Here is a 56,721-nt window from a genome sequence, read left to right as displayed (position 1 = left end):
GAGACCGCGATGACCGCCAGGACACCGACCCGCGCGCCGGGGGCCGCACCCCCGACCGCGAGGGCCACGAGCAGGCCGGTCAGCAGCGCTGCCCCGGCGGCGTCCCGCAGCGCGGCGACCCGCAGCGGTGCGGCCGCGATCGCCAGCCCCGCAGCCATGGCGAGGGCTCCGATCACGCCCCCCGCGCTCGGAGCCACGCCCGGCAGCCCCAGGCTCGCGAGTCCGACGCTCACCCCCACGAGGACCCCGGTCGCACCCCAGGTCCAGACGAACACCCCGCCCCGCCCGCGCGACGACGCCACGACCGCCGCGATCAGCACCCCCGTGCCCCCGACCACGACCGTCATGTCGCCGGCCAGCTGAGCCGGCCAGCCGCTCCACGCCAGCACGGCGCACCAGCCGGCGACCCCCGCGGCGGCACCGGCAGCGACACGCACCGCCTGGACGGCACTCGCAGGCACCGCCGGGACGGCACTCGCAGGCACCGCCAGCGCGGTGTGCGCGGCGGACAGCGCCAGCAGCGCCAACGCCAACCACCCGCCGCCCGCCTGCCACGCGCCGAGGAGGATCGTGCACGTCCCCGCGAGCCCGACCGCATCGCCGAGGCCGGGGACCGCGCGCACGCGCACCGCGACAGCGACGGCCAGCAGGCCGACCACGACGAACGTCGCGGTGAACGCGTCCCCGTCGGCGGCCGCCGCGAGCGCCGTGAGCGCGACCGGGGCGGCGGCGATCAGGAGCGGGACGTCCCACCGGACCCACCACTGGCGGTCCGGCGTGAGCCGATGCAGCGCCTCGCCCGCGAGCAGCAGCACGGCCGCGACGAGGACGCAGATCCAGGGCCGGGTGTCGAGCGAGGCCGCAATGAGCCGCACGACGGCGCCCCAGGCGAGGATCGCCGCGACCCCGCCGAGGCTGCCCGCCCGGGCCAGCAGCGCCGTGGCGAGCACGACGAGCGCGACCACGAGCGTCAGGCTGCCTCCCGCCGCCGGTGGCAGCACCACGGTGAACAGAAGTCCGGTACCGACCTCGATCGCCCCGAGCACGAGCGGAGGGACCGCAGCGCGGTGGACGGGCGCCCACCGGGGCACCCACGCGCGTCCTCGCAGGTCGGTCGCGGCGGCGGCGATCACCAGCGCGCCGCCGACGGCGACCAGGGTCAGCGTGGCGGCCGTCGCGGGCTCGAGCGCCGCGAACCAGGGCACGCACCGCCCGGCGAGCAGTCCCACCCACGGGGCGACCGCTCCCCACGCGACCCAGCGCATCACGGGTGCCCGGCGGGCCGGCGGCACGAGCACCACGCACACCACGACGGCGGCGAGCGCCACGACCGCGGGCCACGCCGCGCGGGCCGTGACCACCGCGAGGATCCCGGCGGTGAACCCCGCCCAGGTCATCGTCGCGACCCGCCGGTCCGGCCGGCTCGCCCGCGCCACCCCGGCGTAGCCGACCGCTGCGGCCGCGAGCACGGCCGACGCCCACGGGTCGGCCAGCGCCACGAGGCCGGCGACGTCGAGCGCGAGCCACACCGCCACCACCCCGCCGACCGAGGCCAGCACCCACGGCAGGTAGCGCGCCGATCCACCGACCCTCGCCAGCGCCCTCCCGACCAAGGAGCGGTCGCGATCGTCGCGCGCGCCGGTGACGACGAGTCCCGCCGTCGCGGCAGCGGTGGCGACGACCAGCCCGAGACCCGAGCCTGCGAGGGCCAGCGCGACGAGGGTCAGGGCGTGCCCGGCCAGGCCGATTGCGGCCCGCACGGGTGACGCGCCGGTCGCCGTCGGCCACGCGAGGTGAGCCGCGACGACCAGCGCGAGGCCGGCCACGGCAAGGACGCCGCCGCGCACGCCGTCGGGCAGGCCGGCGACCTCGCACGTGAGGATCCAGGCCCAGCCTGCGAGCGCGGTGACCACCCACGGCCGGGCGGTCGGGGCGAGCGGGCCGAGCACGCCCAGCGTCGCCAGGATGGCGAACACTGCGACGACGACCCAGCGCGCCGCCTGGGACGCGCCGTCGGCCACGAACGCGACCTGGGCACCGAGGGCGACGACGACGAGCGCGCCGACCCACCAGCGGCGCCAGAACAGGTCGCCGGCGGTGCGGCGCAGCACGGGCCGCGTCGCGGGCACGGTCGCGAGCGCCGTCAGGGCGGTCGCCGCGAGGAGGCCCGCAGTGGAGCTCAGGGCGGCCGTGAGTGACAGCACCGCGGCCAGGGGCAGGACGGCGACTGCTGCGTCCAGCGCCAGCGCCGCGGGTCGCACCCAGCGGGTGCGGCGGGCAACGGCCCAGGCGCTCGCCACCGTGAAGGTGCCGACCGCCCACCACGGGTCGACGGTCACGGCGACCAGGCACACCACGAGCCCGGCCGCCGGCGCCAGGAGAGCAACAGCCGGCCGACCGCGCCGGCCGAGGACCTCGACGAGCGTCAGGAACACGGCCGCCGACAGCGCAGCCGCACCGCCGTGCGGCGAGCCGGAGAGCAGCGCGAGGGTGATCCCGGCCCACCAGCCGGGCAGGACGACGTCGAGCACCCGCGCGGGCACGCGGACCCGCTGCAGCTCCGCCGCCGCCAGGATCCCGATCCCCGCGAGCGCCACCGGGATCGGCGGCCAGCCCTGCGCGACGCCGGTGAGCAGCGCGAGCGCACCGAGCACGACCGTCCCCGGCAGGGCCGCGGTGAGCGCGGGGCCGGAGAGGCGCAGCCGCGGGCGACGGCGCGCGACGACCACGGTGGCTACCAGGGCCGCCGTCATCGCGGCCACCTGGGCACCGGTCGGCACGGCCACGCCCTCACCGGTCGGGACGGCCCGACCGGTGCCGAGGGTGGCCATCGCGGCGGTGAACCACAGCGCGGGGCCGACGAGGAACCGCAGACCGCTCGCCGGGTGGGTGCGCGACCACTCCGCGTACCCCGCGGCGGTCGTCCCACCGAGCAGCGTGAGCGCGACGACGAGGGTGGGGCCGGACAGGTCGCGCGGGAACGCGAACCCGTCCACGACGCTCGCCGTGACCATGAGCGGGACGAGCAGTCCGCCGACGATCTCGAGCGCCCGGCCGACGACCTCGGCGCCGTGCCGTCGCAGGAGCTGGGCCGCCGCGAACGGGAGCACCGCGCACCCGAGCTCGGCGACCGGACGCAGCCCGGGGGTGACCTCCCCGAAGGCGAAGGCGACCAGCCCGAACATGCCGACGAAGAGCATGAGGACGCCGAGGTAGGCCAGCCCGTGCACCGCGAGGTCCGACCCGATCGCGCCGCGGGCCCGCGCCCACCACAGCGCGCGCGGCGACAACGCCGGGGCCGGGCGGGGCCACACGGGCGGGGTGGCGAACTGCGGCGTGGCGAACTGTGGCGTGGCGAACTGCGGGGTGGCCCTATGCACGCCCGCGTCGGGCAGCGGCACGAACGGCGCCGGCACGACGGGTACCCGCACGGAGCGCGGCGTCGCGATGGGCGCGATGGGCACGGGCGCGACGGGCGCGATCAGCGCCCGCGGCACCACCGGGACGCTCGGCGCCTGTGCCTGTGCCTGGGCCTGGGCCTGCGCTGTCAGGTCCGCCACCACGACGAGCAGCGCCTTGATCTGCGCGGCGGAGAGCGAGGCGCGTTCATGAGCCTCGCGCAGGAAGACGTCGTCGACGAACCTCAGGGCCTCCAGGTCGCCACGTACGGCGGGGCGTCGGGCCCAGGTGGGGTCGGACCACACGTTCGGACCGACGGCGACCCAGGACGTCCACGCCTGACCCGACCAGTACCGCTGCGGCGCGTGGGCCGCCGGGTCGGGATACCAGCCGGGCACCGCTGCCGGTCGCATGTCCGACCCGGGCCCGTTGCCCGGCAGCCCGGCCACCCCACCGCTGCGTCCGGTTCCCGGCACGACGATCCCCCTGATGTTCTCGACGACCCCGAGCACACGACCGGGGACGAGGACGAAGGTACCGGGACTCCCCCGCTGCCCTCGTGGGCCCTGTGGACCGCGCGCGCGTTAGGGTCGTCGCGAGCTCGCCCATCGGCTCGAGCCGGCCCATCCACTCCTGCGAGACGAAGGACGGGGCACGTTGACCCAGCCGCCTGACCGAACGCCGCCCACCGCCGACCGCAGCAGCCTGCACGCGGACTGCGCGAGCTGCTTCGCGCTGTGCTGCGTCGCGCCGGCGTTCGCCGCCTCGGCCGACTTCGCCCTCACCAAGCCCGCCGGCCAGGCCTGCCCGAACCTGCTCGCGGACTTCCGGTGCGGCATCCACACGAGCCTGCGGGACAAGGGCTTTCGGGGGTGCACCGTCTACGACTGCTTCGGCGCCGGCCAGAAGGTCGCCCAGGTGATCTTCGGCGGGCAGGACTGGCGGTCCGCCCCGACCACCGCGCGGCAGATGTTCGCGGTCTTCCCGATCGTGCGCGATCTCCACGAGCTGCTCTGGTACCTGACCGAGGCGATCGCGCTGTCGCCGACGGGGCCGCTGCGCACCGAGCTCACGGCCGCGCTCGACGAGACCGAGCGCCGCACGCGGGGCACCGCCGTCGAGCTCCTGGCGCTCGACATCGGGTCGATCCGGCAGGACGTCAACCCCCTGCTGGTGCGCGCGAGCGACCGCGCGCGCGCCGGCGCTCGCCACCCGAAGGACCTGCGCGGCGCCGACCTCATCGGGGCCAAGCTCACGGGCGCGGACCTGCGCGGGGCCAACCTGCGCGGCGCCTACCTCATCGAGGCGAACCTCCGGGGCGCAGACCTGCGCCTGGCGGACCTCACCGGCGCGGACCTGCGGGGCGCAGACCTGCGCGGCGCCAACCTGGTCGACAGCATCTTCCTGATCCAGTCCCAGCTGGACGCCGCCAAGGGCGACATCACCACGAAGCTGCCGGCCGCGCGCACGCGGCCGGCGCACTGGTAGCCGCCGGTCAGAGGGCCCCGGTCAACCACTGCAGCCCCAGGCTGGTGAGGGAGACCACGATCCACAGCGCCCCACCGAGGACGAGCGGACGGTGCCCCGCCCGCCGCAGCCCGGCCACATCGGTCGACAGCCCGACGGCGGCGAGCGCCACCGTGATGAGAAAGACCGAGAGCTGGCTCAGCGCCGGGTGCGCCGCACCGGGGATGAGCCCGAGGGTGTTGGCCGCGGCCACGATCAGGAATCCGATCAGGAACCGGGGAACGAGCCGGCTGATCCGCACGGTGGGACGGTCGCCCTGCGTGCGTCGCGCGGTCAGCACGGCGAGCCCCAGGCTGATCGGGATGATGAACAGCGTCCGCGTGAGCTTGACGACGATCGCGTAGCTCGTGGCGACCGACCCGTACGTGGTCGCCGTGGCGACGACCGACGACATGTCGTTGACCGCCGTCCCCGCGAACAGGCCGAAGGCATGCTGGCTCAGGCCCAGCAGGTGCCCCACGACGGGGAAGACCAGCACCGCCATCACGTTGAAGGCGAAGATCGTCGAGACGGCATAGGCGACCTCGACGCTCGCGGCGCCGATCACCGGGGCGACCGCCGCGATCGCCGAGGCGCCGCAGATCCCCGTCCCGACCCCGATCAGCGTGCGCAGGTTGCCGCTCACGCCGAGGCGACGACCGATCCAGTACGCGGCTGAGAGCGCCGCGGCCAGGGTCCCGACCATCACAGGCAACGAGTCGGCGCCCACGCGCACGATCTGCCCCAAGGACAGCTGAGAGCCGAGCACCACGACCGAGACCTGCAGCACGGTGGTACTGGCCATCGTGATCCCCGGGCGCAACCGCGCGCGCGGCGTGACCCACCGGGACAGCCCCACCCCGAGCACGATCGCCGTCACCGGGCCGCCGACGATCGGCACGAGCCGGCCGACGATCGTCGCGACGACCGCGACGGCGACCGCGAGCCCGAGCCCCGGCAGCCATCGGACGCCGCGCGACTCGAGGCCCGACGACGGCTGAAGCTCACGTTGATCACTCACCGGATGAGTCTCACCCCTGTAGTTACCAGCCGGTAGCCACGGCCGATCGAGAGGGTCATAGCGATCGGCTATACCCATGCGACAATGTGATGATGTCCACCCACCACCCGACCCTCGATCTCGAGGCGCTCCGCGTGCTCACCCTCGTCGCCGATCTCGGCAGCATCTCCGCCGCGGCCCGGGCCGTCCAGATCAGCCAGCCGTCGGCAAGCAAGCGCATCCAGGTCCTCGAGCGTCAGCTGGGTCTCGAGCTCCTCGAACGGCGCACCCGTGGCGCCCAGCTCACCGACCACGGCCGGATGGTCACCGGCTGGTGCCGGGTCGTGGTCGAGGCGACCGACGCCCTGGTGACCGGGAGCCAGGCGCTGGCCGCCCGGGCCGCCGAACAGCTGAGCATCGGCGCGAGCCAGACGATCGCCGAGTACCTCGCCCCGACCTGGCTCGGGCAGTTCCGCCGCCGCGGCGGCAAACCCGACGTGCACCTGCGCGTCGCGAACTCGCAAGGCGTCATCGCCGCCCTGCGGGCGCGTGAGATCGCCCTCGGCTTCGTCGAGACCCCGGCGATCCCCGTCGATCTGGTCAGCCGCACGGTGGCCCGGGACCGCCTGGTGCTCGTCGCCTCCCCCGATCATCCCCTGGCCCGCCGACGCCGACCGGTGGGCCGCGACGAGCTCGCGACCATGCCGTTGGCCTCCCGCGAGGACGGCTCGGGCACCCGCGACACGCTGCACGTCGCGATGGGCCACACGCTGGTCCCCCCGGCCGTCGAGCTCGACTCCAACGCGGCCGTCAAGGTGCTGGTCGGCTCCGGCGCCTACCCGGCGGTCATCAGCGAGCTCGCGGTCGCGAACGAGCTCCGGGACGGCCGCCTCGTCGAGATCCCGCTGGCCGACGTCGACCTGTCCCGCTCGCTGAACGCCGTGTGGCGGCGCGGCACCCGGCTCGACGCCGCCGCCGCCCAGTTCCTGCTCACCGCCCGACCGGGGCCGGCGCGGCCACGGCCTGGCGCCAGTCGACCATCGCCGACGTGAGCAGCCGGGACGCCTCCGCGAAGTCCCCGCCCGCAGCCATCGAGGCCCGCGCCTCGGCCTGCCCCCCGCCGGAAACGAGCCGCAGGACGGCAGCCGCCTCGCGGTGAAAGCCGGCGTGCAGCCGCACGCTGGTGCGGTGGTGCGCCGTCGAGCCCTCGGCCGGGACCGACCCGTGCAGCCAGCGGCCGAAGTCGCACCGGTCGTCCAGGGCGACGGTCGCCACGTCGTGGTTCGACGAGCCCGCCGCGATCGCAGTCGTGAGCTTCTTCTTCCACGTCCCGTGGGCACCGATCGCACGCGTGAGCTGTTCCTCGATCGACCGGCTGGCGTCGTCGTCGCCTCGGCCGCGCGCGAAGGTGAACTGGGCCACCAGTTCCGTCAGGTCGGTCGACATCTGCGACAGGTCGGCGCTCGCCTGGAGCGTGTGGGTCACCCCGTCCGTGGTCATCGCGGCGGACTCGGCGACGCCGACGATGTTCGAGGCGATCTCGGTCGACCCGAGCGCCGCCTCGTGCACGTTGCGGCTCATCTCGTTGGTGGTCGCCGTCTGCTCCTCGACCGCCGAGGCGATGGTGGCCTGGGTGTCGTTGATCTGCTCGATGATCTCCACGATCTGGATGATCGCCGCTACCGCCGCCGTGGTCTCGGACTGGATCGTCTCGATCCGGTTGCTGATGTCCTCGGTCGCCCGGGACGTCTCGCGGGCGAGATCCTTGACCTCGCTCGCCACCACCGCGAAGCCCTTGCCGGCCTCACCGGCGCGGGCGGCTTCGATCGTGGCGTTGAGTGCCAGCAGATTGGTCTGCTCGGCGATGGAGTTGATCACCTTGATGACCCCGCCGATCTCCGCGGAGGACTGCCCGAGCTGGGACACGGTGTCGTTCGCCTCCTTGGCGACGCGCACGGCCATCGCGGCCACGCTCGCGGCGTCGTTCGTGTTCTTCGCGATCTCCCGGATCGAGGCCGACATCTGCTCGGTACCGGCTGCCACGGTCTGCACGTTGGTCGAGACCTGCTCGGCGGCGGCGGCCACGACGTTCGCGCGCACCGCCGACTCCTCCGCGCTGGTCGCGATCTGGGTCGACGCCAGGTTGAGCTCCTCGGTCGCTGCCGAGAGACTGGCCGCGCTGCCCGCGATGGTCGTCAGCACACCGCCGAGCGAGTCGAACATGCGGTTGAGCGCGCCCCCCAGCGCGCCGAACTCGTCCTTCGACCGCAGGGTGGTCCGGCCGGTGAGATCGCCGGCGGCCGCGGTCGTGACCAGCACCTGCATCTGGTGCAGCGGCACGGTGACCTGTCGCGTCATCCACACCGCGATCGCCACAGCCACGGCCACAGCTCCGACCAGCAGGCCCAGGAGCGTGCGCTGCACCTGCCCCGCGGCGGCCTCCTGGTCGCTGATCGTGACGGCCAGCGCCTGCGAGGCCTGCTCGACAGCCGCGCCGATCGCCGCCTCGTACCCCTTGCGCGCATCACGGTTCGCACCGAGCGCGACGTCGACCGCGGCGGTCGGATCGCTGGCCTGCAAGGCGAACTCGTCGTGCACCAGAGCGGTCCAGGTTGCGAAACCGGCGGCGATCTCCTCGACCGCGAGCCGTTGCGCATCGTCTGCGGCGGACGCGGCAGCGCCGTCGAGCGCCGCCTGCACCGTGGTCAGCCGCGCGTCGAACTCGGTGGTGAAGGCGGGGTCGTCGGTGAGCAGGAAGCCACGCTCGTCGTCGGCGGCAGCCTTGGCCGCGACGCTGGCGTCGGCCAGATGCGTGAGGTACGGCACGGCGTGGCCGGTGATGACCTGGGTCTGGCCTTCGATCGCTCGGACACCCGCCAACCCGATCGTCACAGCAACCGCGAGCAACAGGATGATGAGGGCGTAGCTGCCGAAAAACCGTGCGCGTACTCCGAGCATGCGAACTCCTCGACCGGGGAACTTCTGGGACTCGAGCACCCAGTCGGTAGTCAGGAAGTCAAAGTAAGTTGTTGCATAGGGTCAAATATTCCTCACGTTTCAGTAAGGATGCCCTCATCCCGTCACGTCTCGGGCGGGCCGACGTACCTCTCGAGCCAGCCGACGAGCGGCGCCGACGAGCGCAGGACGGCCACCACCCGCTCCTTCGCCGCGGCGGTGGCGAGCCAGGGCTCGACCGGCCACTGCTTCCAGGTGACCAGCCCCTTGTACCGGAGCAGCTCGATCCGGGGGTGGTCCCGGGGGTAGCCGCGCGGCGCCGTCGTCAGCTGCCCCGCAGCGGTGATCGTCAGCCCGGCGGCCCGGACCGCGTCCACGATCGCGACCAGGTTCTCGCCAGGGAGGTCGAGCGCGACCGCGCGGCGGTACCGGGCCAGCTGGTCGGGCGAGAAGGAGTACGTGCCCCTCGCGGCCGCAAGCCCGTCGGCCGAGAGCTGCACATAGCCGTGGCCGCCGACGGCCGCGCCGATGTTCGTCTTGTACGGGCTCTTGTCTGCACTGAACCGGATGTCGCGGTTCGGCCGGAAGAGCTTGGCCTCGCCGAACTCGTCGGCCAGCTCCGCCAGCAGGTCCACCATCGGCCCTCGCACCTGCTCATCGTACACCGCTCGGTGCGCGTTCCAGTACGCGCGGGAGTTGTCGACCTCGAGGCCGTCATAGAAGTCGAGGACCGCGTCGGTCCAGCCGTGGAAGGTCATCCGGCCTTGCTCGCCAACGTGGCGACCAGGGCGTTCATCCGCACCTGGGTCTCGGTGCTGAACCAGCGATCCACGAATTCGGGACTCTCGTCGCGCACGGCCCTCGCCAGCACGTCCGCCAGGTCGGCCCGGGCGATCCGGCGCGTCTCAGCCATCGCGTCCGGCGGCAGGTCGAGGTGCCACCGGCACCACGCCACGGCGCGGGCGACGACGTCGTCGACGTCGGCCAGCTCGTCCACAAGGCCCACCCGCAGGGCCTCGTCCGGCTCGATCATCGCGCCCGCCACCATGAGGCGCTCCGCGCGGTGCGGGCCGACCAGCCGCCGCAGGGCGAACTGCACCACCTCCGGGACCGCCAGCGCGACCTGGACCTCGTTCAGGCCGATCCGGTACTCGCCGCGCGCCATCACGCGGTAGTCGCAGTACAGCGCGAGCACGGCCCCACCGGCGGGGCTGTGCCCGGTGACCGCGGCGACGATCGGGATCGGCGACCGTCCGATCACGGACAGCAGGTCGACGAAGTCGCGCCAGAACCCGGTCATGGCGTCGCGTTCGAGACCGACCAGCACCGGGACGTCGAGCCCGGCCGAGAACACCCCCGGCGCGCCGGACAGCACGATCGCCCGGGAACCGCCGTCGGGCGCGACCCGCACCGCATCGCGCAGGACCGCGACCAGCTCGGGGGTCAGCGCGTTGACGGGCGGCCGGCTCAGCCTGATCTCGAGCACCTCGCCGTGGCGCGTCTTGGTCAGCACAGGGAGTCCTCACGTCGCCGAGCAGGGAGAACGGGCATCGAACCCTCAACGTAGTGCTTGACGGCGCGCCGCCGGAGCGAGTCGGATGAGTGCGGCAGACCACCCCCGCTCGAGCGTGCCGAGGAGCCCCCATGACGAGCTATCCCACCGTCGACGAGTACATCGGGTCGTTCCCGCAGGACGTCTCGACCCGGCTCGAGGAGGTCCGCCGGACGATCCGGGCCGTCGCGCCGACCACTGCCGAGACGATCAGCTACCAGATGCCGACCGTCATGCTCGACGGCCGGTACCTGGTGTATTTCGCGGCGTGGAAGCACCACATCGGGCTCTACCCGATCCCACCCCTGAGCGCCGCCCTCGAGGCAGAGGTGGAGCCCTACCGCGGGACCAGGAGCACCGTGCGGTTCCCCCTGCGCGAGCCCACCCCGTACGACCTGATCGGCCGGGTGGTGGCGGAGGTCGCCTCGCAACGAGCGGCCCCGAGCTGACGGCTCGCGCGATCACCACCCCCTCAGGACGAACGTCCCGCCCCTTTGGCCGTACCTTGGTGTAGTAACCGACTGGTCTTGAGGAGATGCGATGGCGACCGACGAGCGACCACGCACGCCCGACGCCTCGACCGACGCCTCGACCGACCTGCTCCGCGCGGTCCTCGCGCTCGCCGCCGACCTCGACCTGCCGAGCCTGCTCGAACGGTTCGTGCAGGCCGCCACCGAGCTCACCGGCGCGCGCTACGGGGCGATCAACATCCTCGACGAGCACGGCGCCTCGACGACGTTCGTCCAGAGCGGGCTGCCCGACGACGTCGTGGCCGCACTACCTCATCCCCCGCACGCCGTGGGGGTCCTCGGCCAGATCCCGGCCTACGGGGTGCTCCGCCTCGCCGACCTCACCCAGCACCCGTCCTTCCGGGGGCTGCCCCCCGAGCACCCGGCCATGGGGTCGTTCCTCGGCACCGCCGTGCGCGTCCGCAGGGAGGTATTCGGCTACCTGTACCTCTCGGACAAGCGGGGCGGTTTCGAGGACGCGGACGAGACACTCGTCGCCGCGCTGGCCGCCGCGGCCGCGGTCGCCATCCAGAACGCCGAGCTGTACGCCGCGGCCGGGCACCGGGAGGGGTGGCTCCGGGCCGGGCAGCAGATCACGACCATGCTCCTCGAAGGGGTCGAGGAGGAGGAGGTGCTCGAGCAGATCGCCGCCTCCGCACGCGAGATCGCCGGTGCCGACACGGCCGCGCTCGTGCTGCCCGGCGTAGGTGGCGAGCTGATCATGGAGATCGTCAACGGCCGGGCCCAGGACAAGCTGCTCGGCCTCACCATGGCCCGCGACGGGCTCTCCTGGGGGGCCTACACACACGGTTCCGGCACCGTCGTCACCTCGCTGTCGACCGCCGAGCGTCCCCAGCTCGAGCCGCTGAGCCGGTTCGGGCCGGCCGTGTACACCCCGCTGCGGACCGGTCAGCAGAGCGTCGGCGTCCTGGTGCTGCTGCGCAGCGTCGGCTCGCCGCCGTTCACCCCGGGCGACCTGGTGATGTCGCAGTCGTTCGCGGCGCAGGCCGCGCTGGCGCTGATCCTCGCGCAGGCGCGGCACACCCAGGACGTCGGCGCGCTGCTCGACGAGCGCCAGCGCATCGCGCGCGACCTGCACGACCTGGCGATCCAGCAGCTGTTCGCCACGGGCATGCAGCTCGAGTCCGCGCGCGGCCAGGCAGCGCTGCGCGACACCCCGGCCGAGATCGACGCGATCCTCGAGGATGCCCTCGACGGGCTCGACTCGTCCGTCAAGCAGATCCGCGCGATCGTGCGCACCCTGCACGACCAGGGCCGGGCCACCACGCTCGTGGAGCGGCTGCACCGTGAGTCGCTCATCGCGCGCCCCGGTCTCCGGTTCTCCCCCACCCTGCAGATCACCTTCGAAGGGCGGGTCGTCGTCGGCCCGCGCGGCGACCTCGGCGGCCGGATGGACGACGTCCTGGGTCCCGACCGGGCCGACGACGTCGTCGCCGTCGTGCGGGAGGGGCTCGCCAACGCCGCCCGGCACGCGCACGCCTCGTCCGTCGCCGTCCGGGTGACGGTGGGCGGCTCGGGATCGACCGGCTCGGTCGTCATCGAGGTCGAGGATGACGGCATCGGCCTGGATCCGGCGCGCGACAGAAGCTCGGGGACCAGGAACTTGGCCGACCGGGCGCACCACGGCGGCGGAGTGTTCACTCTGGGACCGCCGGCGTCCGGCGTCGGCACGCTCCTGACGTGGCGGGCGCCGCTCACCTGAGGTCCGCCCGATGTGCCACCTGAGTCGAAGGTCACACATCGAGCCCTTTACCCCGGCATAGCGTGGCCGTGTCCTAGCAAAGTCGCTATTCAGGCAGGCCAGAGGCACATCGTGAGCTTCGTTCAATCTGACGGTCGCACCGCAAAGAGTGCATCCGCACGTCCCTTCGAGCCTCGCCGCGCAGCCGCGCGCGCTGGTGACGGCACGTCACCGCCCGGCACCCGAGCCGCGGTGCGAGCGGTAGCGCTCGCCGGATTCGCCACCCTGGCGCTGTCCGGATGCGCGTCGTCGGCCACGACGGGCGAGAAATCGACCGGCGGGGGCGAGGCCAGCCTCGTCCTGCCGGACCTGAGCACCGTCACGATCATGGGCGGCGGCTCCGGCCGGACCCTGCTCATCATCGGGCTGCTCGTGTGCGCGATCGGCATCGGCTTCGGTGCCGTCAGCTTCGTCCAGCTCCGGGCGCTGCCCGTGCACTCCTCGATGCGGGAGATCAGCGAGCTGATCTACTCCACGTGCAAGACGTACCTGGTGCAGCAGGGCAAGTTCCTGCTGATGCTGTGGCTCTTCATCGGCACGGTCATCGTCGTCTACTACGGCTTCCTCGTCGGGTTCACCTGGGGGCGCGTGGCGATCGTCATGGCCTTCTCCCTGATCGGGATGGGCGGCTCGTACGCCGTCGCGTGGTACGGGATCCGGGTCAACACGTTCGCCAACTCGCGCGTCGCGTTCGCGTCGTTGCGCGGGCACCCCCTGGAGATGCACCGCATCCCGATGAAGTCGGGCATGTCGATCGGCATGGTGCTCATCAGCATCGAGCTGGCGATGATGCTCGTCATCCTGCTGTTCCTGCCCCGCGACCTCGCGGGTGCGTGCTTCATCGGGTTCGCGATCGGTGAGTCCCTCGGGGCCGCCGTGCTGCGCATCGCCGGCGGCATCTTCACGAAGATCGCCGACATCGGCGCCGACCTGATGAAGATCACGTTCAAGATCAAGGAAGACGACGCCCGCAACCCCGGCGTGATCGCCGACTGCACCGGCGACAACGCCGGCGACTCCGTCGGCCCGAGCGCGGACGGCTTCGAGACCTACGGCGTCACCGGCGTCGCCCTCATCACGTTCGTGCTGCTGGGGGTCAACGACCCGGCGATCCAGGCCAGCCTGCTCGTGTGGATCTTCGCGGTCCGCGTGGTCATGGTCATCGCCTCGGTCATCTCCTACTTCGTCAACGACGCGTGGGCTCGTGCCCACTACGCGCACGCCGAACGGATGAACTTCGAGGTCCCGCTCAGCTCCCTCGTGTGGATCACCTCCGGGGTGTGCATCGCGGCGACCTACGCCATGACCTACGTCGTGCTCGGCGACACGCTCACCGACGGGCTGTGGTGGAAGCTGGCGACGATCATCTCGCTCGGCACCGCGGCCGGGGCGATCATCCCCGAGCTCGTCAAGGTGTTCACCTCGACGCACAGCAAGCACGTGCGCGAGGTCGTCAAGAGCTCGCGCCAGGGTGGCGCCTCGCTGACCATCCTGTCCGGGCTGGTCGCCGGTAACTTCTCGGCGTACTGGCTGGGCATCACGACCGTCGGCCTCATGGCCGGCGCGTACCTCATCAGCGGTCTGGGCCTCAGCGCCCTGATGATCGCCCCTGCGGTGTTCGCCTTCGGCCTGGTGGCGTTCGGGTTCCTCGGGATGGGCCCGGTCACGATCGCGGTCGACTCCTACGGCCCGGTCACCGACAACGCCCAGAGCGTCTACGAGCTGTCGCTCATCGAGGACGTCGACGGGATCGAGGCCGAGCTCAAGCGCGACCACGGCTTCGACGTCCAGTGGACCAAGGCCAAGCAGATGCTCGAGGAGAACGACGGCGCGGGCAACACCTTCAAGGCGACGGCCAAGCCGGTGCTCATCGGCACCGCCGTCGTGGGCGCCACCACCATGATCTTCTCGATCATCATGAGCCTGACCAACGGGCTCACGACCGACATGGACAAGCTCTCGCTGCTGCACGCGCCGCTCCTGCTCGGACTCATCTCCGGTGGCGCGGTCATCTACTGGTTCACGGGTGCGTCGATCCAGGCGGTCACCACGGGCGCCTACCGCGCGGTCGAGTTCATCAAGAACACGATCAAGCTCGACGGCGTGACCAAGGCCAGCGAGGCCGACTCGCGCAAGGTCGTGGCCATCTGCACGCAGTACGCCCAGCAGGGCATGCTCAACATGTTCCTCGGCGTGTTCTTCGCGACCCTCGCGTTCGCCTTCGTCGAGCCGTACTTCTTCATCGGCTACCTGATCTCCATCGCGATCTTCGGCCTGTACCAGGCGATCTTCATGGCCAATGCGGGCGGCGCCTGGGACAACGCGAAGAAGATCGTCGAGGTCGACCTGCACGCCAAGGGCACGGCGCTGCACGAGGCCACGATCGTGGGTGACACCGTCGGTGACCCGTACAAGGACACCTCCTCGGTCGCGCTCAACCCGGTGATCAAGTTCACGACGCTGTTCGGGCTGCTCGCCGTCGAGCTGGCAGTGAGCCTGACGAACGAGGGCGACGGGGTGCTCGTACGCATCCTGGCGGCCGTGTTCTTCGTGACCTCGGCCTACTTCGTGTACCGGTCCTTCTACGGCATGCGGATCAAGACCTCGCTCGAGGACGACAGCATGGACATCGATCAGGACGAACAGCCCGGCGGTGGCGCTGCCACGGCCGACAGCCTGCGCCGGGCCTCGGCGCTGGCGCAATCCGGAGTGGGGGACAACTGATGAAGCTCGCGATCCGGTACGGGGCCGCGTACGTCGACCCGGACGGCCATGTCGCCGGTCACGATGCCGGGGCCACCCTGGTGCGCCGCCTGCTGCGGGTGTTCCCGGACGCGGTGCTCATCGGGCCCGCCACCCGGCACTGCGCGGGGTTCGACATGATCCCGCTCGAGTTCATCGACGGCGCGGACACGGTGGTCATCACCATGGACGTGATCGACTCGGTGAGCATCTGGCAGACGCTCAAGGCCAACTGCGACGAACCACACCTGATGAACTTCGTCTGGTGGAGCACGTCGCAGTACACCCACCCGGTGCAGCGGGCGGCGCTCGCGCTGTCCTGCGCGCTGTTCCCGACCTTCGCCAACTCCGAGCGCACCGCGTCGGAGGTCCGCGAGATCGTCTCGAGCGGCACCATCCCGTCGATCGCCGAGAAGGCCCAGATCGCCTGGGTCAACCTCGGTATCCGCCTCGAGCACCTGCGCCCGCGGCACGAGCAGCCGGTTCCCGTGGTGCTCTACCCGGCGATCTACCTGTCGGACCGCAAGCAGCCTCAGCTGTTCCTCGACGTCGTCGAGCGGCTGGCCAAGCGGACCCCGATCAAGGTGGAGGCGCGGCTGCACGAGTCGCACCTCATCTCCGAGCAGGCCATGGAGCTGGGCCGGCACCGGTGGGCCTGGGTCGGCCCGCTGACCGCGAGCCGGGAGGACTACTGGGAAGCGCTCGCGCGGACCACGGCCTTCCTCGCCACAGCTCGGGAGGAGTCCTACGGCCTGGAGTACATCGAGGCCCTGGTCGCCGGCGCGGTCGGCGTGTTCCCGGACCACTCGTGGGCCCGGGCCATCCTGCCCGCCGGCTACCCGTTCATCTACCGCACGCCGGCCGAGGCCGAGGAGATGCTCTACCGGGCGGTGACCGACACCGCCGAGTGCCGCCGCGAGATCGACAAGGTGGCCGAGGGCGACTTCGCCCAGTGGCTGCGCGCCCGGCACAACGACGACGAGTTCGATCACGCGATCGCCAACCGGGTCAAGGAGTGGTTCGGGGCCTGACCCGGGCCCGTACGACGCTTCGCACGTAGCCGTCCCCGGTGCCCCTCGGTCACCGGGGACGGCTGCGTCTGCGGGCCTGAGCCCGAGGGCGAGCATGATGGCCTCGTGACGACCACCGAGAACCCCGAGACCGTCCGCCGACTGCGGTGCGCGCTGTTTGTGGACTTCGACAACGTGTACATCGGCCTGCGACGCCTGGACCCCACGGCCGCGGAGGCGTTCGCGAGCTCCCCCGCCCACTGGTTGACCGGGCTGGAGAACGGCAGCGACGCCGACGGCGAGTTCTCCCGGCGCTTCCTCATCCGGGCCTGCTACCTCAACCCGTCCGCCTTCTCGCAGTTCCGGCCAAACTTCACGCGCGCCGGGTTCAGCGTCGTCGACTGCCCCTCGCTCACCCAGCAGGGCAAGAGCAGCGCCGACATCAACCTCGTGCTCGACGCCGTGGACGCGCTCAGCGCCTCCACGCACTACGACGAGTTCGTGATCCTCTCCGCCGACGCCGACTTCACCCCGCTGGCGATCCGGTGCCGGGCGGCCGACCGGCGGGTCACCATCATCACCGCCAGCCCCGCCGCGAGCGCCTACCGCGCCGTGGCCGACACCGTCATCACCGCCGACGAGCTCGCCGAGCTGGTCAAAGACCCCGACCGCGACCTCGACGAGCCCGCCGTCGCACCCCGCTCCGCCGAGCACGGTCGCGGGACCTCGACCGGGTCCGCCGCAGCCCCGAAGGCGAGCGCCGTCAGCACCTCCATCTCGTCGGCCGGCCTGCAGGCGCGCCGCGCGGTGCTGCGACGCGTGCGCTCGGCCGACCGACCGCTCACCGGGGACGTCGTGGCGCAGTCCGCCCAGCGGGCCGACCCCTCCCTGACCACCTCGGACTGGGACGGAGCGGGGGGCTTCTTCCCGTGGCTCGAGCGGACGCTCCCCGATCTCGGGTCGGCGCCCCGCCCCGCCCCGGGCTACGTGTGGGACCCGAAACGGTTCAGCGAGGCGGACCTCCCCAGCGCCGCCGGTGTCGACCTGCCACCGCTGCAGCGTCAGGTCGTGGACGTCACCGACATCCCGAACCTCCCCGCCGACCGGTACCGCATCCTGCTCACCACCCTGGCCGACGACGTCCGCGCCGTCCCGTTCGTCCGGCCCGAGACCGCGCGACGTGTGCGCGACGCGTGCCAGGCGGCCGGCGCACCCATCGGCCGGGCCTCGGTCAACACGGTGATCGCCGGGGTGCTCTACTCCGGGCTCGACCTGACCGCGAAGCCCACCGCGAAGCAGGTCGCCGAGACCTGGGCCGAGAACGTCGTCGGGCTGTGCCGGGGTGCCCGGATGGAGCTGGGCCCGCAGGATGTGGCCGCGATCCGCGCCTGGGTCGGCGGCGGGCTGCTCAAGGGGTGACGCCTGCTCAGGTGCGTTCCAGCAGGGTCAGCACCTCGTGGTGGTCCGTCTGCGGGAACATGTCGAGCAGCTGGGCGCGGCTCGGCCTGAACGAGGGCAGGGCCGCCAGGTCGCGGGCCAGCGACCCGGAGTGGCAGCTGGAGTAGATCACCTGGGGCACGCCTGACGACTCGAGCCACCCGCAGAGCTCGGCGCCCAGACCGCGGCGCGGCGGGTTCACGATCACCAGGTCGGGTGCCCGGCGCGCGCCGAGGGCGAACGCGGTGGCGTCACCCACCTGGAACCGGGTGCGGTCCAGGCCCGCCTGGCGGGCGCTCAGCTCCGCGCTCGCGATCGCCTCCCGGCTGGTCTCGATCCCCGTCACGTCGCGCCCCGGATCGGCGCAGTGCAGCGCGAACCCGCCGACGCCGCAGTACAGGTCCCAGACCGACCGCGGCGCGCGCTCGGACACCCACTCGCGTGCCTGGCGATACAGCGCGGCGGCCACCTCGGTGTTGGTCTGGAAGAAGCTCTGCGGCCGTAGGTACATGTCGATGCCGTTGACGCGCATGCGCAGGGTCTCCTGCTCGGTCAGCAGGATCTCGCGCTCCCCCTCGACGATCGCCTTGTGCTCCGGCTGCAGGTTGACCGACACCACCGTGAGCTGCGGCAGGTGAGAGAGCAGGTCGGGCAGGTGCTTGCGGATCCGCGTGACCGACTCCTGCGAGCGGAGCACGAACCGGAGCATGAGCTCGCCGTCGGGCGACTGCGTGACGATCAAGAACTTGAGCTCGCCGGTCCGCCTGGGGACGTCGTACGGCGTCAGACCGGCCTGGGAGATGAACTCGGCCAGCACCGGGAAGCAGGCGCGGATGCCCGCGGGGTACAGCCCGCAGTCGCGCAGGTCGACGCCGACCGATTCCCGGTCGAGGATGCCGAGCGACGGCTCGCGCGTGGTGCCGCCCACGACCATCTTCGCCTTGTTCCGGAAGCCGGACTCGCGGCTCGCGAGCGGTGGCAGCCAGTGCACGGCCGACTCCCCGCCGAGCACGCCCTCGGCGCGGCGCTGCTTGGCGGCGAGCTGCTCGGCGTACGGCCGCTCGATCCACGTGCAGGAACGGCACCGCTCCGCGGCGAAGTAGGAGCAGTGCATGGCAGCGAGCCTACGACCTCACGCGACGGCGGCCCGCGGGGTCAGGGGTGTCCAGTTGGCCGCCGTGAGCCGGGCCCGGACCTCGGCGGGCCACGGCGCGGACGACACGCTGCCGAGCGGGACGTGCACCGCGGTGACCGTGCCGTGCGCCGCAGGGATGGCCGGGCGACCCTCGAACGCCTTCCCGGTGACCGCGAACTCGAACGTCAGCGACGCCGTCCCGACCTTCGCCACCGTGAGCTCGACCTCGACCCCCTGGCCGAAGCTCAGCTGGGCGGTGAAGTTGACCGTCTGCTGCACACGCGGCGACGCGGGGAAGAAGCCCATCAGATCGAGGTCCCGCATCAGCTGGACCTCGCACGCCTCGACCCAGCGCATGATCGCGGAATTGTGCGCGATCTGCGCGGCGTCCGTGTCGATCCATTCGACCTGTCGTTCGATCCGGCAATTTGCAGAGGGAATTGACATCGCGCGAGCGTACAACGCCTCCGGACCGAAAGATCCGCGTTGCTGCACAATGACAGCCATGCGAAAGATCATCGCGTGGATGTCCATCTCGGTCGACGGCTACATCGAGGGCCCCGGTCGCGAGCTCGACTGGCACCTGGTGGACGACGAGCTGCACACCCACTTCAACGAGGAGCTCGCCACGATGGGCGCGTTCCTCGACGGCCGGGTGACCTACGAGCTGATGGCCGACTTCTGGCCGACCGCCGACGCCGACCCGTCGAGCACCGGCCCGATGGCCGAGTTCGCGCGCATCTGGCGAGACATGCCGAAGTTCGTCTACTCCCGGACCCTGCAGCAGGCCGGCTGGAACACCACCGTCGTCCCGGCGGTCGTCGCCGACGAGGTCCGGGCGCTGGCCACGCAGCCCGGCGGGGACCTGATGGTGGGCGGCGCCGGCCTGATCGAGTCCTTCCGGAACCTGGACCTGATCGACGAGTACCGGCTCTACCTGCACCCCGTCCTGCTCGGCAGGGGCAAGCCGCTGTTCGCGCTGGCGGACGAGCGGACCCCGCTCCGGCTCGTCGAGAGCCGGACCTTCACCAACGGCGTCGTCCTGCTCAGGTACGAGCGGGTCACCGCCCGGTAGCCGACGCCTGCTTGCCCTATCACTCGTGGCGCGGTATATATCGTCTATGGGTTTTCGGGTGACTGAACAGGCGTATCTCGTGCTGCTCTCCTTGGCCGAGAAACCACGACACGGGTACGGCATCGTCGGGGCGGTGCTCGAGCTGTCCGACGGCGCAACCCGGCTCGGGGCAGGCACGCTCTACGGCCTGCTCGACCGCATGGGCACCGCCGGGCTGGTTGAGGCGAGCGGCGAGGAGGTGGTCGACGGCCGGCTGCGCCGCTACTACCGGCTGACCGAGGCCGGCTCCGCCGCCCTCGTGGGCGAGACCGCCCGGCTGCGCGCCCTGACCCGGCGGGCGCAGTCCGTCCTGGGCCCCCACCCCGCACTCGGCGGTGCGTGATGAGCACGGCGCCGAGGGCGGCTTCGGGGTACGGCCCCGCGATGAACGCGGACTTCGCCCGAAGGCTGAGGTTCTGGGTGCGGGCGTACCCGCTTCGGTGGAGGGCGCTGCGCGGGGCCGAGCTCATGGGCCTGGTGGCCGACCTCGCCGGCCCGGACGCGCACCGGCTCGGCACCCGCACCACGATCGACCTGCTGCGCGGCGGGTGGGCGACCCGCCTGCGTGAGCACCCGCCGCTGCGCGCCTGGCTCATGTACCGCTTCTTCGGTCGCCGGATCCCCGCGAGCTACCGGGCCTGGGCCGCCGACGACATCGACGGGTTTGGTTTTCCGGTGCGCGACGCCCTCAGCGGCCTCGGCCCGATGCTGCCGGTCTTCGTCCTCCTCAGTTTCGGCACCCTGCCACCCGCCTGGTTCTGGTGGGTGATCTCGGTCGTCGCCGCCTTGTCGCTCATGTTCCGGCCTGACCGGCAGCGCGAGAAGGCGAGGCTCAAGCAGCTCACACCCCTGCCCGGTGAGCGAGCGGCCGAGGGCACGTTCGTCGTCGTCGACGTCGCGGGCGTGCGGTTGCGGGCCCGGTCGGTCCTCCCCTGGGCGACGACCGTCCTCGCGGTCCTCGGGACGTTCGCCGTCACCGCGGCAACCCTCGCCCCGAAGGCGCTGGTGGTCACCCCCGACCCGCACGCCGCGCGGCAGGGCGGGGTGCCGGGGACGATGGCGGTCCTCGTCGCGCCGATCGGCGGCGGCCGGGTGGTCGCCCTCGCGATCCTCGCGGTCGCGCTCGCCGTCGGCCTGCTCCTGTCGGTGCCGGCCCGACGACGCCTGCAACGCCTGCTCGGTCATCGGCCCGCCCAACCCCATCGCGTCCTTCGCCCCCTGGCGGGAACCGCCCGGCTCAACTTGATCCTCTGGACCGGCGTCGCCGCGGCGCTCACCGGGGCCGAGGTCAGCGGGCTGATCGTGCTCGGCCCCTCCCTGGTGCTCGGTACCGCCGCACTGGTCCTGCTCCCCGGCGTGATCACCACCCAGCTGCTGATCCGGCAGAGCGGCGACCTGACCGTCACGGCGAGCGACCTCTGGCCGATCGCCGCCCGAGGACGCCTGCCCGCCGTGGACCAGGCGGTGCCGGCACTGCGTCCGCTCCCCCGGATCGAGCGTGACCAGGCCTCGGCGTCGGACGGCCGCCCGGCCTGATTGGATGCAGGCATGGATGCCGTGCCGATCGAACCGCGCGACGAGACCTGGGAGGTCCGCTCGCCGACGTACCGCGTGCGCTTCTTCGACGGCGGCGCAGCGGCTGAGTTCGAGCTCGACGCCCAGGACGTCGTCGAGGCGCTGGCGTGGGCCGAGGACCACCGCGGCCCGCGCACCTTCGCGCTCTACGCGTGCGTGCCCGTCGCGGGGCTGGGCCTGGTGCTCCTGGCCGGGGCCGAACCCGACGGCGCTGCCATCGCTGCCACGTCGCCGGACGCCTTCGTGGCCAAGCTGGTCCTCACCGAGGGCGCGGCGCCGCACCTCCCCACGCGGCCGTCTGTCACCGCAGCGCCGACCGGCACCGCTGCACCTCGCATCCCCGCCATGGCAGACCTGCTCGACGGCGCCCTGGCCCCCGTGCTGCGCGACGTGCGCGCGACCGGTTCACCCGAGCCCGGCGTGGACAGGTACGGGTGGGTGGACGACCCGACGGTGGCCTCCGCGATGCTGGGCGGCGGCACGGGTCTGATCATCGTCGTCGACGTACCCGAGGCGAACCGCATCGCCGCGGCCGCCGACCAGGTGCAGGAGTGGGTGATCGAGGAGCTGTGGGGCTCGTCGACCACGAACTGGCCAGCGTGCCCCCACCATCGCGCCAGCCACCCGCTGCGGTCCGTGGTGCTCGACGGCGTCGCGACCTGGATCTGCCCGAACGACGGCGACCCGATCGGCCCGGTCGGGTCGTTGCCCGCAGTCCCCGCACCCTAGGGCTTGACGCACCGGACGAGCTGTTCGTTCGGTCCTTGGTCACGCCCTGAAGGTTCCCGGGCGCGGCTGGATCCACGCGGGAACGGCGTACCCGTCTTCCCAGGGGAAGCGCCCGGCGAGGTCGTCGTAGGTCAGCTGGTACACCTCGACCGACGCGACGTCCGGCCGCCGGTAGTGACTGTTCGCGGTGAAGACGATCTCGCCAGGGTTCGGCGACTGGTCGACCACCACGCGATGCGCCCAGCGGTCGAACGACAACAGCTCGCCCACGACCAGCTGCCCGCCCCCGCGAACCCGCGCAGCCACGTGGTTGAGGAGCGACATCGCGTCGTCGGGCTCGAGACCCACCGCGAGGAGCTCCGGGTGGCCGATGCCGAACAGACCGACGGTGTACGCGATCGAGGTCCGCCGCGACTGCGCCTCGCCGATCACGTACGAGATGTGCACGCCGTGCACGCGGATGTGCTCGGCGACGAGCTGCGCGTGCTGGTCGAGCCACGCCGTGTCTCGGGGGTCATCCACATGAGCCATAGCAGCCTCCTGACGTCGGAAGCCGACCGTACGGTTGGACCCGCCACCGCCGCTCCGGTCATCCACAGGCCCCGACGCTCAAGCCGAGTGCCCTGCGCTGCGATAGTTCCGCCAGGTCCGCCAGGCACCCGTCGACCACAGCGCCCAGAGCACGAGCAGCGGCTGGAAGACCAGCCGGATCGCGCGGGCGGCATCGGTGTCCAGGCCGAAGGCGTCGGTGTGGGTGACGAGCTGGGAGATGTTGCCCGGGAAGACCGCGACGAAGAACGCCGCGACCACCCCGCCCACGATGGCCCGACGTCGGCGCCGGACCACGACGAGGGCGGTGCCGAGCGTGATCTCGACGATGCCCGACGCGAGGACCACCGCATCGGCGTCGAGCGGCACCCAGGTCGGCACCTGCGCCTGGAACTCCTGACGGCTCACCGTGAGGTGGGTGATCCCCGCGAAGACGAGGAAGCAGCCCAGGGCGATACGCCCGATCGCGCGACGGCGTGTGTCGATGGACGACGACGCCCGGTCGTCGACAGCTCGGGTGGACTGCGATGTGCCCATGGGGACCCCTGGAGTAGAAGGACGCGCTACGCGCTGCGCGGTGCGGGTAGATCCTTACCTAACCAGCAGTCGATGGCGCGATCTCCCGCCGCCCACGACGCCGCGGTCGGCGGGAACGCCCACCAGACCTGATCCGGATCGGACTGTGCACAGGCGCTGACGTAGGCCGCCTCGATGGTGGCATCGCCGGGGTACGGCGCATCGGCGGCCGCCGCCATCTGAGTCCCCTGGAGCCAACGCCACGTGTGCGGGCCGTCGCACCTGACGACCTTTGTCGTCGTCGGGCTCTCGAACGGTCCTGCTGCCACGCCGTCCTCGGTCAGGGCGCACACCTCGTACGCGAGCGGATCCGAGCGCTCCGCGATCGCGAGGTCGGCCAACGTGGCTGGCATCGGGCGCATCGTCGGCTCGCTGCGATTCACGTCGAATGCCTGCAGGGTCAGGTCGCACCGGACCTGCCGCTGCCCTGCCCGCCACTGCTCGCCGGTCGGCAGATACCAGGCGACGGTCACCATGCTCGACTCGGGAGCACCCGGAGGAAGCAGGTCACCCGCCTGCGAGCGACAGGCGAACCCGACCGTCGCGGCGGCGGCCTCGGTCGGTTCCATGAGGTTGCCGTGAGCATCGACGGAGTAGGGAAAGTCGTCCCCGAGCAGCGGGACCGCGAACGTGATCGAGTTGTGGCTGGTGCCGCAGTCGACCTGGTCACCACCCTTCCAGACCAACCACTGGGCGGCGGCGGCGACGTCGTCCTCCTGCCAGCAGTCCCCGACCCGGAACGAACCGAGGCTCGCCTCGGAGGACGTCACCGCCTGATCTGTGGCCTGAGGACCCACCTCGGTCGAGCTCCCCGTGGAGCTGCTGCATCCCGCCACGACAAGCGAGCTGAGTGTCAGTGCCACCAGGGTGGCGCAGGTTCGGCGGTCCATGCACGGGCTCCTGTATGCAGACGAGATGGGTGGGCGAGCGGCCGACGGTCAGGCCGCCTCGACCATAGGGGGAAGGCATGCCCCACCGGGGCCCGTTCTCCCTGCGCTCCGCGGTCCGTGGACTCCTTGGTCGCTGTCGACCCGGACGGTGTGAGAATGTGCCACCGGCCGGCCGATGCCACCCCGCCCGGAACACACCGGGGCTCCCCGACCGGTGACCCGGTGGCAGGGGGTGAGGTCGCGTGGAGCGTCGTGCCGAACGGCCCGACCTCCAGGGCGGAGAGGGCCTCGCTGGACTGGCTCGACGCGTCGTCGTCCTCGGCATCGCGGTAGGTGCCCCGGTGATCGCCGGAACCTGGCTCAGGGACGGACCCCTCGATCCCTGGGTGCGTTGGGGCTACCCGCCGCTCGGCGCAGTGCTCCTGGTCTTCGGGTGGATCCTGCTCCGCAGGCCCGGATGGGCCCTGCGCACGGCCATCACGATTCTCGTGCTCCTCGAGGCGTGGTGGGTCGTGATCGCGGTGGGCCGGATCACCCAAGCCCCCGACGCCGCGAGCGCCTGGGCCTCGCTGATCCCGACCCCTCTCCTCGGCGTGGTGGTGTGCCTCATCGTCGGCTTCCTGTTCCAGGGCACCCGGACCGCGCTCGTGCACGGCGCGGTCTACTCGGGCCTCATCACCGCCGCGGTCGCGGCGGCGCTGGCCCAGCGACCCGGTGGTGACGACTACCTCTGGCTGGCGGTGCGGTACGGCGTGTACCTGGGGGTCTTCCTCGTCCTGCTCCTCGTGCTGTCGCGGGCCAAGGAGCACGTCACCTCGGCGGTGGCCGACGCCGCACGAGCCGAGGCGACCGCCTCTCGGATGCGCGACATGGCGTACCTGGACGAGCTCACCGGCATCGCCAACCGGCGACGCCTCCTCGAGGAGCTCGGATTCCAGGCCGGGCTCGTCGGCCCCGCGCACCCCGTCTGCGTCGTGTACTTCGACCTCGACCACTTCAAGCAGGTCAACGACCAGTTCGGGCACGACTTCGGGGACCAGGTGCTCCGGGTCGTCGCCGAGGTCGCGGGCCGCACCGTGCGCGACGGCGATCTCCTGGCTCGGCTCGGCGGGGAGGAGTTCGTGCTCGTCACGCCCGCCACCGACCACCACCAGGCGGTCCAGCTGGCCGAGCGGTTGCGGCAGACCCTGCCCGAGGAGCTCACCGTGGCTCTCGGGGTGCGGGTCACCGCAAGCTTCGGCGTCACCGACCTGCGGCCCGACGACTCCGCGACGTCGGTGCTGCGCCGGGTGGACGAGCTCATGTACCAGGCCAAGGCCGAGGGTCGCGACCGGGTGCAGTCCGGGAGCCGACCAGGTCGCGGGCCCGCAGAGCCGCACCGATGACGCCGGCGTTCTCGCCGATGCTCGCGCGCAGCAGCCTCGGGCGACGCTGAAAGGTGAGCAGCGCGTCGAGGCGTCGCTCGAGCGCGTCGAAGAGGTCCGCACCCGCCTCGGACAGGCCGCCGCCGAGCACGATGGCCTCCGGCGCCAGGAGCGCCACGGAGTGCGAGAGGTCGAGGGCGAGGGCGTCGAGGGCGCTTTCCCAGACCCCGATGGCGTCCGGGTCACCTCGCCGGGCCCGGTCCCGGACGTCCTTGGCGCCCGTGACGGCGACCCCGGTCGCGCGGGTGTAGCGCCGGGCGATCGCGCTGGCGGAGGCGACCGCCTCGAGGCAGCCACGACCCCCGCAGGCGCAGTCGGGCTCGTCCGCGACGCGCGAATGACCCATCTCGCCCGCCATGCCGCCCCGGCGTAGAGCTGGCCGCGCACGAAGATCGCCCCGGCGATCCCCGTGCCGAGGGTCATGACGATCACGTCACCGAAAGGCGCCGCCGCGCCCAGCCGGTACTCCGCCTCGCCCGCCGCGCGGACATCGTGCCCGAAGGCGACCTGTAGCCCGAGCTCCGCCTGCGCCCGGTCCCGGAAGGGATAGTCCGTCCAGCCCAGGTTCTCGGAGTAGACCCCGATGCCGGCCTCGTCGTCGACGTAGCCGGGCACGACCAGCCCGGCAGCCGCTGGCCGAACGTGCGGGTGGTTCGCCGTGAGTCGCCGGCCGAGCTCGCCGACCAGGGCGACGACGGCGGCCGCGGTCCGCGCCCCGTCGCGCGGCGTCGGCACGCGCACGACGTCGCAGATCGCGCCGACGTCGTCGATCAGGGCGGCCTTGACGTCCGTCCCGCCGACGTCGAAAGCCAGCACCGCAGGTCCTGCTCCCAGCACGTTCACCAACTTCTCCACGGCTTCGAGCTCCTCAGGTGGCGGCGTGCGGGAGGCGGTCCTGCGTGTTCCACATTCTCGACCCGCTGCGCCGCCCTCAGCGTGAACAGTGCCGAAGTGCGCAGCCAAACTGAGCGTTTCGTGCAAAATACTGATTGATCCGGTTAACGTTCCGGTATCAACGATCACCTCGACTCCACGGAATCCCGCAGCGTCGCGGTGTAGCCCTCGCCTCATCCACCCATCGGAGAACCGTGTCCCAGCTCCTGCTCGAGACCATCCATCGCCACAAGGCCGGCGAGGCGGTCGGCATGCCCTCGGTCTGCTCGGCGCACCCGCTGGTGCTCGAGGCCGCGGTCCTCCAGGCCCGCCAGGACGGCGGCGCCGTGCTGGTAGAAGCCACCTCCAACCAGGTGGACCAGTTCGGGGGGTACACCGGGATGCGGCCGGCCGACTTCCGGGACCTCGTCTTCGCGATCGCCGACCGCGTCGGCCTGCCCCGCTCGCGGGTCATCCTCGGCGGCGATCACCTCGGCCCCAACACCTGGCGGGACCTCGGTCCGGACGCTGCGATGGACCGCGCCGACGCGCTCGTCGCGGCATACGTCGCCGCCGGCTTCACCAAGATCCACCTCGACTGCAGCATGGTGTGCGCCGGCGATCCGGTTCCGCTGACCGACGACGTCGTCGCCCGTCGTGCGGCGCGCCTGGCGGCGGTCGCCGAGGAGGTCGCGGTCCGCGAGTTCGGCAGCAGCTCCGTGCTGTACGTGATCGGCACGGAGGTGCCCGTCCCCGGGGGTGCGCACGAGACCATCGAGGCGCTGGCGCCGACGTCCGACGAGGCGGCCCGGGCGACTCTCGTCCGCCACGAGAAGGCCTTCGCCGACGCGGGACTCTCGGCCGCCTGGGAGCGGGTCGTCGGCTTCGTCGTCCAGCCCGGTGTCGAGTTCGACCACGCCCGCGTCGTCGACTACGACCGCGGCCGCACCTCGGAGCTGCGGCGCGTCGTCGACGGCTACCCGAGCCTGGTCTTCGAAGCGCACTCCACCGACTACCAGACGGTCGAGCGGCTCACGGAGCTCGTCGAGGACCACTGGGCGATCCTCAAGGTCGGTCCCGGCCTCACTTTCGCGCTCCGCGAGGCGCTGTTCGCGCTGGCAGCCATCGAGGACGAGCTGGTCCCCGCGGACGATCGGTCGGGCCTTGTGGCGGTCGTGGAGCGACGGATGCTCGACGAGCCGCACTGGTGGGAGGGCTACTACGAGGGGGACGCCCACGACCAGCGGATCGCGCGCCAGTTCAGCTACAGCGACCGCGTCCGCTACTACTGGCCCGATCCCGAGATCCACGCCGCCGAGGCCCGGCTGCTCGCCAACCTCGCCGCGATCGAGATCCCGTTGCCCCTGCTGAGCCAGTACCTGCCCGGCCAGTACGCCCGGGTCCGCCGGGGCGAGGTCGCCCCGGACCCGGCAGCACTCGCGATCGATCGCGTCCGGGACGTCCTGCGTGTCTACGCGCGCTCCGCCAACCCCTCCCTGAGGAGCTCACTGTGATATCCGCCTCGCTCGGCTACACCGTCGAAGAGCTGGTCGCGCGCGGCGCCCAGCACACCGCGCGCGAGATCTTCCAGCAGCCCGCACTGTGGCGCGAGGTCGGTGGCGCGGTCGTGGACCGGCGCGCCCGGACGGAAGCGTTCCTGCGCCCGCTCCTCGACCGAGACGATCTCCGCATCGTGCTCACGGGCGCGGGCACGTCAGCCTTCGCCGGCGATGTCCTGGCCCCGGCTCTGCGGCGCGAGCTCCACCGGCGCGTCGACGCCGTCTCCACCACCGAGATCGTCTCGAGCCCGCTCGAGTGCTTCGCGGAGGACCGCCCCACGCTCCTGATCTCGTTCGCACGTTCGGGGGACAGCCCCGAGAGCGTCGCCGCGACCGAGCTCGCCGACCAGTGCCTGCGCGAGGTCTACCACCTGGTCGTCACCTGCAACTCCGCTGGCGAGCTCTTCCGCCGCCACACCCACGCCGACCGGTCCCTGGTCCTGCTGATGCCGGAGCTCTCCGACGACCAGGGCTTCGCCATGACGGGCAGCTTCACCTGCATGACGCTGGCCACGTGGTTGACGCTGGCGGGAACGGCGCGCGACGACATGCTCGCCGAGCGCCTTGCCGTGGCGGCCGAGCGAATCCTCGCCACTCAGGGCCCGGCAGTGCGTGCGCTCGCCGAGGGCCGGTACGAGCGGATCGTGTACCTCGGCAGCGGGCCCCTGCGCGGGCTCGCCCGAGAGTCGGCCCTCAAGCTCCTCGAGCTCACCGCCGGCGGCGTGGTCTCCTACTCCGACTCCGCGCTGGGATTCCGGCACGGGCCCAAGGCCGTCCTCGACGACAGCACGCTCGCGATCGTCTTCCTGTCGAACGATCCGTACACCCGGCAGTACGACCTCGACATCACCGACGAGCTGCGCCGCGCGCTCGGCACGACGAGCGTCGTCACGATCAGCGCGGGCGGGATCGCGGGCCTGGCGGATGGCGATCCCTGGCAGGTCGAGGGGCTCGACGACGTCTCCGACGCGGCACTGGCACTGCCGTTCGCGGTGAGCGCTCAGCTGCTCGGGCTGCAGTTCTCGCTCACCCTCGGGAACACCCCCGACAACCCGTTCCCGTCGGGCGCAGTGAACCGCGTCGTCCAGGGCGTGACGATCCACGCCCTTCCCGCGAGCGCCCCCCTGCCATCCCCTACGCCGTCCCCCGCGAGCGCCTGAGGGCAACCGCACAGCACCAGGTGCCGGCCTGAGAAGCAGTCCGGCACGCGACCGTCGTCCATCCGACGTCGGCCACCACGAAGAATCGATGGCGTCAGTGACGACGCCAGGCGGAGGTATCTGATGTTTCTCGGCGTTGATGGCGGGGGCACCAAGACAGCGATGTGTCTGATCGATCAGGACGGACACTTGGTAGCGCAGCAACAGGTAGCGAGTGTCGACTACTTCACCCATGGGATCGAGATCGTCGGACGGATCCTGACCCAGGGCGTGCGGGAGATCTGCGAGACGACGGGAATTGCCCCGGATGAGCTGGAGTACGCGTTCTTCGGCCTGCCGACCTACGGCGAGGCCAGCGGTGACGTGGCCGCGCTCGACGCCGCGCCGCGGGCAGCCCTGGGGCACGAGCGCTACCGCTGCAACAACGACATGGTGTGCGGCTGGGCGGGCTCCCTCGGGGCCGCCGACGGCATCAATGTCATCAGCGGGACCGGCTCGATGACCTACGGCGAGCGCGCGGGAAAGGGCGCTCGAGTGGGCGGCTGGGGCGAGCTCTTCGGCGACGAGGGGTCCGCGTACTGGATCGCGATCCGCGGTCTGATGACGTACTCGCAGATGAGCGACGGACGCCTGGCCCCCGGCCCGCTGGTCGACGTTCTCCGCCACCACCTCGACCTCGCCGGCGATCTCGACCTGGTGGACATGGTCCTCAATCGCTGGAAGGGCTCGCGCAGCGAGATCGCCGCGCTCAGCCGCCAGGTCGGCGAGGCGGCAGCCCGGGGAGACGCGAGCGCGGCGGCGATCCTGGCCGACGCCGGTCGCGAGCTCGCCTCGCTGGTCGACTGCACGCGGCGGCAGCTCGGGTTCGAGCCCGGCGAGGTCGTGCCGGTGTCCTACTCCGGCGGCGTGTTCGGCTCCGATGCCGTGCTTGCCGCCTTCACCGCCGAGCTCGACGCCCGCGACGGTCAGCACGAGATCCGCCAGCCGCTGTACACGCCCGACGTGGGAGCCGCGCTCTACGCCGCGAAGCTCGCCGGTAGACCGCTCGAGCCCGACGCGCTGGCCCGCCTGCGCACCCCCCTTGCCACCGCGACTTCGAAAGCCTGAGGAGACATCATGTCCACCACCACCAACCGCGGCTGGATCCCGTACGCCGGCCTCTTGGTCCTGTTCTGGGGGGTCTGGGGTGCCTTCTCGAGCCTTCCGACCGCCAAGTACGGCTACCCGGACGAGATGGTCTACGTCATCTGGGCGTTCACGATGCTCATCCCCGCCTACTTCGCGCTGCGTGGCTCGACGTTCGACCGACGGCCGATCGCCGCCTACTACGGGCTCGCGATCGGGTTGACCGGCGCCGGCGGACAGCTGCTCCTGTTCAAGACCCTCACGATGGGACCGGCGTACCTGGTCTTCCCCGTGATCGCTCTGTCCCCCATGATCACCGTGGTGATGGCCGTGACCCTGCTGCGGGAACGCATCACCCGGGTGGCCGTGCTCGGGGTGGCCATGGCCCTGATCGCCGTCGTGCTGTTCAGCATCTCCAGCGGAACCACGGACGGCGCCACCGGCCCGTGGCTCCTGATGGCCATCCTGATCTGCATCGCGTGGGGCGTGCAGGCCTTCTTCATGCGCAAGGCGGCGACCGTCGGCGTGAACGACGGCACCACCTTCGGTTGGATGACGATCAGTGGCTTCCTGCTCGTGCCGGTCGCCGTGCTCATGATGGGCGGGCTCCCCGAGTCGGCCCCGTGGCAGGCACCGGTCCTGGCCGCAGGAACTCAGCTCCTCAACGCCGTCGGTGCGCTGTTCCTCGTCATGGCCCTGAGCCGGGGCAAGGCCTCCATCGTGTCCCCCGTGACGAACGCGCTGGCGCCCGTCCTGACGATCGCGCTCTCCCTGCTCATCTACCAGACGGTCCCCAGCGTCTACAGCGCCATCGGGATCGTGCTGGCGATCGTCGGCTCCACCCTGATGGTCTACAGCGACGAGAAGCGGGGCGAGCAGATCTCGCCCGCCCTCGGCATCGGCGAACCAGCTGGCTTCGTCGGCTAGCCGCGCCTCGCCCCGGTCGCCGTCACGGCGGCCGGGGCTTCGTCGTCAGGCGTCGACGACGTGGATCTCCACGCCCGCGGCCGCGATGCGCTCGAGCTCGTCCTGGTCGGCCGTCGTGTCAGTCACGAGCACGTTGATCTCAGCGAGGTCCGCCATCTTCGCCAGGGTCAGTCGGCCCACCTTGGAGCCGTCCGTCACGACCATCACGCGTTGGGCGTGGGCGACCATGGCGTGGTTCGTCCGTGCCTCCGTCTCGTCGTGGGTCGTCGCGCCACCCTGCGCACTGATCCCGTCGACGCCGAGGATGGCGGTGCCGACGTTGACCGAGTTGAACGTGTTCTCCGCGAGCACACCGACGGCCTCGAACGAGCTCGACCGCAGGACCCCGCCGGTGATGATGACCTTGAGGTTCGGCCGCGACGCGATCGCCATCGCGGTGGTCAAGGAGTTCGTGATGATCGCGAGGTCGGGTCGAACGGCAAGGACGCGTGCGACCTCGGCCGTCGTCGTGCCTCCCGAGAGCGCGATGCTGTAGCGCCCGTCCGGGAGGAGCTCCGCGGCCCGGCGGGCGATCCGCTGCTTCGCCTCCCGGAACTGGGAGTCCCTCAGACGCACGGGCACCTCGGCCAAGGACGTCTGGACGCGGGCGCCGCCGTGGGTCCGGACCAGGAGACCCTGGCCCTCCATCTCAGCCAGGTCCCGTCGGATCGTCGCGGCCGAGACCTGCAGCGCGCTGGTGAGCGCGGTGAGCGTGACGGCGCCGTCCTCGTCGAACAGCGCGAGCTCGGCGAGCATCCGCTCGGACCGCTTGCGCGAGTTCGCGCGCGGTACGCCTCCGTCGAACGGGGGTAGTCCACGTTCGCCTCCCCTCCGGCCCAGCTCATCACGGGGCGGCTCCGTCAAACACTCACCTGAAACGATCATTACTGGTGTCTTTCGCGCAGACTCTTGCACAGATCGAGCAGGAGTCCGAGTACTCACTCGGCGTCACCCGGACCTGGCCTCCCCGCCAACCGGAGAGCCACCACGGTTGATCAGATCCCTCGCTCCAGTTCTGCCCGCGGGGGCCGTCCGCGGGTCCAGGATGTCCAGATGTGGACAGAGCAGGTTCAGGTGCTCGACGACGTCGCGCCCGCGGCCTGGCTCGCCCCTCTCCTGGGCGGGTCGTTCGGTGCCGTCGCCCGGACGGTGCCGCGCGTCTTCGGCGCCTACGCGCGCCTCCTGCACCCCGCCCACGACGAGGACGACCGGCCCGTCCGCTGGTCCGACGTCGCGGCCCGCACGGGCCGGCGGGTCCACGCCACCGCCCAGTGGGACGCCCTCGTCCGGTGGCGGGGCCCGTCCGCCGAGGACGGCCGGTGGCCGGGGGGCGAGCCCCGCATCGGGAACCTCGAGGTCGACCCGCTGGTCGCGCTCTGCGACGTGCTCGGGCGGCACACCACCACGCCCGACGATTGCTACTTCTGCCTGTGGGAGGGCTTCGGCCAGCTTCATGGCAGCCCTGCACCGCGGGTGTCGCTGCCCGGCAGGGAGTACCTGCTCCTGCGTGGCCGCCTGAGCGCGGTGGAAGACCTGGCCCGGTTCGACGGCGACCTCCCCGGGACCCAGTCCCCCCAGCTGTTCTGGCCCGCCGACCGCGCGTGGTGCGTGGCCACCGAGATCGACTTCGACTCCACCCTGGTCGGCGGCAGCGCCGAGCTCATCGCCGACCTGCTGCGCACCCCTAGCCTCGAGGCCTGGCCCATCGGCCCCGAGGACTCGGTCGCCTCCGACGCCGACCGCGTCAACCTCGTATGAACCCAACCCAACCCAACCCACCAAGGAGAACCGGAATGAACCCGAACACCACCGCCCTCGTCCTGATCGAGTTCCAGAACGACTTCACCAGCGAGGGTGGCTCTCTGCACGGCGCGGTCCAGGGCTCGATGGAGGCGACCGGCATGCTGGCCAATGCCCGCCGGGCGCTCGAGGCTTCTCGGGCGGCGGGGCTGACGATCATCCACAGCCCGATCGCCTTCCAGTCGGGCTACCACGAGATCACGTCGCACCCGTACGGCATCCTCAAGGGCGTCGTCGACTCCTCGTCCTTCATCAAGGGGAGCTGGGGCTGCGAGATCGTCGGCGACGTCGCACCGATCGACTCGGACATCGTCATCGAGGGCAAGCGTGGGCTGGATGCCTTCGGCTCGACCAACCTGGACTTCATCCTGCGGTCCAAGGGCATCACGACCGTCGTGCTCGCCGGCTTCCTCACCAACTGCTGCGTGGAGTCGACGATGCGGTCGGCCTACGAGAAGGGCTTCGAGGTGATCACCCTCACCGACGCCGTCGGTGCGACCTCGATCGCCGAGCACGACAACGCGATCACCTACGACTACCCGATGTTCTCCAAGCCGACCACGGTCGACGAGTTCATCGCCACGCTCGAGGGCGCGGCAGTCACCGCGGACTCCTCCCGGGGCTACTGACCGGTCCGCCCGGCGGTGGCGCAGCTCGTGCCGCCGCCGGGCGCTGTGCCGCTACGCATGGACGCAGGTCACGACGCGCGGCATAGTCAGAATTACGCAGAGCATCAGATGGCCGGGAACCTTGCCGCGGTCCGACGCCCAGGTCGACCGCCACAGGCATTTCCGGGATCGCCAGAGGTGCCCGCGCGACGCGATCCTGCAGGCTCGCTGTCAGGTCTTTCGCTTCACGGAGAGTTGCCATGGGCATCTTGGTCTTCTTGAGCCGCGCTGAGCCGTATCGCACAGGTCAACAGGAGTTCCTCAAGGCGCTACGCAACTACCTGGAGCAGCGGGGGCTTGAGCCTCACACCGTGGGCGAGACCGACTTCGGGATGGACGGGATGCGTGAGATCAGGGGACTGCTGATGCGGTCGCACGGACTCTTGAGCGTCGCGTTCCGCAAGTTGGTCGTCCAGAAGGGCCAGGAACGGCCCGACCCGGATGTGGATCTGGCGAAAGCGCAGCAGGTTCCGCTGGAAAACCCGACCTGGTTGACGTCACCGTGGTGCCACATGGAGACCGCCATGGCCTTCCAGCTGGGGCTACCGATACTCCTGGCCGTGGAAGAGGGGGTGCGCCTCGAGGGGGTGCTCGAGGGTGGTGTCCTGACCCAGCACCCCCCGACGTTCAAGGTCAGATCCCGCAGGAAGAACCTGGACAGCTTCTTCACAGACACCCAGAAGTGGCGCCAGCTCTCCGCCACCTGGGAAGGGGAGGTCCGCGAGGTCGTCCGCGCCCGCAGCAGCCCGCCACGGTTGTTCGGCTGCACCCATGGTTGACCTCACCTGATGTCGCGGCCACTGTGCTTCGTCCTCATGCCGTTCCACGCGGCGAGCGACAGCGACGGTCAACGGATCGACTTCGCGGCGGTGTACGGGCAGTTGATCGTTCCCGCCGTCGAAAACGCAGGGATGAGTCCGATTCGTGCGGATGAGGACCTCACCGGCGGAATCTTCCACAAGACCATGTTCGAGCGTCTCGTCCTTTGCGAGTTCGCCGTCGCGGACTTGTCTACCGGCAACCCCAACGTCTATTACGAGCTCGGTGTTCGACACGGTCTGCGTCCCTACAGCACGGTGCCCCTGTTCAGGAAGGGCTGGCGATTACCCCTCGATGTCGCGCCGATCTCCGCTCTCGAGTACCCCGTCGACCACTGCGGGGTCCCGATCGACGTCGAAGCCACCATCGGGCACCTCACCGCACGCCTCCTGACCGCCCGAGAGGCCAAAACCGACAGCCCCGTGCATCAGCTCGTGACAGGCCTCCCCGTGGCTGAGGTTGACCACGAGCGCATCGATACGTTCCGAGAGCACGCCGAGCGCAGCGAGGAGCTTCGACGGCTTCTCGACGAGGCTGCCGAGCATGGCACGTCAGCGATTCGCGCTGTGGAAGGTGAACTCGGTGAGCCACGCGACTTCGACACGTCAACTGCCCTATCGCTCCTGCTGGCATACAGATCGGTCTCGTCGTGGCCCGAGATGGTTCATCTCGTCGAAGGCCTGTCGCGCCCCTTGCGCACGACGACGATCGTGCAGGAGCAGTACGCGTTCGCGTTGAATCGCAACAAGCAGGACATGGAAGCCGAGCGCGTGCTCCAGGCGGCACTGCGCGAACGGCCAAGCAGCGAGACGTACGGGTTGCTGGGGAGCGTCTACAAGGGACGTTGGGAACGGGAGACGTCGATCGAACGGCGCCGCGGGCTCCTGGCACTCGCGATCAACGCATACCTTCGAGGGTTCGAGATGGATTGGCGGGACCCCTACCCCGGAGTCAACGCCGTCACCCTGATGTCCCTCGCGACTCCCGCCGACCCGCGCCTTCGCGATCTTCTGCCCGTGGTGAGGTTCGCGGCTGACCGCCGGCTGAGTGCACCGAAGCATGACCCGGACTACTGGGACCATGCGACCGACCTTGGACTCGCGGTTCTGACCGGCGACCAGGAACGAGCGCAACGCGCGCTCGAACGCGCCTTGGCGGTCGCCCGCGACGACTTCGAGCCCAAAACCACCGCGAGCGATCTGGGCCACATCGCGGAAGCCATGCGTCGGCGGGACGAGGACGCGACGTGGGTCGATGAGCTCATCGAGGCTCTGGCAGCAACCAGTCGCCGGTGAGGCCCGTCCCGGAGCGTCGCGGCGGCACGGGTCCCCCGAACCGGCAGACTCTCGCTGTGGTGGAAGACATGTCCGAGGCGAGCGACCACACCCGACCGCGCCCGCTCGAGCTGCTGGGTGAGATGCCACGTGACGCAGCCGACGAGGCATTCCGGAGGCAGCACCCGGATCCGACGATCCTGCTCCTCATGAGATTCAAGGACTCTCCGGTGCTGCGCGAGATCGACGAGGGGGTCCGTACCACCTGCGCGAGGTTCGGTCGTGACGTGGTGCGAGCCGACGACCGCGACTACACCGGCGAGCTCTGGGCGAACGTCGCGCTCTGTCTTCACAACAGTGACCTCGTGGTCGCTGTCCTTGAGAAGATCGAGGATCAGTATGACGACATGAATGTCCTGATCGAACTCGGGTTCGCGCTCGGCTCCAGCCGTCGCTGCCTCATCCTCGTCGAGGGCCGCAGAACCGCCCTGCCGTCAGTGTTGCGGCATCGCCTCACCCGCGAGTTCAGTGCGTATGACGTGCCCCTCTCGGTGGAGCGCCAGGTGGCCGACTGGTTGCGCCGGGATGTGGGGCTGCACGAGCTCGCGAGCACTGAGGGGATCGCACCCGAGCACCGACCACGCAGCTACTGAATCTCGATCCACCGTTTAGAGACGTGCCTCCAGATCGAGGATGACCGCTCTCCACAGGGCCGGGTAGACGTTGTCCGACGTCAGGCGCTCTGTCAATGCCGTCGTACGCCTCCCCAGGAGACCCCGCGCCTGGCCCCCAGGCATTCCTACCGGATAGGTGGGCCGGTCCGGGAACAACGACCTGTACAGCGAGTATTCGGTCTCGATGCCCTCCATACCACCGATGAAGCAAGCAGCAACCGGCTCCGTTTCGCCCAACATCTGCCGACGCATGATGTCGAGGCTCTTTTCGCATGCGCCGGGCTCGGGACGGTCCCCTTTCGCAGCGGCAGTCCATACCAAACGACCGACGCCGTCAGCCTCGAAACGACGAGTTGCGACCGGGAGAACGTCGGTGAAGAGTTCGGATTGATAAATGACGATGCGCTCCCCGGGCTCAGCCGGGAATTCCGCCGCGACGTACAGCAGCAATGGAGCGATAGTCGGATGCGCTGCCGTCACCAGGCGAAAGCCGGCAGTGAGGGAGGTGCGCGCCAGAGCTACGACGGCATCGGTAATCTCGAGAGCGTCGAAGTCACCGTGCCAACGGGCGGGATCGGGAATGCTTGCGGATACAAACAGGGACTCCGCTCGCAGCGGTCCGGGCCGCATGGGCTCGAAGACTATAGGCATCGTCTTACCACCGTCCCCCTATTGCGTTTCCCGGTTCCAAGGTGAGATCTCGATCGCCCGCCACCCACTCGAGGTGCGCGCGTCGCGCCGGACGGAGGGCTCGGGCGCTGTAGACCAGCACCGCTGCCGGCTTGACGCCAGAAGTCCCCCGCGCGAGATCAAGCTTGTGGAGATCGTCTGCAGTGGGCAATCTGGGCGTGATGCCGACAAGCGTCGGCCCTGCGGCATGCTCCACCCGGAGCTGCCACCCCGGCAAGGGAGTGCACGACGTGCAGCCCGAGACCTTGGCGGCTTCTTCGATGCTCTGAACGAGAGTCCGACGCCGTCGAGCGAGCCCGTTCGCATGGCTCGCCTCGACCGCCGCTACAACCCTGTCGAGCGCCGCGTCAGTGAAGGTGTCATATTCATGCACGTCCTTCACGAGCTCGTCGTCGCGCAGTTGCTCCCTAGGCACACCCGGGCTCCCGGGCACGGGCGTCGGCTCACCGGGCCATCGGAGGATGAGCGTTGCCATGGTGTGACTCAGTGCGTAGTGGAGCTCATCGAACACCCATCGAGATGTGTGCGCCATCGGTGTCTCCAACAACAGCAGGAACGCGTAGTCCTCCAGCACGTCGGCAATGCGCTCCTGGACGTCTTCGCCGGCTCTGAGGAAAAAGCGATCGATGAAGGGACGAAAGCCGACGTGGGTGAGTCTGTCGTGCAGTTGCTCGGCTGCGCCCAGTCCGTCGTCACGTTTGTGGCTGATGAAGACCCGACGTTCGTTTTCTTCGATCCCGAGGTTCTCCAGAAGGATTCGAGCCAGCTTCCGAGCGCTTTCTGGGCTGGTCCACTCGAAACCGTTGGCGAAGGTCAGCGACGCCGGCACGGACGCGCCGAACTGCGCGAGCGCGTCGACGACCGGGATGACCACCGTTCCCGCGGTCAGGGCCGATTTGATGCGACCACCAAGGGTGGCATCGGCGGCGGCGGCCGCGCTGCCGAGATAGACACCCACAGTTGGGACGGACCCGCTCGGCGCCGGCGGACCGACCACCACACTCACCGATGGGTGCAGACCGATTTCCAGGACCTCCTGGGCGACAGCATGGGTAAGGTCAGCGGCCCAGCGGTCGCGATCCAGGTGGAATATCTCGATGCCATAGGTCGGGCTCACGATGCAACCTTCCTGGCGACGACCGGATCGTTACTGATTCTTTGTGTTCTACGCGCTCATTTTGTCTTGGTCAGGATCAAGCCTGCGACATCGATCACGATAATTGCCCCGTAGAAAATAGCAAGGTGGGGTCGAAAGCAAGTTCTGACCCATGCGAGCGCCGCCCCGGTCTTGTCAGGCTTCATCGAGAAGTCGACCTGATCCTCCGTCATTGCAGCCACGGCATTATAAAGCGCGACAAAGCAGCGCTCCAACCACAAATAGTATCCATCAAGACCCCAGAACAGAACCGTCGAGACCAGCACCATGACGAGGAGCGCAGTTCTCGACTCGATCGCTGCGAACGCCGCCAAACCAGCGGCGATGGTGATCGACCATCCCTTGAACTGAAATGAGTTGGCAGCCATCCTCGCAATTACGGCTTGAATGAACTGCATGTGCTGGATCTTGTTGTTCATGTCCCACGTGCTTCATCGAGCGCCCACGATCGCACTTTGCCAACCGCGACGATCACGGGTCGCCGTCGAGCCTGGAGGTTCGACCGATTGCGTCTCGAGCGCGCTCACCAGCCTGCCCGACTACTCCGTGGTCCGCACGGTGGCCGCGCGTTTCGGCGGGGAGAACGCCCCAGTCGACCGTGCATCTCGGCCCACGAGCAGGACTGAACCTGCCCTCGTTGCGAGCGCGTGCCAGTGGTGGACGCGACGGATGTACTCCGTCGGTCGGGAGCAGGGTCTGCGCCTGCGTCAGTCGATGTCGGCACTCGCACTGTTCGATCCGCACCTGAGCAGGCTTCTCACCTGCTCGTTGAGGTCACATCCTCGTGGCGTCGGTCGATAGTCATGGCGTGCTCCCCACGGATTCGGCACAGTCGCGCACGGCCCGCCCCGCCCTGCCCTGGGCGGACCTGGCGGGCTCCGGCGGGCTGCACAGCGTCTACCAGCCGTTCATCGACCTGGACACCGGCGACGTGCTCGGCCACGAGGCACTGCTGCGCGGGCCCGCGGGCACGGTGTGGGCGTCGCCGCTCGTCCTGCTCGCCGCCGCGGCCGACGCCGGCCGTCTGCTCGAGCTCGAGCTCTGCTCGATACGGTCGGCTCTGACCGACGCGGAGCGACTGTCGGGCGGCCGCCCCACCACGTTGTTCGTCAATCTCGAGCCGAGCACCTTGACCCGGCACACCGACGTGATCATCGACGCGCTCGCCGAGCGCGCCGGCCATATCCAGGTGGTCGTGGAGATCACCGAGCGCGCCCTGGCCGCCGACGTGGCGGGGATCCTGGCCGGTGCGGAGCGCCTGCGGGCCGCCGGGTGCGCGATCGCGTTGGACGACGTGGGGATCGAGCCGGAGTCGTTGGCGTTCATTCCCCTGCTGCGCCCCGAGGTCGTCAAGCTGGATCTCGCGCTGCTGCGTACGACGAGCGACCCCGACACCATCACGGTGGCCGGAGCAGTCCGCGCGTACGCGGAGGAGGCCCGGGCTGAGGTGGTCGCCGAGGGGATCGAGACCGCTCAAGACCTGACCCGCGCGCTGGTGCTCGGCGCCACCCTCGGCCAGGGCTGGCTGTGGGGTCGCGGCGAACGGCGGCTGGAGCGTGTCTCCTTCAGCCCGGAGCGGTTTGCCGCGCGCCCGATCGGGCTGTCCCTGCAGTCCACCCCATACGACCTGGTCATGCGCGACCGGCCGCTGCGACGAACCCCCAAGGGATTGCTGCTGCCGATCTCGCACACGTTGGAGGCGAACGCTCTCCTCGCGCGCGTCCCTCCCGTGCTGCTGTCGACCTTTGAGCATGCGCGGTTCTTCACGGCCGCGACCGCTGCCCGGTACACCGAGCTGGCAGCACAGCTGCCGCTCGTGTGCGCGCTCGGTCAGGAGATGCCGCTGTCCCCGGCGCCGGGTGTGCGCGGCGCAAGGCTGTCCGCCCAGGACGCGCTGGCGAGCGAATGGACCATCGTCGTCCTCGGGGCACATCAGGCCGTAGCGCTGATCGCCCGCGATCTCGGCGACCAGGGAGTTGACCGAGACCGCGAGTTCGAGTTCCTGCTGACCTACGACCGGGCCCTGGTCACGGCCGCCGCCCACGCCCTCATCGGGCGCATCGCGCCCGCAGTGACTCCCGCCACGTCGAGCACCCCGGCCGTCTAAGGCGGTATCGATCCTCGCGCAGTTCCGTTGTGAGAAGGGACCCCCTCGACGAAACCCCGGAGAACCATGCTCACCGTGAACGCCTACGCCGCCACCTCGGCGACGGCCCCCCTGACCCCGACGACGATCGAGCGACGGGACGTCGGCCCGCACGACGTCCTGATCGACATCAAGTACGCCGGCATCTGCCACTCCGACATCCACACCGCCCGCGGTGAGTGGGGCCCGGTTGCCTACCCCCTCGTGACCGGCCACGAGATCGCGGGCATCGTCGCGCAGATCGGCAGCGACGTCACCAAGCACAAGGTCGGCGATCGCGTCGGCGTCGGCTGCATGGTCGACTCGTGTGGCGAGTGCCGCTACTGCCTGGCCGGCGAGGAGCAGTTCTGCGTCAAGGGCAACATCGGCACCTACGCCGTCGTCGGCAAGGACGGGCTGGTCACCCAGGGCGGGTACTCCACCCACGTCGTCGTCACCGAAGGGTTCGTCCTGCGGATCCCGGACGGCCTCGACCTCGACGTCGCCGCCCCGCTGCTGTGCGCCGGCATCACCACCTACTCGCCGCTGAACCGTTGGGGCGCGGGTCCCGGTCGGAAGGTCGCCGTCGTCGGCCTCGGCGGGCTCGGCCACATGGGCGTCCAGATCGCCCACGCGATGGGGGCCGAGGTGACCGTGCTGTCGCAGTCGCTGAAGAAGCACGAGGACGGTCTGCGCCTGGGCGCCGACCACTACTACGCGACCAGCGATCCGGAGACGTTCGAGAAGCTCGCCGGGAGCTTCGACCTCGTCCTCAACACCGTCAGCGCCAGGATCGACGTCGACGCGTACCTGTCCCTGCTCGCCGTCGACGGCGCCCTGGTCAACGTCGGCGCTCCGCCCGAGCCGCTGTCCTTGAACGTGTTCTCGCTGATCGGTGGCCGCCGCTCCTACGCCGGCTCCCTGATCGGAGGCATCCGCGAGACGCAGGAGATGCTCGACTTCTGCGCCGAGCACCACGTCGGTGCCGAGATCGAGGTCATCCGTGCCGACCAGATCAACGAGGCGTACGAGCGTGTCCTGGCCTCCGACGTGCGCTACCGCTTCGTCATCGACACGTCCACCCTCGGCTGAGGCCCGGGCGCGTCACCGGAGCTTGCGCTTGAGGATCTTCCCGGTCGCAGTCGTCGGCAGCGAGTCGACGACTGCGACCATCCGGGGGTACTTGTAAGCGGCCATCTGCTCCTTGCCCCAGGCGATCAGCTCGTCGGGCGTGACCGCTGCGCCCTTCTCGAGGATGACGTACGCCTTGACCTCTTCGCCGTGCCGCTCGTCCGGCACCCCGATCACCGCAGCCAGGGAGACCGCAGGGTGCGTGAGCAGGACCTCCTCGATCTCGCGCGGGTACACGTTGTAGCCGCCGCGAAGGATCATGTCCTTGGAACGGTCGACGATGTAGTACCAGCCGTCCTCGTCGCGGCGCCCGAGGTCGCCCGTCCGGAACCACCCGTCCTGGATGGCCTCGGCGGTCGCGTCGGGACGCTTGTAGTAGCCCTTCATGACGTTGTGGCCCTTGATCGCGATCTCGCCGATCCCGTCGGGGTAGTCCCCGATCTCCGTCCAGCCGATCGGGTCGATCAGCTTCATCTGCACGCCAGGGATCGACGGCCCGATGGAGCCGACCCGGACCGGTTGCCCGTAGCTGCTGAAGCTCGCGACCGGCGACGTCTCAGACAGGCCGTACCCCTCGAGGATCGTCACGCCGAACCTCCGGGAGAAGTTCTTGTGGACCTCCACCGGCAGCGCGGCGCCGCCCGAGACGGCGACCCGGAGGTTCTTCGCGATCGAGGAGATGTCGACGCCGTCCTCCAGCGCGCCGAGCAGGGCCCAGTACATCGTCGGCACCCCGGCGAAGAACGTCACCCCCGCTCCTCGCATCAGGTCCAACGCCGGGCCGGCAGCGAAGCGCGGCAGCATGACGACGGTGCCACCGAAGGCGCAAGCGGTGTTCTGGATCACGGTCTGCCCAAAGGAGTGGAACAGCGGGAGCACGCACAGGTAGGTGTCCGGGGTGTCGGCGTCGACATCGAACAGGGACCCGCTGGCCAGTGCGTTGTCGCGCATGTTCCGGTGCCGCAGCTCGGCGCCCTTGGGCTGCCCGGTCGTGCCGGACGTGTAGAGGATCACCGCGGTGTCGTCCTGGTCGGTGGCCACCGTCTCGAACGTCACGGGCTGCGAGGCCATGGCCTGGCCCAGCGTCTCGGCGCCGCCGATCGGCGAGGCGGCGGTGGGGTCGGCGGTGATCACGAAGAAGCGCTCGCACGACTCGACCGCACCGAACCCTGCGTACCCTTCCGCCCCGATCGGCAGTTCGGGCGTGCCCTCGAAGCAGAAGTAGGCCTTCGCCTCCGAGTCGCTCAGGTGGTAGCCCACCTCGCGACCCTTCAGCAGCACGTTGAGCGGCACGACTGTCGCTCCGGCCTTGAGGATCCCGAAGTAGACGATGGTGAAGTACGGGATGTTCGGGCAGCTCAGCGCCACCTTGTCTCCCGGCAGGATCCCCCGAGACACCAGCAGGTTGGCCACCTGGTTGGCCGCGCCGTCGAGCCGGGCGTAGGTCAGGCCCGTTTCTCCGAAGACGATCGCGTCACGGTCGGGGAATCGAGCTGCACTGCCCTCGAGCAGGGACGCCAGGTTGTACGACATCGAGCAAACCTACCCAGGCGTCATCAGGCCCGCGGGACGTTTCGATGCAGAATCGTCGGCAGATCGAGACAGGCTCCGCGGGCGCCGACACAGCGCAAGAGGCAGCCACCCGCGAACGGATGGCTGCCTCTTGGACAAGCGTGACCTGCGCTGAAACAGGTCCAGGGGGTGGAGGTGGCGGGAATCGAACCCGCGTCCGATGACTGTGAACCAGGACTTCTCCGGGCGCAGCTTGCTGCGCTTTTCTCGGCCCCAGCAATCTAGCAAGCATGCTGCTGACAGGCCCAGCCGTCTTAAGTCCCTGCAGCGGCGACGACAAACGCTGCAAGCAATCTCTCTAGATGACGCTAGTTACCGAGGCGAGAGCAAACTCGGACTAACGGACTTCGAAGACTCGCTCAGGCGGCGAGTGCGAAGTCGGTGCGCGTGTTGTTGGCACCTATTGGTTTTGCAGGGAGCGTTCACGAGATAACCCTGCATCCTCGGCCCGCTTCTCCTGGATCGACGATCACCGTCGAAACCGATCACCCCCCTGTGCAGTTTTCAAGCACTCGCCCCAGCCTCGCCGAGGCGAGTCTGGTTCGAACCCCCTCATCGTAGTCCCCCGAACTCCGGTCCGCGCCCAGTTCATTGCGTTCACCGTGCAGCGCCCTGCGCGGTGCCGCAAAATGGGGCCATGGACGAGCTACTGATCCTGCATCGAGTCAACGCCGACCACTTCACCACCCTCGTCGAGGCAGTCGGTGAGCGCTGGGACGCGGCCACGCCCTGCACCGACTGGGCAGTGCGCGACCTCGTGAACCACCTCACGGCGGAGCAGCTGTGGGTCCCCGAGCTCTTGGCCGGCCGCACGATCGCGGAGGTCGGCGACAAGTTCGCCGGGAACGTGCTCGGAGACGACCCCGTCGGGGCCTGGCGGACGGCGATCACCGCGGCCGTCGCTGCCTTCGCGGACGAGAGCACCCGCGGGCGCACCGTGAACTTGTCGTCGGGACCGCGGGCCGTGCACGAGTACCTCGACGAGATGGTCACCGACCTCGCGATCCACGGCTGGGACCTGGCGGTCGCGCTGCACGTCGACGAGACGATCGACCCGGTCACCGTCGACAGGTTGCTGATCGAGTGGACCGGCCGGGCCTCTGAGCTGCCGCACCCCATGTTCGGCGACGCGCTGCCCAGCGAGCCGGCCGACGACCCTCAGACCCAGCTGCTCGCGATCTTCGGTCGCCGCGCCTGACCCGCGGGCACCGTCACCAGCCACCGCCTCCCCCACCGCCGACTCCCCCACCGGAGAACCCGCCCGAGAAGCCCGACGATCCGGACGACCCGGGCGTCGGCGCCGAGATGGACTGCGTCGCGATCGCGGAGAAGCTTTCCATCGCGTGCCCGAACGAGTTCGTCGCCAGCCAGAACGCACCGACGTGGTAGCCCGGGCCGACGTACCACGTCGGTTCGGCGACCGGGCGTCCCTGCGCGGCCAGCCGGGCGAAGACCGCCGCCCACCGCTCGGTGAGACCGAACACGATCGCGTACGGAAGGTAGCGGCTGAACAGGTCCTCGCCCTCCTCGAACCTCAGCTGCTCCGCCTCGGCGGTCGCGAGGTACTGCCGGAAGCCCAGGGTCTGCGCGAGCACAGCCGTCCCGGTCGCGGTGCGCGCCGGCGCCGTCCGCGCGACCAGGAGCACCGCGACCCCGACGACGAGCACCCCGAGCCCGACCAGACCCCAGTGAGTGAGGGCCGCAAGGAGCACCGTGAGCAGGATCCCGACGGTCGTCAGCGCGATCCCCGCGAGCAACCAGTGCAGGCGCACGGTCTTCGGGTTCCCGCGGAACCAGCCGCGCGTGGTCACATCCTCGTAGAGCTCGCTCTGGACCGCGGCCATGGACGCGGCGAACGTCGTCTTGAGGCCTGACAGGCTCACATCGGACCGGCCCGCGAAGATCCCGTCGTGCAACGTCCGCTCGTACGGCGCGAGCTCGGCGTCGGCCGGGCGCAGCTGGACCAGCCGCCAGTCGGCGCCACGTCCCAGGAAGTTCGCCTCGGCGGTCTGCTCGATCCGCAGGTATCCGCGCACCGCGAGGTCGACGATCGACGCCGTCACGTCGCGCGGGTCGGCCCGCTCGTCGATCAGGGTGCCGAGCTGACCCGCGTGGAACCCGGCCGGCGGCGTGAAGTGGACCGCGATCGGCGTCCGCCGGTCGCGGGGCCCGACGGCGCCCGGTTGACCATCGGTCGGCGCCAGCCCCGGCGTCTGGTTGAGGAACTGCTCGTCGCGACCGCGCTGGCGGATCCGCGCGAGCACGAACCCGAGCCCGCCGAGCAGGACAGCCGCCGCCGCGAGCCCGGTCCACGGGGTCAGGGCGAACGCCTTGGCGGGCGTCCAGATCTCCTGCAGGATCGGCTCGACGTCGGTGAAGGTGCCCGCCGGGTAGCTCGTCGCGATCGTCAGCGCTTCACTCGGCCGCAGCGTGCCCTGCGTGAACTGAGCGCGGGCGCCGTCGGCCGTGGAGCTGTCGCACGTCCCGGTTCCGCCCACCGGTCCGGCGAAGCAGGCCACCTGCGCGACCGGCGCCGGACCGTCGACCGTGACGGTGATGTTGCTCAGCGGGATCTCCCACTGGTCACCGATGACGTTCCAGTACAGCTCGTCGCCGACACTGGACGCGTCGGCGCCATTGACGAGGCCCCGCACCGTGTAGGTCACGGTGTAGTGGTGCACGCCGCTGACGTCGTCGACGTCCGGGTCACCGATGCGGACCTGGAGCCAGCCGTTCTCCTCGGTCAGGTCGAGGTCGGCGGGCGCGGCCGAGGCGTCTTCGGACGTCGCGGTGAAGTCCGTGAACTCGAACACCCGGTCGTACTCGTCGTTGTAGCCCTGCGCGGTCGGCAGCGTCAGGTACGGGCCGTGCCCGGGGTCATCGCCGAAGTTGAAGTCGAAGTCGAGGACGACCGCCATCGTGCCGTCCGCGGCGAGGGTCACGCCGACGTCGTACCGGTCGATCTGGTTGCCCCTCGCGGTCGCCTGGGCCGGGAGCGCCCCGGCGACCGCGAGGGCGCACAGGAGCGCGAGGAGGACGCCGACACGGCCGAGCCGAGCACTCAGGGTCAGGAACAGCGCCGGGCGCTCAGCGGTCACGATGGGTCTGGATCGCGCGCTGCGCCTCACGGGTGTCTTGCTGCTCGCGCAGGGTGTGCCGCTTGTCGTACTCCTTCTTGCCACGGGCGAGGGCGATCTCGACCTTGGCGCGCCCGTCGACGAAGTACAGGCCCAGGGGCACGATCGTGTGCCCCTTCTCCTGCGTCTTGTCCGACAGCCGATCGATCTCGGACCGGTGCATGAGGAGCTTGCGCTTGCGGCGCGGCGCGTGGTTGGTCCAGGTGCCCTGCGTGTACTCGGGGATGTGCACGCCCTCGAGCCACGCCTCACCGCGCTCGATCGTGCAGTACCCGTCGACCAGCGAGGCCCGACCGGCGCGCAGCGCCTTGACCTCGGTGCCCATCAGCACGAGCCCGGCCTCGAACACGTCCTCGATGAAGTAGTCGTGCCGGGCCTTGCGGTTGCTGGCGACCAGCTTGCGCCCCTGTTCCTTGGCCACCGTGAAACCTTTCGCTCGTTCTCGCGCTCGCTGCCCGCCCAGCCTAGAGGACGCCGGGCTAGAGCCCGAGCAGGCTGCGGGGGTTCACGGTCGCCCCGTTGACGTACACCTCGAAGTGCAGGTGGCAGGCCGCCGACGTGCCGGTGTTGCCCGAGTACCCGATGAGCTGGCCCTGATCGACGTGCTGCCCGCCGCGCACCGCGAAGCTGGTCATGTGGTTGGAGCTCGACATGACCGAGCTGCCGTTGATGAAGCCGTAGTCGATCATCACCTGGTTGCCGAGGCCGAACCGCGACTTCGCCCACACGACGGTGCCGCTCCGGGGCGCGTACAGCGGCGTGTTGCAGTAGGTGCGCAGGTCGATGCCGGCGTGCAGCCGCACGTACCCGAGGATCGGGTGCATCCGCATGCCGTACTCGGAGGTCACGTACATCGGGCTGATCGACGTGGGGTTGCCGAAGATGGCGCCGGCCACGCTGCCGGATCCCCCGCCCGCGCTCGGCGCCGTGCCCGCGGCGGCCTGCGCCGCGCGCTGCTTGGCGATGATGTCCGCGAGCTCGGCCGCGATCGCGGCGGCCTCTGCGTCGGCCTTCGCGACCTCCGCCTCCGCCTGGGACTTCAGCGCGGCGATGGCCGCCTGCTTGGCGGTCTGGTCGACGATCAGCTGCTCGATCTCGGCCTCGCGTGCGGCGGCGGCGGCCTTCGCCGCGTCGGCCTCGACCACCTTGTTGTCGGCCTCGACCTTGAGCGCGGCGACCTTGTCCTTGACCGCGGTCAGGCGCGCCTCGCTGTTGCGGTTCGTGGCCTCCATCTGGTCGAGCTCGTCGAGGGCCTTGGTCTGGGTGCGCAGCGCGGTCGAGATCATGCCGTACTGGTCGACGAAGTCCGCGGTGCTGGTGGACTCCATCACGACGCTGAGGCTGGTCGCGGCCGTCTCGCCCTTGTACGCGCGACGCGCCATCTGCCCGACGGCGGTGCGGATCTCGTCGCCGCGTGCGCTGTCGGCGGCGATGGTCGTGGTGATCGCCGTCTCCTGCGCCTTCGCGTCCTCGAGCCGTGTCGCGATGAGGGTCGCTTCCCGTTGCGTGCGCTCGAGCTCGACCTGCGCGGCGGTGAGCTCGGCCTGCGCGACAGGCAGGCGCGCCTGGGTCGCCGCGAGGTCGGCCACGGCCTGACCCAGCTGGCTGCTCAGGCCCTCGATCGAGGCCGCGAGGGCGTCGGCCTTCGCCTGGTTGGCCGCCTGGCGGCTCCGGGCGTTGGCCTTCTGGTCGTTGTAGCTGTCGGCCAGGGCCGGGCTCGCGACCGCCGTGAGCGCGACGAGCACCGCGGTGAGCACCCCCGCGAGGAGCCGGCTGCGGCGCGTGCGGGGAGCATTCGCTGTCGGTCGAGGGTGCGTCATAGGACTCAGACCTTCGTGTAGCGGCTCAGGGTGACCACCGACGAGATCGCGGCCAGCACGATCGCCACGGCCACCAGGATCGGCGCGATCGTCCAGACGTTGCTCGTGTCGATGTAGTCGACGAACGTCACGGAGCTGCCGAGCCAGTCCGTCACCAGGTAGCGCACACCGAGCCACAGACCGCCGACGGCAAGTCCGGCCCCGATTGTGGCAGCGATCGCCCCCTCCAACATGAAGGGAAGCTGGATGAAAAGATTCGAGGCGCCCACGAGCCGCATGATGCCGGTCTCCCGACGACGGCTCAGGGCAGACAGCCGGATCGTCGTCGTGATCAACAGGACGGCGGCGAGGAGCATGACCGTGGCGAGCCCCACGGACAGCAGGGTCGCGCGATTGAGCACGAGGAACAGCGAGTCGAAGATCCGGCGCTGGTCCAGCACCTCCTCGACCCCGGGTCGACCCGCGAGCACGTCGGCGACCACCTGGTACTTCTCCGGATCGGCCAGCTTCACGCGATAGGAGGAGTTCATGTCGTCGGCAGTGACGGCCTTCGCCCACGGCTGGTCGGAGAGCTTCTTCTCGAAGGACGCGAACGCCTCGTCCTTGCTCTCGAAGTAGACCGTCTGGATGTACGGCTTGAGCTCCGGGGACTCGAGCTCGGCCTTGACCGCCGCGACCTGCTCGGGCGAGACCTCGCCGGCCGCACAGGTCGGGAGCTCCGAGCCCCGCGGGCACAGGAAGACCGAGACCTCGACCTTGCCGTACCAGTCGTCCTTCATCTGCGAGATCTGCTGCTGTAGGAGCGCAGCCGCGCCGACGAACGTGAGCGACACGAACGTCACGAGGATGACCGAGATGGTCATCGACAGGTTGCGCCGCAGACCGAGACCGATCTCGGACAGGATGAACTGCAGTCTCACGAAAGGCTCCTCAACGGCCCGAGCCGTACACGCCGCGGGACTGGTCTCGGACCATCTCGCCGGTGGACAGCTCGATCACGCGCTTGCGCATCTGGTCAACGATCTCGTCGTCGTGGGTGGCCATCACGACGGTCGTGCCGGTCCGGTTGATCCGGTCCAGCAGCCGCATGATGCCCAGGGAGGTGGTCGGGTCGAGGTTTCCGGTGGGCTCGTCCGCGAGCAGGATCGAGGGCCGGTTGACGAAGGCGCGCGCGATGGCCACACGCTGCTGCTCGCCGCCGGACAGCTCGTGCGGGCGGCGCTTCTCCATCCCGGCGAGCCCGACCATGTCGAGCACGTCGGGCACCGTCGTCATGATGTGGTGGCGCGGCTTGCCGATGACCTGCAGCGCGAAGGCGACGTTCTCGAAGACGGTCTTGTTCGGCAGCAGGCGGAAGTCCTGGAACACGGCGCCGATCTGGCGGCGCAGGTGCGGGACCTTCCACGTCGACAGCAGGGACAGGTCGCGGCCGGCCACGAAGACCTTGCCCCCGGTCGGGCGCTCCTCGCGCATCACGAGGTGCAGGAACGTCGACTTGCCGGATCCCGAGGTCCCCACGAGGAACACGAACTCACCGCGCTCGATGTCCAGGGAGACCTGGTCGAGCGCGGGCCGCGCGCCGCGCGCGTAGACCTTGGTGACGTTCTCGAAACGGATCACGGCTGCCGATGACCAATGCTGGGGGACGGGGAGAGGCACGATTTGGCCAAATTAAGACTAGGCAGGCCCGTGAGACGTTCCCCCGCAGACACGCCGGGCACCAACCTGTGAGCAGGGCGCGGGTCGTCGGGTTCGACGACTCGTGACCGGTTTGCCCCGACTACTCCGGCAGGTCTTGGCTGCGGCGCCACCGGATGCCCGCTTCGATGAAGTCGTCGATCTCGCCGTCGAAAACCCCGGAGGTGTTGCCGACCTCGTACTCCGTACGCAGGTCCTTGACCATCTGGTACGGGTGCAGCACGTAGGAGCGCATCTGGTCGCCCCAGCTCGCCTTGATGTCGCCGGCCATGAGCTTCTTCGCGGCGTTCTCCTCGGCCTGGCGCTGCAGCAGCAGCCGGGACTGGAGCACGCGCAGCGCGGCGGCGCGGTTCTGGATCTGCGACTTCTCGTTCTGCATCGACACGACGATGCCGGTCGGGATGTGCGTCATGCGGACCGCGGAGTCGGTGGTGTTGACGGACTGACCGCCGGGGCCGGACGAGCGGAACACGTCGACCTTGATCTCGTTCTCGGGGATCTCGACGCTGTCGGTCTGCTCGATGAGCGGGATGACCTCGACCGCGGCGAACGACGTCTGGCGGCGGCCCTGGTTGTCGAAGGGCGAGATGCGCACGAGGCGGTGCGTGCCGGCCTCGACCGACAGGTTGCCGAACGCGTAGGGCGCCTTGACCTCGAACGTGGCCGACTTCAGCCCGGCCTCCTCCGCGTACGAGGTGTCGAGCACCGTCGTCGGGTAGCCGTGCCGCTCGGCCCAGCGCAGGTACATGCGCATGAGCATCTCGGCGAAGTCCGCCGCGTCGACCCCGCCCGCGCCGGACCGGATCGTGACGACGGCCTCGCGGATGTCGTACTCGCCCGAGAGCAGCGTGCGCACCTCGAGCTCGCGCAGGTCGTCCCGGATCACGGTCAGCTCGGCCTCGGCCTCGCCGAGGGCCTGCGCGACGTCGGCGCCGTCGGCCGCGACGTCTTCCGTCGCCATCTCGACCAGCGTCTCGAGGTCGTCGATCCGGCTGCCGAAGCGCTCCAGCCGCTCGAGCTCGCTCTGGGAGTGGGACAGCGCCGAGGTGACGACCTGCGCGGCCTCGGGGTCGTCCCACAGGTCGGGGGCCGAGGCCTGCTCGGACAGGTCGGCGATCTTGGTCCGCAGGGCTACAGGGTCAGTCACGGCCTGGATCGAGTCCAGGGTGCTGCGCAGGGAGCGAATCTCGGCTGCAAAGTCGGTGGCTGCCACGAGAGTCCAGGTTACAGGGCCGCCATGGGCGGCCGTGCCGGGGCCGGCGGCGCCCCGGCTCACCCCGGCCGGGCGCTCACCACGACCGGGCGCTCGACGTGACCCGCAGCAGGATGCCGTCCGACCAGGGCGCCGTGACCCAGCTGATCAGCGCGGGCCGCGCCACCGCGGTGAGCGTCACCTGGGCCGTGCGCCCGTCGGGGCTGACGGCGCCCGCAACCTGCAGCCCGTCGAGGCCGGCGGCGGCGCCGGGTGCGGCCGCGAGGTGCGCGTCGACGGACCTGCGAACGCCGTCGTCCGTGAGCGGCACGACGGCGCCCGCCGTCGGCGCGGCGGCCCGCCCGCCGTAGAACGCGTCGAGATCGATCGACTCCGCGCCCGCGAGCGCGAGATCGTCCGCGAGCATCAGCAGGTGTTTACGTTCGAGGTGGACGCTCGTAGCCGAGACCACGGCGGTCACCAGGAGCAGCGCCAGCGCGGCGAACGCGATCGAGAGCAGGGTGATCTGGCCCGCCTCCCGCCCGGCGCGGTCGATGCGAGCGCGCACCCAGCCGAACGCACGCGTGGTCACGCGAGCCATCTCAACCTGCCCCGCCAAACCGGCCGACCGGGGCGACGTGCTCCGCCGCGACCGGCACCGCCAGCGGCACGGCCGACCGGACGAACCCCGGCACGAACGGCAGGTCGACGTCGAACGCGACCCGGACGAGCACGCTGCTCCCGGGCGTCAGGCACGGGTCCGTCGAGCATTCGAGGCCCAGCGCCGCCGCCGGGTCGACGGCCGCGAAACCCTGGTCGCTGAGCGCGAGATGCACCGCCGCGACCGCCTGCCGACTCCCTTCATCGGGCCCGACGGCGGTCGTGAACGCGCGACCCGCCTCGCGCGCCGCACCTTCCGCCGCGAAGGTGGCCGCCTGCAGCCGGCCCAGGACCAGGACCAGATACACGATCGGCACGAGGAGCAGCAGGGTGACCGCAAGGAACTCGATGACGGCGCTGCCCGCGTCATCGGGACCCCGACCTCGGGCGAGCCTCACGGCAACTCCCGTAGCGCATGCCCTGTGACAGTCAGGGTGCCTGCCAGGCCGAGGAGTCCCGCGACCGGCAGCGGCGCGGTGACCCGGACCTCGACCACGGCGAGCCCATCGAGGTCCCGGTCGACGGCTGTGACGTCGTCGGCGTAGCCCGGCGCGAGCGACATCCCGATCAGGTCACGCGTACGCGCAGCCCCGTCCGCGGGCGTGCGGTCGGCCAGGGCGGCGTACCTGGCCCCCTCCGAGGCGCAGTCGACGAGCGTATTGCGCACGTGCAGCGCGAGCGTCAGCTGCAGGACGGCCGCGAACACCAGCGTGACCAGTCCCGCGACGAGCGCGAAGTCCACGATGGCCGAGCCGGCCTCACCGCGGGGACGCACCGGCCGCTCAGCCGATCTGGCCGGTGACACGCGCGATCGAGTCGGTGAAGACGGCGGTCAGGGCCGGGCCGGCGACGGCCCACAGGGCGATGACCAGGCCGGCCGTCATCAAGGTGATCAGGACCCACCCCGGGACGTCGCCGCGATCTGCACGGGTGGTCCGGGCCAGGCGCACCCCGGTTCGGCGAATCGCTCGGGCGACCCGTCCCCTGCCAGTGCTGGGCCGTGCGCTGAGCACCTGCTGCATCGTTGACTCCCCTGTGTCGTCGAGCTGGATGGATTCGGCGCCCGTGCCCGGGCGGTGACTCATGGACCCAGCCGAAGGATGGCCAGGCTCGGGAACACGGCGAACGCCACCGTGATAGGCAGGATGAGAAAGACGACCGGGACCATCATCAGAACCTCTTTGCGCCCACCCGCCTCCATCAGCGCGCGCCGCCCCGACTCGCGCACGTCCTGCGCCTGGGCCCGGAGCACCTCGGCCAGGGGTGTCCCCCGCTCAAGGGCAACTGCGACCCCCTCCGCGAAGCGCGTCAGCGGGGCCAGCCCGGTGCGCTCCGCGAGCCGCTCGAGCGCGACCGTGAGCGGCGTACCCGAGCGGGCGTCGGCCAGGGTCCGGGCGAGCTCGTCCGCGAGGATGCCGTGCGTCGTCCGCACGACCCGCTCGAGCGCGCCGACCGGCCCCTCCCCCGCGCCGACCGAGAGCGCGAGCAGCTCAGCGACCGTCGGCAGCTCGGCGAGCATGCGCTCCTCCCGCTGACGAACCTGGCGGGCCAGGACCTGATCTCGCGACAGCACCCCGGCGACGCCGCAGGCCACCACGAGGACCGAACCCGCGAGCAGCGACGTACCGCTCCCGGCAGCAAGCGCCAGGGCGAGAGCCAGTCCGCCCGCGAGCCCGATGACCCCCCAGACGACCTGCGCACCCCGGAACTGCTCGACGGACTCCGGCCGCCCGGCCCGCTCCAGCCGGCTTCGGAGCTCGGCGGACGACGAGCCGAGCCGGGCGACGAGGCGGACGCCGTCGGACATCACGGGAGCGATCAGCCGCTCGAGGGTCGGGAACGGGGTGCGCACCTCGAGCCCGCCGAGCAGGGCCGACGACGACCGGGGCGAGCGCAGGTAGGGAGCCAGCCGGTCATCGAGGCGCACCCTCCGCGCCGCCAGGCGCGCGACGGTGAGCCAGAGACCGAAGCCCCCGAGCGCGCCGATCATCGCGCCGACGGCCGCGCCGCTCACCGCAGCACCCGGGCTTCCTCGGGCAGGCGACCGATGCGCACCATCAACCGGTAGGCCACGATCGAGCTCGCCGCGCCGGCGACGAGGACGACACCGCCCGCGACGGAGTTGAAGGCCTGGGCCGCCTCCGGGCGGGTCGACAGGAGCGCGAGCACGATCCACGGTGCCGCCACTGCGAGCCGGGCAGCGTTCACCGTCCAGCTCTGGCGCGCCTCGAGCTCGCCGCGGGTGCGCGCGTCGTCGCGAAGGAAGGCGGACAAGGTCCGCAGCAGCCGACCGAGATCCATGCCGCCGACGTCCCGCGTGATGCGCAACGCCTCGACGATGCGGTCGGCCACCGGGTCGGCCAGTCGGGCCTTGAGCGCATCGAGGCAGTCCCCGAACCGGCCCGTGGCCCGGTAGTCCTCGGCGAAGGCCCGGAATGACGCGCGCAGCTCGATGGGACCGCGATCGCCCAGCTGACCGACGGCCTCCGGCAACGAGAGCCCGGCGCGCACCCCGGAGCCGAGGTTGTCGACGACCTCCGGCCACACGTCACGGAGCGCGGTGCGGCGCCGTCGGGCACGGGACCGCACGAGCGCCATCGGAGCGGCCGACGCCATCGCCGCGAAGCAGGCCGCGATCGCCGGGGACCCCGTGAGCGCGGACCCGAGCAGGAGCAGGAGGACGCCGAGGCCGACGGACGTCGTCGCGAGCGCCGTGGGCGTGACGCCCGGCGCACCCGCCTGCACCAGGACGTCCTGCGTGCGCTCCGCCCAGCCGTCGCGCCGGGTCGGGCGCGGCAGGCCCGGCGCCCAGAAGGACCACCAGACGCAGAACAGCCCCGCGCCCAGCAGCAGCCCGATCACGACCCCCATCGCCGACGCCCGCTCAGCGCTCGCCGCGCATCAGCGCGGGCAGATCGATCCCGGCACCGGCGAACCGATCCGGGTGCGGCGGGTAGCCGTCGCCCCGTACGAGCGCGCCGGCCTCGAGGTGGAAGAGGTCGGCGGTCTCGACGATCCCGCCCTCGGCTCGGCCCGGCACGCCGACGATCTCGCGCACGCGGCGCCGTCCGCGCCCGTCGACCTCCAGGTGCAGCACGAGGTCGATCGCTGCGGCCACGGTCGGGACGACGAACCGGTCCGAGACGTTCTCGCCCGCCAAAGCACGAAAGGGAGGGGGCAAGATCACTCGTCGTCTGGCGGCGAGTGATCTTGCCGGTCAACCGGGGATCGGTGCATCAGACCCCACGTCCCCCATCTGCGAAGTCGGCGCCGATCTACCCAATCTCGACGTCCCGCGCGCTGGACCCGCCAAACCCGTCCTGCCGAGGCTCCCCCACTCGACTCAGCGGCTCGCATGCCGACCGCGCTCCAGTCGCGTAACCCTCCAATAGGGGCCTCCTTCGTCGTAGAGGTGAGCACCTCCAGCGTCCGCCAGAGGGTCACGAGGAGCGGAGGCCCCGCTCCTTCATCGCATCAAGTGGCGACCCGCGATGAATGGGGGCCTGCGCGTTCGCCGGCGCAGAGCGCGGGTTGTCGCCTGTTGCTGGCCGTAGATTGGTCGTGTCGATGGTCGAGTCCGGGATCAGTCTGCAGGTGACACGCGGATGAGGTTGCCGTCGGGGTCCCCTACGTGGACCACCAAAGTCCCAGAATGAGCACGCCTCCGACGAACGCACCAGCATCCGCACCCTCATTGAAGGCGTAGTTTTGCGCCACCGATTTCGGCGACTATGCGCCACCTAATCATCGTCAGAAGGCACGGTCCAGCCTCGGTTGTCACTGGCGCTCCACCATGAGAGCCCCAGGCCAGTCTGGAGCCCGATCAATCGGAACCCCCAGGGCGCGGAGATAACTGTTGATCATTTCCGGGGTGAAGCGGCTTGCTTTGGATCGACGCGAGTAGGCGTCTTGATCCTCGAACGGAAGCGGAGTCCCAGAGGTCTCAAACAGCCATCGGCCGCCGTCGTTGGCCGCAGCAATCGACCGCTCGAGGGCCAGCGGAGGTTCGCCGCCTGGGCCGTATATCTCCAGAATCCGGGCCGGGTAGGTCGCCTCGTCACCGACGCTTACTGCGCGGATTGCCCTGCAAGCAAGCTCCCTTGCGGCATAGCTGGGCAACACCCCGACGTCGGTTCCGAGAAGACCGTTGTTGAGGAGCACCGACCAAGCCCCGAGAGGAACACACAGGTACCGCGACACTGCGACTTCGGGCTGAAGAGCCGCAACCGCCTCGACCAGTGACGAACACGCTGGCTTTCGGATCTCCCATGCACCGTCGCTAAGGCCCTCTTGGATCCAGACAGAAAGTGTTTCCGAGTCAGTCTCGAAGAAGCCAACTTGCTCCGTAGTCGCGCCGCCCTCGGCGGATGGAAGCGTCACGGCACGAGCCTAAGCATGAAGTTGGATCCCGGATCGTTCGCGAGCAATCGCGCCTCATGCGCTGCTCCGCGTGGATTGGCGAGTCCCTCGTACTCGATGTAGTGGCGCTGCCCGCTCAATGAGTACTGGAGATCGGGACGGTTGATGCCAACACGTTGCCCGAGAGCGTTGACCTGTTGCTGGTTGACCCGGATATCGGTGGCTCCTCGCGGAAGTGCAGCGATGTCGGCCTGGAGCGCATTGTTGTGGGAAGCGCGCCCGACCGACCGGGTCAACCCTAGGGCTCGGGGTGCCAGCGGGGTGACCGCGGCGTCCCGCGCGAGCCTGGTGCCCGTATTTGCGGCCTTGGCTGCCGATGCGATCTTGCCGGCGCTTATG

The 56,721-nt window shown here is 70.5% G+C and carries 54 protein-coding genes, 1 other RNA gene and 1 pseudogene (2 of these 56 running past the window's edge); 24 read left to right on the top strand and 32 right to left on the bottom strand.

The annotated features are described in order from the left end of the window. Positions 1-3,875 carry the 5' portion of a DUF2510 domain-containing protein gene (locus VTA80_RS15775; RefSeq protein ID WP_407342039.1) on the bottom strand. 205 nt of this gene lie to the left of the window's left edge, so only the first 3,875 of its 4,080 coding nucleotides appear in the window; its start codon is at positions 3,873-3,875; its stop codon lies beyond the left edge, outside the window. A gap of 181 nt (positions 3,876-4,056) precedes the next feature. Here VTA80_RS15775 and VTA80_RS15770 point away from each other — a divergent pair, with 181 nt between their 5' ends. Further along, complete coding sequence (locus VTA80_RS15770) at positions 4,057-4,887, top strand: pentapeptide repeat-containing protein (protein WP_407342038.1); 831 nt, start codon at positions 4,057-4,059, stop codon at positions 4,885-4,887. 7 nt (positions 4,888-4,894) lie between these two features. On the opposite strand, the gene VTA80_RS15765 is transcribed toward VTA80_RS15770, so the two are convergent. After that, a complete protein-coding gene (locus tag VTA80_RS15765; protein ID WP_407342037.1) occupies positions 4,895-5,926 on the bottom strand; it encodes a YeiH family protein in 1,032 nt (343 codons plus the stop codon). Between the two features lie 92 nt (positions 5,927-6,018). Here VTA80_RS15765 and VTA80_RS15760 point away from each other — a divergent pair, with 92 nt between their 5' ends. Beyond that, positions 6,019-6,957 carry a LysR family transcriptional regulator gene (locus VTA80_RS15760; RefSeq protein WP_407342036.1) on the top strand — a complete coding sequence of 313 codons (939 nt, stop codon included), beginning with the start codon at positions 6,019-6,021 and terminating at the stop codon, positions 6,955-6,957. Here the strand turns inward: VTA80_RS15760 and VTA80_RS15755 are convergent. The 3 genes from VTA80_RS15755 to VTA80_RS15745 all read right to left on the bottom strand — a co-directional run bounded on the left by VTA80_RS15755 (position 6,896) and on the right by VTA80_RS15745 (position 10,373). Continuing rightward, positions 6,896-8,863 carry a methyl-accepting chemotaxis protein gene (locus tag VTA80_RS15755; RefSeq protein WP_407342035.1) on the bottom strand — a complete coding sequence of 656 codons (1,968 nt, stop codon included), beginning with the start codon at positions 8,861-8,863 and terminating at the stop codon, positions 6,896-6,898. The genes VTA80_RS15760 and VTA80_RS15755 overlap by 62 nt on opposite strands. Positions 8,864-8,985: 122 nt before the next feature. Then, positions 8,986-9,618 (bottom strand): DUF2461 domain-containing protein, encoded by a 633-nt coding sequence (locus VTA80_RS15750; protein WP_407342034.1) that lies wholly within the window; start codon positions 9,616-9,618, stop codon positions 8,986-8,988. Continuing rightward, positions 9,615-10,373, bottom strand: coding sequence for an enoyl-CoA hydratase/isomerase family protein (locus tag VTA80_RS15745; protein ID WP_407342033.1), 759 nt, complete (start codon positions 10,371-10,373; stop codon positions 9,615-9,617). Before VTA80_RS15745 ends, VTA80_RS15750 begins: the two co-directional genes overlap by 4 nt. A 131-nt stretch (positions 10,374-10,504) precedes the next feature. Here VTA80_RS15745 and VTA80_RS15740 point away from each other — a divergent pair, with 131 nt between their 5' ends. The 5 genes from VTA80_RS15740 (at position 10,505) to VTA80_RS15720 (ending at position 17,854) form a co-directional block, all read left to right on the top strand. Then, a complete protein-coding gene (locus VTA80_RS15740) occupies positions 10,505-10,861 on the top strand; it encodes an iron chaperone (RefSeq protein ID WP_407342032.1) in 357 nt (118 codons plus the stop codon). Positions 10,862-10,952: 91 nt separating this feature from the next. Continuing rightward, positions 10,953-12,644: a GAF domain-containing sensor histidine kinase gene (locus VTA80_RS15735; protein ID WP_407342031.1), complete on the top strand. Its 1,692-nt coding sequence runs from the start codon at positions 10,953-10,955 to the stop codon at positions 12,642-12,644. A 231-nt stretch (positions 12,645-12,875) separates the two neighbouring features. Next, entirely contained in the window at positions 12,876-15,407 is a 2,532-nt protein-coding gene (locus VTA80_RS15730; protein ID WP_407342030.1) for a sodium-translocating pyrophosphatase, read from the top strand. Further along, positions 15,407-16,456, top strand: coding sequence for a glycosyltransferase family 1 protein (locus tag VTA80_RS15725; protein ID WP_407342029.1), 1,050 nt, complete (start codon positions 15,407-15,409; stop codon positions 16,454-16,456). Before VTA80_RS15730 ends, VTA80_RS15725 begins: the two co-directional genes overlap by 1 nt. A 105-nt stretch (positions 16,457-16,561) precedes the next feature. Beyond that, a complete protein-coding gene (locus VTA80_RS15720; RefSeq protein WP_407342028.1) occupies positions 16,562-17,854 on the top strand; it encodes an NYN domain-containing protein in 1,293 nt (430 codons plus the stop codon). A 7-nt stretch (positions 17,855-17,861) separates the two neighbouring features. On the opposite strand, the gene rlmC is transcribed toward VTA80_RS15720, so the two are convergent. Together rlmC and VTA80_RS15710 are read right to left on the bottom strand one after the other, a co-directional pair. After that, positions 17,862-18,986 carry a 23S rRNA (uracil(747)-C(5))-methyltransferase RlmC gene (gene rlmC / locus VTA80_RS15715; protein WP_407342027.1) on the bottom strand — a complete coding sequence of 375 codons (1,125 nt, stop codon included), beginning with the start codon at positions 18,984-18,986 and terminating at the stop codon, positions 17,862-17,864. An 18-nt stretch (positions 18,987-19,004) separates the two neighbouring features. Continuing rightward, positions 19,005-19,454 carry an acyl-CoA thioesterase gene (locus VTA80_RS15710; protein ID WP_407342026.1) on the bottom strand — a complete coding sequence of 150 codons (450 nt, stop codon included), beginning with the start codon at positions 19,452-19,454 and terminating at the stop codon, positions 19,005-19,007. A 58-nt stretch (positions 19,455-19,512) separates the two neighbouring features. On the opposite strand from VTA80_RS15710, the gene VTA80_RS15705 reads away from it, so the two are divergent. From VTA80_RS15705 to VTA80_RS15690, 4 genes are read left to right on the top strand one after another with little or no spacing between them, the layout of a single operon-like run. Beyond that, a complete protein-coding gene (locus VTA80_RS15705) occupies positions 19,513-20,082 on the top strand; it encodes a dihydrofolate reductase family protein (RefSeq protein WP_407342025.1) in 570 nt (189 codons plus the stop codon). 58 nt (positions 20,083-20,140) lie between these two features. Continuing rightward, positions 20,141-20,464, top strand: a complete 324-nt coding sequence (locus VTA80_RS15700) for a PadR family transcriptional regulator (protein ID WP_407342024.1) — start codon at positions 20,141-20,143, stop codon at positions 20,462-20,464. Positions 20,465-20,505: 41 nt separating this feature from the next. Beyond that, a complete protein-coding gene (locus tag VTA80_RS15695; RefSeq protein WP_407342023.1) occupies positions 20,506-21,657 on the top strand; it encodes a hypothetical protein in 1,152 nt (383 codons plus the stop codon). A 12-nt stretch (positions 21,658-21,669) separates the two neighbouring features. Further along, on the top strand, positions 21,670-22,425 hold the full coding sequence (locus tag VTA80_RS15690; protein ID WP_407342022.1) for a hypothetical protein: 756 nt from the start codon (positions 21,670-21,672) through the stop codon (positions 22,423-22,425). A 39-nt stretch (positions 22,426-22,464) separates the two neighbouring features. On the opposite strand, the gene VTA80_RS15685 is transcribed toward VTA80_RS15690, so the two are convergent. The 3 genes from VTA80_RS15685 to VTA80_RS15675 form a co-directional block, all read right to left on the bottom strand. Next, positions 22,465-22,956 (bottom strand): DUF4262 domain-containing protein, encoded by a 492-nt coding sequence (locus VTA80_RS15685; protein WP_407342021.1) that lies wholly within the window; start codon positions 22,954-22,956, stop codon positions 22,465-22,467. A gap of 78 nt (positions 22,957-23,034) precedes the next feature. Beyond that, positions 23,035-23,511: a hypothetical protein gene (locus tag VTA80_RS15680; RefSeq protein WP_407342020.1), complete on the bottom strand. Its 477-nt coding sequence runs from the start codon at positions 23,509-23,511 to the stop codon at positions 23,035-23,037. A 26-nt stretch (positions 23,512-23,537) separates the two neighbouring features. Continuing rightward, positions 23,538-24,440, bottom strand: coding sequence for a septum formation family protein (locus VTA80_RS15675; RefSeq protein WP_407342019.1), 903 nt, complete (start codon positions 24,438-24,440; stop codon positions 23,538-23,540). 242 nt (positions 24,441-24,682) lie between these two features. Here VTA80_RS15675 and VTA80_RS15670 point away from each other — a divergent pair, with 242 nt between their 5' ends. Beyond that, entirely contained in the window at positions 24,683-25,825 is a 1,143-nt protein-coding gene (locus VTA80_RS15670) for a diguanylate cyclase (protein WP_407342018.1), read from the top strand. Here the strand turns inward: VTA80_RS15670 and VTA80_RS15665 are convergent. Further along, positions 25,740-26,935: pseudogene (locus VTA80_RS15665) on the bottom strand (ROK family protein). The gene VTA80_RS15670 and the pseudogene VTA80_RS15665 sit on opposite strands and share 86 nt — an antisense overlap. Before the next feature lie 17 nt (positions 26,936-26,952). Here VTA80_RS15665 and VTA80_RS15660 point away from each other — a divergent pair. From VTA80_RS15660 to VTA80_RS15645, 4 genes are all read left to right on the top strand, one after another. Next, a complete protein-coding gene (locus VTA80_RS15660; RefSeq protein WP_407342017.1) occupies positions 26,953-28,251 on the top strand; it encodes a D-tagatose-bisphosphate aldolase, class II, non-catalytic subunit in 1,299 nt (432 codons plus the stop codon). Further along, entirely contained in the window at positions 28,248-29,456 is a 1,209-nt protein-coding gene (locus VTA80_RS15655) for an SIS domain-containing protein (RefSeq protein WP_407342016.1), read from the top strand. Before VTA80_RS15660 ends, VTA80_RS15655 begins: the two co-directional genes overlap by 4 nt. 123 nt (positions 29,457-29,579) lie before the next feature. Then, positions 29,580-30,563 (top strand): BadF/BadG/BcrA/BcrD ATPase family protein, encoded by a 984-nt coding sequence (locus VTA80_RS15650; protein ID WP_407342015.1) that lies wholly within the window; start codon positions 29,580-29,582, stop codon positions 30,561-30,563. 9 nt (positions 30,564-30,572) lie between these two features. Further along, positions 30,573-31,508 (top strand): DMT family transporter, encoded by a 936-nt coding sequence (locus tag VTA80_RS15645; protein WP_407342014.1) that lies wholly within the window; start codon positions 30,573-30,575, stop codon positions 31,506-31,508. A 45-nt stretch (positions 31,509-31,553) separates the two neighbouring features. Here the strand turns inward: VTA80_RS15645 and VTA80_RS15640 are convergent, their stop codons facing one another. Beyond that, complete coding sequence (locus VTA80_RS15640; protein WP_407342013.1) at positions 31,554-32,303, bottom strand: DeoR/GlpR family DNA-binding transcription regulator; 750 nt, start codon at positions 32,301-32,303, stop codon at positions 31,554-31,556. A 297-nt stretch (positions 32,304-32,600) separates the two neighbouring features. On the opposite strand from VTA80_RS15640, the gene VTA80_RS15635 reads away from it, so the two are divergent. The 5 genes from VTA80_RS15635 (at position 32,601) to VTA80_RS15615 (ending at position 36,761) form a co-directional block, all read left to right on the top strand. Then, on the top strand, positions 32,601-33,305 hold the full coding sequence (locus VTA80_RS15635) for a hypothetical protein (protein ID WP_407342012.1): 705 nt from the start codon (positions 32,601-32,603) through the stop codon (positions 33,303-33,305). A gap of 35 nt (positions 33,306-33,340) precedes the next feature. Further along, positions 33,341-33,976 carry a cysteine hydrolase family protein gene (locus VTA80_RS15630; protein WP_407342011.1) on the top strand — a complete coding sequence of 212 codons (636 nt, stop codon included), beginning with the start codon at positions 33,341-33,343 and terminating at the stop codon, positions 33,974-33,976. A gap of 239 nt (positions 33,977-34,215) precedes the next feature. Further along, the gene (locus VTA80_RS15625; RefSeq protein WP_407342010.1) at positions 34,216-34,794 is read left to right on the top strand and encodes a hypothetical protein; all 579 of its coding nucleotides are present in this window, start codon (positions 34,216-34,218) and stop codon (positions 34,792-34,794) included. A 36-nt stretch (positions 34,795-34,830) separates the two neighbouring features. Beyond that, positions 34,831-36,129 (top strand): TRAFs-binding domain-containing protein, encoded by a 1,299-nt coding sequence (locus VTA80_RS15620; RefSeq protein ID WP_407342009.1) that lies wholly within the window; start codon positions 34,831-34,833, stop codon positions 36,127-36,129. A gap of 209 nt (positions 36,130-36,338) precedes the next feature. Further along, on the top strand, positions 36,339-36,761 hold the full coding sequence (locus tag VTA80_RS15615; RefSeq protein ID WP_407342008.1) for a hypothetical protein: 423 nt from the start codon (positions 36,339-36,341) through the stop codon (positions 36,759-36,761). 15 nt (positions 36,762-36,776) lie between these two features. Here VTA80_RS15615 and VTA80_RS15610 read toward each other — a convergent pair whose 3' ends face one another. The 3 genes from VTA80_RS15610 to VTA80_RS15600 are packed head-to-tail and all read right to left on the bottom strand — an operon-like array spanning position 36,777 to position 39,047. Beyond that, positions 36,777-37,412 carry a hypothetical protein gene (locus VTA80_RS15610; protein WP_407342007.1) on the bottom strand — a complete coding sequence of 212 codons (636 nt, stop codon included), beginning with the start codon at positions 37,410-37,412 and terminating at the stop codon, positions 36,777-36,779. Between the two features lie 25 nt (positions 37,413-37,437). Next, positions 37,438-38,589, bottom strand: coding sequence for a toll/interleukin-1 receptor domain-containing protein (locus tag VTA80_RS15605; protein ID WP_407342006.1), 1,152 nt, complete (start codon positions 38,587-38,589; stop codon positions 37,438-37,440). 56 nt (positions 38,590-38,645) lie between these two features. Beyond that, positions 38,646-39,047 carry a hypothetical protein gene (locus VTA80_RS15600; protein ID WP_407342005.1) on the bottom strand — a complete coding sequence of 134 codons (402 nt, stop codon included), beginning with the start codon at positions 39,045-39,047 and terminating at the stop codon, positions 38,646-38,648. 389 nt (positions 39,048-39,436) lie between these two features. On the opposite strand from VTA80_RS15600, the gene VTA80_RS15595 reads away from it, so the two are divergent. After that, positions 39,437-40,735, top strand: a complete 1,299-nt coding sequence (locus VTA80_RS15595; protein ID WP_407342004.1) for an EAL domain-containing protein — start codon at positions 39,437-39,439, stop codon at positions 40,733-40,735. A 66-nt stretch (positions 40,736-40,801) separates the two neighbouring features. Then, positions 40,802-41,845, top strand: coding sequence for an NAD(P)-dependent alcohol dehydrogenase (locus VTA80_RS15590; RefSeq protein WP_407342003.1), 1,044 nt, complete (start codon positions 40,802-40,804; stop codon positions 41,843-41,845). 12 nt (positions 41,846-41,857) lie between these two features. Here the strand turns inward: VTA80_RS15590 and VTA80_RS15585 are convergent, their stop codons facing one another. Both VTA80_RS15585 and ssrA read right to left on the bottom strand, forming a co-directional pair. Next, positions 41,858-43,417 carry a long-chain-fatty-acid--CoA ligase gene (locus VTA80_RS15585; protein ID WP_407342002.1) on the bottom strand — a complete coding sequence of 520 codons (1,560 nt, stop codon included), beginning with the start codon at positions 43,415-43,417 and terminating at the stop codon, positions 41,858-41,860. A 166-nt stretch (positions 43,418-43,583) separates the two neighbouring features. Continuing rightward, positions 43,584-43,949, bottom strand: a transfer-messenger RNA (tmRNA) gene (gene ssrA, locus VTA80_RS15580). A gap of 144 nt (positions 43,950-44,093) precedes the next feature. On the opposite strand from ssrA, the gene VTA80_RS15575 reads away from it, so the two are divergent. Further along, on the top strand, positions 44,094-44,654 hold the full coding sequence (locus VTA80_RS15575) for a TIGR03086 family metal-binding protein (protein WP_407342001.1): 561 nt from the start codon (positions 44,094-44,096) through the stop codon (positions 44,652-44,654). A 13-nt stretch (positions 44,655-44,667) separates the two neighbouring features. On the opposite strand, the gene VTA80_RS15570 is transcribed toward VTA80_RS15575, so the two are convergent. The 15 genes from VTA80_RS15570 to VTA80_RS15500 all read right to left on the bottom strand — a co-directional run. Continuing rightward, entirely contained in the window at positions 44,668-46,554 is a 1,887-nt protein-coding gene (locus tag VTA80_RS15570) for a DUF2207 domain-containing protein (protein WP_407342000.1), read from the bottom strand. After that, the gene (gene smpB / locus VTA80_RS15565) at positions 46,544-47,014 is read right to left on the bottom strand and encodes an SsrA-binding protein SmpB (RefSeq protein WP_407341999.1); all 471 of its coding nucleotides are present in this window, start codon (positions 47,012-47,014) and stop codon (positions 46,544-46,546) included. Before smpB ends, VTA80_RS15570 begins: the two co-directional genes overlap by 11 nt. A 58-nt stretch (positions 47,015-47,072) precedes the next feature. Further along, positions 47,073-48,413 (bottom strand): peptidoglycan DD-metalloendopeptidase family protein, encoded by a 1,341-nt coding sequence (locus VTA80_RS15560; RefSeq protein ID WP_407341998.1) that lies wholly within the window; start codon positions 48,411-48,413, stop codon positions 47,073-47,075. 5 nt (positions 48,414-48,418) lie between these two features. After that, positions 48,419-49,333, bottom strand: a complete 915-nt coding sequence (gene ftsX, locus VTA80_RS15555) for a permease-like cell division protein FtsX (protein WP_407341997.1) — start codon at positions 49,331-49,333, stop codon at positions 48,419-48,421. Between the two features lie 10 nt (positions 49,334-49,343). Next, positions 49,344-50,033, bottom strand: a complete 690-nt coding sequence (gene ftsE, locus VTA80_RS15550) for a cell division ATP-binding protein FtsE (RefSeq protein ID WP_407341996.1) — start codon at positions 50,031-50,033, stop codon at positions 49,344-49,346. A 160-nt stretch (positions 50,034-50,193) separates the two neighbouring features. After that, positions 50,194-51,324: a peptide chain release factor 2 gene (gene prfB, locus VTA80_RS15545; RefSeq protein WP_407341995.1), complete on the bottom strand. Its 1,131-nt coding sequence runs from the start codon at positions 51,322-51,324 to the stop codon at positions 50,194-50,196. A gap of 76 nt (positions 51,325-51,400) precedes the next feature. After that, a complete protein-coding gene (locus VTA80_RS15540; protein WP_407341994.1) occupies positions 51,401-51,895 on the bottom strand; it encodes a pilus assembly protein TadG-related protein in 495 nt (164 codons plus the stop codon). 10 nt (positions 51,896-51,905) lie between these two features. Further along, the gene (locus VTA80_RS15535; RefSeq protein WP_407341993.1) at positions 51,906-52,361 is read right to left on the bottom strand and encodes a pilus assembly protein; all 456 of its coding nucleotides are present in this window, start codon (positions 52,359-52,361) and stop codon (positions 51,906-51,908) included. Next, positions 52,358-52,738: a TadE/TadG family type IV pilus assembly protein gene (locus tag VTA80_RS15530; RefSeq protein ID WP_407341992.1), complete on the bottom strand. Its 381-nt coding sequence runs from the start codon at positions 52,736-52,738 to the stop codon at positions 52,358-52,360. The genes VTA80_RS15535 and VTA80_RS15530 overlap by 4 nt, the downstream gene beginning before the upstream one ends. A gap of 7 nt (positions 52,739-52,745) precedes the next feature. Continuing rightward, positions 52,746-52,985, bottom strand: coding sequence for a hypothetical protein (locus VTA80_RS15525; RefSeq protein ID WP_407345790.1), 240 nt, complete (start codon positions 52,983-52,985; stop codon positions 52,746-52,748). Between the two features lie 59 nt (positions 52,986-53,044). Beyond that, positions 53,045-53,977 carry a type II secretion system F family protein gene (locus VTA80_RS15520; protein WP_407341991.1) on the bottom strand — a complete coding sequence of 311 codons (933 nt, stop codon included), beginning with the start codon at positions 53,975-53,977 and terminating at the stop codon, positions 53,045-53,047. Further along, the gene (locus VTA80_RS15515; protein ID WP_407341990.1) at positions 53,974-54,834 is read right to left on the bottom strand and encodes a type II secretion system F family protein; all 861 of its coding nucleotides are present in this window, start codon (positions 54,832-54,834) and stop codon (positions 53,974-53,976) included. Before VTA80_RS15515 ends, VTA80_RS15520 begins: the two co-directional genes overlap by 4 nt. A gap of 13 nt (positions 54,835-54,847) precedes the next feature. After that, the gene (locus tag VTA80_RS15510; RefSeq protein WP_407341989.1) at positions 54,848-55,144 is read right to left on the bottom strand and encodes a hypothetical protein; all 297 of its coding nucleotides are present in this window, start codon (positions 55,142-55,144) and stop codon (positions 54,848-54,850) included. A 596-nt stretch (positions 55,145-55,740) separates the two neighbouring features. Further along, the gene (locus tag VTA80_RS15505) at positions 55,741-56,343 is read right to left on the bottom strand and encodes a hypothetical protein (RefSeq protein ID WP_407341988.1); all 603 of its coding nucleotides are present in this window, start codon (positions 56,341-56,343) and stop codon (positions 55,741-55,743) included. Further along, positions 56,340-56,721, bottom strand: the end of a protein-coding gene (locus VTA80_RS15500; RefSeq protein WP_407341987.1) for an RHS repeat-associated core domain-containing protein. It continues 5,486 nt past the right edge of the window; 382 of the gene's 5,868 nt are visible here — the last part of the coding sequence; its start codon lies off the right edge, out of view; the stop codon is at positions 56,340-56,342. The genes VTA80_RS15505 and VTA80_RS15500 overlap by 4 nt, the downstream gene beginning before the upstream one ends.

Origin of the sequence: Pengzhenrongella phosphoraccumulans (assembly GCF_045689905.1) — a bacterium.
Lineage (GTDB): Bacteria > Actinomycetota > Actinomycetes > Actinomycetales > Cellulomonadaceae > Pengzhenrongella > Pengzhenrongella phosphoraccumulans.
The sequence above is the reverse complement of the archived record's forward strand: the minus strand, read 5'-3'. Positions and strand labels throughout refer to the sequence as shown.

Excerpts from the sequence above, each read along its gene's own strand:
- VTA80_RS15515 (WP_407341990.1), bottom strand. The coding sequence starts at position 54,834 with ATGGGGGTCGTGATCGGGCTGCTGCTGGGCGCGGGGCTGTTCTGCGTC.
- VTA80_RS15750 (WP_407342034.1), bottom strand. The coding sequence starts at position 9,618 with ATGACCTTCCACGGCTGGACCGACGCGGTCCTCGACTTCTATGACGGC.
- VTA80_RS15650 (WP_407342015.1), top strand. The coding sequence starts at position 29,580 with ATGTTTCTCGGCGTTGATGGCGGGGGCACCAAGACAGCGATGTGTCTG.
- VTA80_RS15755 (WP_407342035.1), bottom strand. The coding sequence starts at position 8,863 with ATGCTCGGAGTACGCGCACGGTTTTTCGGCAGCTACGCCCTCATCATC.
- VTA80_RS15600 (WP_407342005.1), bottom strand. The coding sequence starts at position 39,047 with ATGAACAACAAGATCCAGCACATGCAGTTCATTCAAGCCGTAATTGCG.
- VTA80_RS15640 (WP_407342013.1), bottom strand. The coding sequence starts at position 32,303 with ATGCTCGCCGAGCTCGCGCTGTTCGACGAGGACGGCGCCGTCACGCTC.
- VTA80_RS15735 (WP_407342031.1), top strand. The coding sequence starts at position 10,953 with ATGGCGACCGACGAGCGACCACGCACGCCCGACGCCTCGACCGACGCC.
- VTA80_RS15630 (WP_407342011.1), top strand. The coding sequence starts at position 33,341 with ATGAACCCGAACACCACCGCCCTCGTCCTGATCGAGTTCCAGAACGAC.
- VTA80_RS15525 (WP_407345790.1), bottom strand. The coding sequence starts at position 52,985 with ATGCAGCAGGTGCTCAGCGCACGGCCCAGCACTGGCAGGGGACGGGTC.
- VTA80_RS15575 (WP_407342001.1), top strand. The coding sequence starts at position 44,094 with ATGGACGAGCTACTGATCCTGCATCGAGTCAACGCCGACCACTTCACC.
- rlmC (WP_407342027.1), bottom strand. The coding sequence starts at position 18,986 with ATGCACTGCTCCTACTTCGCCGCGGAGCGGTGCCGTTCCTGCACGTGG.
- VTA80_RS15585 (WP_407342002.1), bottom strand. The coding sequence starts at position 43,417 with ATGTCGTACAACCTGGCGTCCCTGCTCGAGGGCAGTGCAGCTCGATTC.
- VTA80_RS15710 (WP_407342026.1), bottom strand. The coding sequence starts at position 19,454 with ATGTCAATTCCCTCTGCAAATTGCCGGATCGAACGACAGGTCGAATGG.
- VTA80_RS15590 (WP_407342003.1), top strand. The coding sequence starts at position 40,802 with ATGCTCACCGTGAACGCCTACGCCGCCACCTCGGCGACGGCCCCCCTG.
- VTA80_RS15760 (WP_407342036.1), top strand. The coding sequence starts at position 6,019 with ATGTCCACCCACCACCCGACCCTCGATCTCGAGGCGCTCCGCGTGCTC.
- VTA80_RS15625 (WP_407342010.1), top strand. The coding sequence starts at position 34,216 with ATGGGCATCTTGGTCTTCTTGAGCCGCGCTGAGCCGTATCGCACAGGT.
- VTA80_RS15645 (WP_407342014.1), top strand. The coding sequence starts at position 30,573 with ATGTCCACCACCACCAACCGCGGCTGGATCCCGTACGCCGGCCTCTTG.
- VTA80_RS15675 (WP_407342019.1), bottom strand. The coding sequence starts at position 24,440 with ATGGACCGCCGAACCTGCGCCACCCTGGTGGCACTGACACTCAGCTCG.
- VTA80_RS15695 (WP_407342023.1), top strand. The coding sequence starts at position 20,506 with ATGAACGCGGACTTCGCCCGAAGGCTGAGGTTCTGGGTGCGGGCGTAC.
- VTA80_RS15705 (WP_407342025.1), top strand. The coding sequence starts at position 19,513 with ATGCGAAAGATCATCGCGTGGATGTCCATCTCGGTCGACGGCTACATC.
- VTA80_RS15560 (WP_407341998.1), bottom strand. The coding sequence starts at position 48,413 with ATGACGCACCCTCGACCGACAGCGAATGCTCCCCGCACGCGCCGCAGC.
- VTA80_RS15610 (WP_407342007.1), bottom strand. The coding sequence starts at position 37,412 with ATGCGGCCCGGACCGCTGCGAGCGGAGTCCCTGTTTGTATCCGCAAGC.
- VTA80_RS15635 (WP_407342012.1), top strand. The coding sequence starts at position 32,601 with ATGTGGACAGAGCAGGTTCAGGTGCTCGACGACGTCGCGCCCGCGGCC.
- VTA80_RS15725 (WP_407342029.1), top strand. The coding sequence starts at position 15,407 with ATGAAGCTCGCGATCCGGTACGGGGCCGCGTACGTCGACCCGGACGGC.
- VTA80_RS15740 (WP_407342032.1), top strand. The coding sequence starts at position 10,505 with ATGACGAGCTATCCCACCGTCGACGAGTACATCGGGTCGTTCCCGCAG.
- VTA80_RS15620 (WP_407342009.1), top strand. The coding sequence starts at position 34,831 with ATGCCGTTCCACGCGGCGAGCGACAGCGACGGTCAACGGATCGACTTC.
- VTA80_RS15690 (WP_407342022.1), top strand. The coding sequence starts at position 21,670 with ATGGATGCCGTGCCGATCGAACCGCGCGACGAGACCTGGGAGGTCCGC.
- VTA80_RS15685 (WP_407342021.1), bottom strand. The coding sequence starts at position 22,956 with ATGGCTCATGTGGATGACCCCCGAGACACGGCGTGGCTCGACCAGCAC.
- VTA80_RS15680 (WP_407342020.1), bottom strand. The coding sequence starts at position 23,511 with ATGGGCACATCGCAGTCCACCCGAGCTGTCGACGACCGGGCGTCGTCG.